This is a genomic window from Ezakiella massiliensis, from assembly GCF_059862345.1.
In genome coordinates this window covers 517,859-575,529 of the sequence record NZ_JCBCEO010000001.1, presented here as the reverse complement: position 1 = coordinate 575,529, position 57,671 = coordinate 517,859, and the positions used below count along the sequence as shown (strand labels likewise).

General features: G+C 35.7%; 55 protein-coding genes and 1 tRNA gene (2 of these 56 running past the window's edge). 41 read left to right on the top strand and 15 right to left on the bottom strand.

All coding sequences use genetic code 11. The annotated features are described in order from the left end of the window. The 4 genes from AC6FXG_RS02660 to AC6FXG_RS02645 all read left to right on the top strand — a co-directional run. Positions 1 to 1,035: the 3' portion of a formate--tetrahydrofolate ligase gene (locus AC6FXG_RS02660; protein ID WP_500571451.1), read on the top strand. It extends 636 nt beyond the left edge of the window; the window shows 1,035 of its 1,671 coding nt (coding positions 637–1,671); its start codon lies off the left edge, out of view; it ends in the stop codon at positions 1,033 to 1,035. 10 nt (positions 1,036 to 1,045) lie between these two features. Continuing rightward, positions 1,046 to 1,348, top strand: coding sequence for a YerC/YecD family TrpR-related protein (locus AC6FXG_RS02655; protein ID WP_075573467.1), 303 nt, complete (start codon positions 1,046 to 1,048; stop codon positions 1,346 to 1,348). A gap of 3 nt (positions 1,349 to 1,351) precedes the next feature. After that, positions 1,352 to 1,720 carry a metal-dependent transcriptional regulator gene (locus tag AC6FXG_RS02650; protein ID WP_075573468.1) on the top strand — a complete coding sequence of 123 codons (369 nt, stop codon included), beginning with the start codon at positions 1,352 to 1,354 and terminating at the stop codon, positions 1,718 to 1,720. A gap of 594 nt (positions 1,721 to 2,314) precedes the next feature. Further along, positions 2,315 to 7,114: a G5 domain-containing protein gene (locus AC6FXG_RS02645; RefSeq protein WP_500571450.1), complete on the top strand. Its 4,800-nt coding sequence runs from the start codon at positions 2,315 to 2,317 to the stop codon at positions 7,112 to 7,114. Between the two features lie 241 nt (positions 7,115 to 7,355). Here the strand turns inward: AC6FXG_RS02645 and AC6FXG_RS02640 are convergent, their stop codons facing one another. The 7 genes from AC6FXG_RS02640 to AC6FXG_RS02610 form a co-directional block, all read right to left on the bottom strand. Continuing rightward, positions 7,356 to 8,018 (bottom strand): ABC transporter ATP-binding protein, encoded by a 663-nt coding sequence (locus AC6FXG_RS02640; protein ID WP_500571449.1) that lies wholly within the window; start codon positions 8,016 to 8,018, stop codon positions 7,356 to 7,358. A 9-nt stretch (positions 8,019 to 8,027) separates the two neighbouring features. After that, positions 8,028 to 9,371, bottom strand: coding sequence for an FtsX-like permease family protein (locus AC6FXG_RS02635; protein ID WP_500571448.1), 1,344 nt, complete (start codon positions 9,369 to 9,371; stop codon positions 8,028 to 8,030). A 1-nt stretch (position 9,372) separates the two neighbouring features. Further along, the gene (locus AC6FXG_RS02630; protein WP_500571447.1) at positions 9,373 to 10,503 is read right to left on the bottom strand and encodes an FtsX-like permease family protein; all 1,131 of its coding nucleotides are present in this window, start codon (positions 10,501 to 10,503) and stop codon (positions 9,373 to 9,375) included. Between the two features lie 81 nt (positions 10,504 to 10,584). Next, entirely contained in the window at positions 10,585 to 10,875 is a 291-nt protein-coding gene (locus AC6FXG_RS02625) for a hypothetical protein (RefSeq protein WP_500571446.1), read from the bottom strand. A gap of 184 nt (positions 10,876 to 11,059) precedes the next feature. Further along, a complete protein-coding gene (locus AC6FXG_RS02620) occupies positions 11,060 to 12,415 on the bottom strand; it encodes an FtsX-like permease family protein (protein ID WP_500571445.1) in 1,356 nt (451 codons plus the stop codon). A gap of 1 nt (position 12,416) precedes the next feature. After that, positions 12,417 to 13,550: an ABC transporter permease gene (locus tag AC6FXG_RS02615; protein ID WP_500571444.1), complete on the bottom strand. Its 1,134-nt coding sequence runs from the start codon at positions 13,548 to 13,550 to the stop codon at positions 12,417 to 12,419. Between the two features lie 97 nt (positions 13,551 to 13,647). Then, complete coding sequence (locus AC6FXG_RS02610; protein ID WP_500571443.1) at positions 13,648 to 13,920, bottom strand: DUF1294 domain-containing protein; 273 nt, start codon at positions 13,918 to 13,920, stop codon at positions 13,648 to 13,650. An 80-nt stretch (positions 13,921 to 14,000) separates the two neighbouring features. On the opposite strand from AC6FXG_RS02610, the gene AC6FXG_RS02605 reads away from it, so the two are divergent. From AC6FXG_RS02605 to AC6FXG_RS02550, 12 genes are all read left to right on the top strand, one after another. Beyond that, positions 14,001 to 15,056, top strand: coding sequence for an ornithine cyclodeaminase family domain (locus AC6FXG_RS02605; RefSeq protein WP_500571442.1), 1,056 nt, complete (start codon positions 14,001 to 14,003; stop codon positions 15,054 to 15,056). Beyond that, a complete protein-coding gene (locus AC6FXG_RS02600; RefSeq protein WP_500571441.1) occupies positions 15,057 to 16,112 on the top strand; it encodes an ornithine cyclodeaminase family domain in 1,056 nt (351 codons plus the stop codon). A 113-nt stretch (positions 16,113 to 16,225) separates the two neighbouring features. Continuing rightward, on the top strand, positions 16,226 to 17,119 hold the full coding sequence (locus AC6FXG_RS02595; protein ID WP_500571440.1) for an ABC transporter ATP-binding protein: 894 nt from the start codon (positions 16,226 to 16,228) through the stop codon (positions 17,117 to 17,119). Between the two features lie 6 nt (positions 17,120 to 17,125). Next, positions 17,126 to 18,313 (top strand): ABC transporter permease, encoded by a 1,188-nt coding sequence (locus AC6FXG_RS02590; protein ID WP_500571439.1) that lies wholly within the window; start codon positions 17,126 to 17,128, stop codon positions 18,311 to 18,313. Between the two features lie 84 nt (positions 18,314 to 18,397). Next, entirely contained in the window at positions 18,398 to 19,219 is an 822-nt protein-coding gene (locus AC6FXG_RS02585; RefSeq protein WP_500571438.1) for an NAD(+)/NADH kinase, read from the top strand. A gap of 35 nt (positions 19,220 to 19,254) precedes the next feature. Further along, positions 19,255 to 21,147, top strand: coding sequence for a methionine--tRNA ligase (gene metG / locus AC6FXG_RS02580; protein ID WP_500571437.1), 1,893 nt, complete (start codon positions 19,255 to 19,257; stop codon positions 21,145 to 21,147). Next, positions 21,144 to 21,905 (top strand): TatD family hydrolase, encoded by a 762-nt coding sequence (locus AC6FXG_RS02575; protein WP_500571436.1) that lies wholly within the window; start codon positions 21,144 to 21,146, stop codon positions 21,903 to 21,905. Before metG ends, AC6FXG_RS02575 begins: the two co-directional genes overlap by 4 nt. Beyond that, positions 21,902 to 22,453, top strand: a complete 552-nt coding sequence (rnmV, locus tag AC6FXG_RS02570) for a ribonuclease M5 (protein ID WP_500571435.1) — start codon at positions 21,902 to 21,904, stop codon at positions 22,451 to 22,453. The genes AC6FXG_RS02575 and rnmV overlap by 4 nt, the downstream gene beginning before the upstream one ends. Continuing rightward, the gene (gene rsmA, locus AC6FXG_RS02565) at positions 22,395 to 23,285 is read left to right on the top strand and encodes a 16S rRNA (adenine(1518)-N(6)/adenine(1519)-N(6))-dimethyltransferase RsmA (RefSeq protein WP_500571434.1); all 891 of its coding nucleotides are present in this window, start codon (positions 22,395 to 22,397) and stop codon (positions 23,283 to 23,285) included. The genes rnmV and rsmA overlap by 59 nt, the downstream gene beginning before the upstream one ends. A gap of 12 nt (positions 23,286 to 23,297) precedes the next feature. Further along, positions 23,298 to 23,600 (top strand): ArsR/SmtB family transcription factor, encoded by a 303-nt coding sequence (locus tag AC6FXG_RS02560; protein WP_075573486.1) that lies wholly within the window; start codon positions 23,298 to 23,300, stop codon positions 23,598 to 23,600. A 115-nt stretch (positions 23,601 to 23,715) separates the two neighbouring features. Continuing rightward, on the top strand, positions 23,716 to 23,946 hold the full coding sequence (locus AC6FXG_RS02555; RefSeq protein ID WP_075573487.1) for a glutaredoxin family protein: 231 nt from the start codon (positions 23,716 to 23,718) through the stop codon (positions 23,944 to 23,946). Continuing rightward, entirely contained in the window at positions 23,946 to 24,143 is a 198-nt protein-coding gene (locus AC6FXG_RS02550) for a DUF1858 domain-containing protein (RefSeq protein WP_075573488.1), read from the top strand. The genes AC6FXG_RS02555 and AC6FXG_RS02550 overlap by 1 nt, the downstream gene beginning before the upstream one ends. Positions 24,144 to 24,186: 43 nt before the next feature. Here AC6FXG_RS02550 and mnmH read toward each other — a convergent pair whose 3' ends face one another. The 4 genes from mnmH to AC6FXG_RS02530 all read right to left on the bottom strand — a co-directional run bounded on the left by mnmH (position 24,187) and on the right by AC6FXG_RS02530 (position 27,880). After that, entirely contained in the window at positions 24,187 to 25,188 is a 1,002-nt protein-coding gene (gene mnmH, locus AC6FXG_RS02545; protein WP_500571433.1) for a tRNA 2-selenouridine(34) synthase MnmH, read from the bottom strand. A 66-nt stretch (positions 25,189 to 25,254) separates the two neighbouring features. Continuing rightward, positions 25,255 to 25,917, bottom strand: coding sequence for a hypothetical protein (locus tag AC6FXG_RS02540; protein WP_500571432.1), 663 nt, complete (start codon positions 25,915 to 25,917; stop codon positions 25,255 to 25,257). A 2-nt stretch (positions 25,918 to 25,919) separates the two neighbouring features. Continuing rightward, positions 25,920 to 26,756: a metal ABC transporter permease gene (locus tag AC6FXG_RS02535; RefSeq protein ID WP_500571431.1), complete on the bottom strand. Its 837-nt coding sequence runs from the start codon at positions 26,754 to 26,756 to the stop codon at positions 25,920 to 25,922. 35 nt (positions 26,757 to 26,791) lie between these two features. Continuing rightward, positions 26,792 to 27,880: a metal ABC transporter substrate-binding protein gene (locus AC6FXG_RS02530; protein ID WP_500571430.1), complete on the bottom strand. Its 1,089-nt coding sequence runs from the start codon at positions 27,878 to 27,880 to the stop codon at positions 26,792 to 26,794. Between the two features lie 148 nt (positions 27,881 to 28,028). Between AC6FXG_RS02530 and AC6FXG_RS02525 the strand changes: the two genes are divergently transcribed. The 9 genes from AC6FXG_RS02525 (at position 28,029) to rpsO (ending at position 35,684) form a co-directional block, all read left to right on the top strand. Then, positions 28,029 to 28,114: transfer RNA gene (locus AC6FXG_RS02525), tRNA-Leu, on the top strand. Between the two features lie 165 nt (positions 28,115 to 28,279). Next, positions 28,280 to 29,629, top strand: coding sequence for a transcription termination factor NusA (nusA, locus tag AC6FXG_RS02520; RefSeq protein ID WP_500571429.1), 1,350 nt, complete (start codon positions 28,280 to 28,282; stop codon positions 29,627 to 29,629). Further along, positions 29,616 to 29,897, top strand: coding sequence for a YlxR family protein (locus AC6FXG_RS02515; protein WP_500571428.1), 282 nt, complete (start codon positions 29,616 to 29,618; stop codon positions 29,895 to 29,897). The genes nusA and AC6FXG_RS02515 overlap by 14 nt, the downstream gene beginning before the upstream one ends. Continuing rightward, positions 29,890 to 32,277: a translation initiation factor IF-2 gene (gene infB, locus AC6FXG_RS02510; RefSeq protein ID WP_500571427.1), complete on the top strand. Its 2,388-nt coding sequence runs from the start codon at positions 29,890 to 29,892 to the stop codon at positions 32,275 to 32,277. The genes AC6FXG_RS02515 and infB overlap by 8 nt, the downstream gene beginning before the upstream one ends. Further along, entirely contained in the window at positions 32,270 to 32,623 is a 354-nt protein-coding gene (rbfA, locus tag AC6FXG_RS02505; protein ID WP_500571426.1) for a 30S ribosome-binding factor RbfA, read from the top strand. The genes infB and rbfA overlap by 8 nt, the downstream gene beginning before the upstream one ends. Beyond that, positions 32,613 to 33,584: a DHH family phosphoesterase gene (locus AC6FXG_RS02500; protein WP_500571425.1), complete on the top strand. Its 972-nt coding sequence runs from the start codon at positions 32,613 to 32,615 to the stop codon at positions 33,582 to 33,584. Before rbfA ends, AC6FXG_RS02500 begins: the two co-directional genes overlap by 11 nt. After that, positions 33,562 to 34,449, top strand: coding sequence for a tRNA pseudouridine(55) synthase TruB (gene truB / locus AC6FXG_RS02495; protein WP_500571424.1), 888 nt, complete (start codon positions 33,562 to 33,564; stop codon positions 34,447 to 34,449). Before AC6FXG_RS02500 ends, truB begins: the two co-directional genes overlap by 23 nt. Next, a complete protein-coding gene (gene ribF, locus AC6FXG_RS02490; protein ID WP_500571423.1) occupies positions 34,446 to 35,306 on the top strand; it encodes a riboflavin biosynthesis protein RibF in 861 nt (286 codons plus the stop codon). The genes truB and ribF overlap by 4 nt, the downstream gene beginning before the upstream one ends. Before the next feature lie 111 nt (positions 35,307 to 35,417). Continuing rightward, a complete protein-coding gene (gene rpsO / locus AC6FXG_RS02485) occupies positions 35,418 to 35,684 on the top strand; it encodes a 30S ribosomal protein S15 (protein ID WP_075573499.1) in 267 nt (88 codons plus the stop codon). 113 nt (positions 35,685 to 35,797) lie between these two features. Here rpsO and AC6FXG_RS02480 read toward each other — a convergent pair whose 3' ends face one another. The 3 genes from AC6FXG_RS02480 to AC6FXG_RS02470 form a co-directional block, all read right to left on the bottom strand. Then, the gene (locus AC6FXG_RS02480; protein ID WP_500571422.1) at positions 35,798 to 37,279 is read right to left on the bottom strand and encodes a C69 family dipeptidase; all 1,482 of its coding nucleotides are present in this window, start codon (positions 37,277 to 37,279) and stop codon (positions 35,798 to 35,800) included. 159 nt (positions 37,280 to 37,438) lie between these two features. Then, positions 37,439 to 38,272 (bottom strand): protease complex subunit PrcB family protein, encoded by an 834-nt coding sequence (locus AC6FXG_RS02475; protein WP_500571421.1) that lies wholly within the window; start codon positions 38,270 to 38,272, stop codon positions 37,439 to 37,441. Between the two features lie 9 nt (positions 38,273 to 38,281). Next, positions 38,282 to 39,142: a YitT family protein gene (locus AC6FXG_RS02470; protein ID WP_075573502.1), complete on the bottom strand. Its 861-nt coding sequence runs from the start codon at positions 39,140 to 39,142 to the stop codon at positions 38,282 to 38,284. A gap of 170 nt (positions 39,143 to 39,312) precedes the next feature. Here AC6FXG_RS02470 and AC6FXG_RS02465 point away from each other — a divergent pair, with 170 nt between their 5' ends. Both AC6FXG_RS02465 and AC6FXG_RS02460 read left to right on the top strand, forming a co-directional pair. Beyond that, the gene (locus tag AC6FXG_RS02465) at positions 39,313 to 39,969 is read left to right on the top strand and encodes a glycerate kinase (protein ID WP_500571420.1); all 657 of its coding nucleotides are present in this window, start codon (positions 39,313 to 39,315) and stop codon (positions 39,967 to 39,969) included. Next, positions 39,956 to 41,110 carry an NAD(P)-dependent malic enzyme gene (locus tag AC6FXG_RS02460; RefSeq protein WP_500571419.1) on the top strand — a complete coding sequence of 385 codons (1,155 nt, stop codon included), beginning with the start codon at positions 39,956 to 39,958 and terminating at the stop codon, positions 41,108 to 41,110. The genes AC6FXG_RS02465 and AC6FXG_RS02460 overlap by 14 nt, the downstream gene beginning before the upstream one ends. Before the next feature lie 126 nt (positions 41,111 to 41,236). On the opposite strand, the gene AC6FXG_RS02455 is transcribed toward AC6FXG_RS02460, so the two are convergent. Continuing rightward, entirely contained in the window at positions 41,237 to 42,271 is a 1,035-nt protein-coding gene (locus AC6FXG_RS02455) for a threonine aldolase family protein (protein ID WP_500571418.1), read from the bottom strand. A gap of 389 nt (positions 42,272 to 42,660) precedes the next feature. On the opposite strand from AC6FXG_RS02455, the gene AC6FXG_RS02450 reads away from it, so the two are divergent. The 14 genes from AC6FXG_RS02450 to AC6FXG_RS02385 form a co-directional block, all read left to right on the top strand. Beyond that, complete coding sequence (locus AC6FXG_RS02450) at positions 42,661 to 43,608, top strand: NAD-dependent epimerase/dehydratase family protein (protein WP_500571417.1); 948 nt, start codon at positions 42,661 to 42,663, stop codon at positions 43,606 to 43,608. A 27-nt stretch (positions 43,609 to 43,635) separates the two neighbouring features. Continuing rightward, positions 43,636 to 44,820, top strand: coding sequence for a glycine C-acetyltransferase (locus AC6FXG_RS02445; RefSeq protein ID WP_500571416.1), 1,185 nt, complete (start codon positions 43,636 to 43,638; stop codon positions 44,818 to 44,820). 158 nt (positions 44,821 to 44,978) lie between these two features. Further along, positions 44,979 to 46,292 carry a replication-associated recombination protein A gene (locus AC6FXG_RS02440; RefSeq protein ID WP_500571415.1) on the top strand — a complete coding sequence of 438 codons (1,314 nt, stop codon included), beginning with the start codon at positions 44,979 to 44,981 and terminating at the stop codon, positions 46,290 to 46,292. Then, positions 46,285 to 47,301 carry a PTS sugar transporter subunit IIC gene (locus tag AC6FXG_RS02435; RefSeq protein WP_500571414.1) on the top strand — a complete coding sequence of 339 codons (1,017 nt, stop codon included), beginning with the start codon at positions 46,285 to 46,287 and terminating at the stop codon, positions 47,299 to 47,301. The genes AC6FXG_RS02440 and AC6FXG_RS02435 overlap by 8 nt, the downstream gene beginning before the upstream one ends. A gap of 82 nt (positions 47,302 to 47,383) precedes the next feature. After that, complete coding sequence (locus AC6FXG_RS02430) at positions 47,384 to 48,505, top strand: cysteine desulfurase family protein (RefSeq protein ID WP_500571413.1); 1,122 nt, start codon at positions 47,384 to 47,386, stop codon at positions 48,503 to 48,505. Further along, on the top strand, positions 48,502 to 49,659 hold the full coding sequence (gene thiI, locus AC6FXG_RS02425) for a tRNA uracil 4-sulfurtransferase ThiI (RefSeq protein ID WP_500571412.1): 1,158 nt from the start codon (positions 48,502 to 48,504) through the stop codon (positions 49,657 to 49,659). Before AC6FXG_RS02430 ends, thiI begins: the two co-directional genes overlap by 4 nt. A 444-nt stretch (positions 49,660 to 50,103) precedes the next feature. Then, positions 50,104 to 51,138, top strand: coding sequence for an ABC transporter ATP-binding protein (locus tag AC6FXG_RS02420; RefSeq protein ID WP_075573512.1), 1,035 nt, complete (start codon positions 50,104 to 50,106; stop codon positions 51,136 to 51,138). A gap of 2 nt (positions 51,139 to 51,140) precedes the next feature. Next, a complete protein-coding gene (locus AC6FXG_RS02415) occupies positions 51,141 to 51,965 on the top strand; it encodes an ABC transporter permease (protein WP_075573513.1) in 825 nt (274 codons plus the stop codon). Continuing rightward, positions 51,965 to 52,762 (top strand): ABC transporter permease, encoded by a 798-nt coding sequence (locus AC6FXG_RS02410; RefSeq protein WP_500571411.1) that lies wholly within the window; start codon positions 51,965 to 51,967, stop codon positions 52,760 to 52,762. The genes AC6FXG_RS02415 and AC6FXG_RS02410 overlap by 1 nt, the downstream gene beginning before the upstream one ends. Before the next feature lie 10 nt (positions 52,763 to 52,772). Beyond that, positions 52,773 to 53,801 (top strand): ABC transporter substrate-binding protein, encoded by a 1,029-nt coding sequence (locus tag AC6FXG_RS02405; RefSeq protein WP_500571410.1) that lies wholly within the window; start codon positions 52,773 to 52,775, stop codon positions 53,799 to 53,801. A gap of 29 nt (positions 53,802 to 53,830) precedes the next feature. After that, positions 53,831 to 54,868: an ABC transporter substrate-binding protein gene (locus tag AC6FXG_RS02400; RefSeq protein WP_500571409.1), complete on the top strand. Its 1,038-nt coding sequence runs from the start codon at positions 53,831 to 53,833 to the stop codon at positions 54,866 to 54,868. Positions 54,869 to 55,048: 180 nt separating this feature from the next. Then, positions 55,049 to 56,863 (top strand): ATP-dependent zinc metalloprotease FtsH, encoded by a 1,815-nt coding sequence (ftsH, locus tag AC6FXG_RS02395; protein ID WP_500571408.1) that lies wholly within the window; start codon positions 55,049 to 55,051, stop codon positions 56,861 to 56,863. Further along, on the top strand, positions 56,860 to 57,405 hold the full coding sequence (locus AC6FXG_RS02390) for a histidine phosphatase family protein (protein ID WP_500571407.1): 546 nt from the start codon (positions 56,860 to 56,862) through the stop codon (positions 57,403 to 57,405). The genes ftsH and AC6FXG_RS02390 overlap by 4 nt, the downstream gene beginning before the upstream one ends. 176 nt (positions 57,406 to 57,581) lie before the next feature. Beyond that, positions 57,582 to 57,671, top strand: partial view of an InlB B-repeat-containing protein gene (locus tag AC6FXG_RS02385; RefSeq protein WP_500571406.1) — the 5' end (the start) only. The gene runs 5,430 nt beyond the window's last position; 90 of the gene's 5,520 nt are visible here — the first part of the coding sequence; its start codon is at positions 57,582 to 57,584; its stop codon lies off the right edge, out of view.

The window sequence follows — 57,671 nt, the reverse complement described above, 5'->3', positions numbered from 1 at the left end:
GAAGATTTCAAAGAAAGAGTTTCAAGAGTAGTTATTGCTTACAGAAGAGACAAGAGCCCAGTATTCTTAAAAGATATTGGCGGTGAAGGTGCAGTAACACTTCTAATGAAGGATGCTATCCTACCAAACCTAGTACAAACTCTAGAAAATACACCAGCTATGTTACACGGTGGACCATTTGCAAATATTGCTCACGGATGTAACTCAGTTCTTGCAACAAAATACTCATTAAAACTTGCTGATTACACAGTAACAGAAGCAGGATTCGGTGCAGACCTCGGAGCTGAAAAATTCTTTGACATCAAGTGCGTATACGGTGACCTACATCCAGACGCAGTTGTAATCGTTGCTACAATCCGTGCTCTAAAACACCACGGTGGAGCTACAAAAGAAGAATACGGCCTAGAAAATCTAGAAGCACTTGAAAAAGGATTTGCTAACCTAGAAAAACACATCGAAAACGTTAAAAAATTCGGCGTACCTTCAGTAGTTGCTATCAATAGATTCCCAACAGATACAGAAAACGAAATCAAACTCCTAACAGAATTAACTGAAAAATCTGGCTCAAAATGCATTTTAACAGAAGTATTTGCTAAGGGCGGCGACGGAGCTATTGATCTAGCTAAAGAAGTTGTTAGAATTTGTGACGAAGAAGAAAGCCACTTCAAACCACTATACAGCTTAGACATGTCCATCAAAGAAAAGATTGAAACAGTTGCGAAAGAAATTTACGGAGCAGGTTCAGTAAACTTCACAAAGGCTGCATTAAATTCAATCAAACAAATTGAAGCAAACGGCATGGACAAAGTTCCAGTATGTATGGCAAAGACTCAATATTCCTTGTCTGATGACCAAAACCTACTTGGCAGACCAGAGGGATTTGAAATAACAATTAGAGAAGTTAGAATCTCTAACGGTGCAGGATTCGTTGTAGCCTTAACAGGTGATATTATGACAATGCCTGGACTACCAAAGGTTCCTGCAGCAAACAATATCGACATTTTACCAAACGGACAAATAGTCGGATTATTCTAAGGAGGAAATTATGGATTATAACTCAAGACTAAAAAGCGAACAAACAGATAGCTTTTTCGAAGCAATTTTAAAGCTCGAAACAATTGAAGAATGCTACAGATTTTTTGAAGATATCTGCACAATTAAAGAAATTCAAGCAATTTCACAACGCTTAGAAGTAGCAAAACAACTTCGCGAAAACAAGACCTACAATGAAATTGAAGCTGAAACTGGCGCTTCAACAGCAACTATCAGCAGAATTAATCGTGCATTAAACTACGGAGCAGACGGCTACAACTTAATCTTTAAAAAATTAGGATTATTCGAGGACTAAGCTATGGCCAATGAATCCCAGGAGATGTATCTAAAGACAATTCTTTTGCTACATCTAAGAAACAAATCAGCCAGAAGTGTTGATGTTGCGAATGAATTGGGATATTCGAAAGCAAGTGTATCAAGAGCAGTTGGTATATTAAAAGACGAAGATTATATCACAATTGAACAAGGAGGCACCCTGGCATTTACAGAGGAGGGCAGAAAAAAAGCCCTGGAGGTCTACGATAAATATATCTTTATCAAAGATGCTCTGATGATGATCGGTGTTGACGAAGAAACGGCTCATGAAGACGCTTGTAAGCTTGAGCATGTTTTGAGTGATAAATCGATTAAAAAAATAAAAGACTTAGTAATGAACAAAAGACGCTAGCTATAGCGTCTTTTTTCTTATGGAAATATATGAAGAGGCAATGATTTATATTAATTTCTTAATCACGATTATTGATAAATAAATATTCTAAATACCTCTGACTTTTAAAAGCAATTATTAACTAAAAATACAAATTTACTCACTCACAAAACTTGAAAAAGCAAAACTCTTGAGTTATAATATATATAGACCTACAAGGTGCGTTATGTTTTTTAATTCAACCGACAAATTAACTTAGGGAAACCTTATGTGTGCGACCTGGACAATATGCCTCTTCGTGTGGACATTGTACACTCGCACCAATTACCCACCTGTTCATGGCGGGTGTGAATTACAAGACGGACGGCCTATGTGGGCCACCCCTTTGGGGTGTTTTTTTATTGAAAATATATTTTTTAGAGCAAAATAAGTTATGATTTTGCTCTTTTTTTATAAATACAAAAGAAAAACTACTAAAGATTGTATATATCAATAATTGTAACCAAAATGTATTGTGTAATTGATAGAAAATAGGGTATAATATAAATGTTAGTCACAAAATCGTTTTGAAAGAAATTTTTATATTAAATTTTGTAAATTAGAAAGGAAGGATAAATGAATAACAATGTAAATTCGCCAAAAGACATAAACGAATATAAAATTGTCGTCCCTATGTCCAATGAGGCAGTAAACAAAATTAAATCAAATATTACTAAGTCAATCTTAGGAGTCTCTATAGCTGGGGTCATGATTGCAGGTGCAGCCACACAAGTTAAGGCTGAATCTGTTGAGAATCCAACTGCTATAGTTCAAGAAGCAAAAGAAGAGGTAAGAACACAATATGATCAAGAAATTGCATCTATTTTAAAAAGCAATTCCTCTAAAGACGAGGAAGCTGTAACACTATTAAATGCAACAGGGAACCCTGCAGACGAAACTTCAGAAGAATCTGAGTCTGCTAGCGAAGAAGAAGCTATAACTGAAGACAAAGGCGATATTAGCTTAAAAGATTTTATCGCAGATGATTCTTTAAATAAGTTTTTTGATTTTGATAAAATTGAAAAAGAAGAAGAAAAATTAGAAATCTCAGAAGAGAATCCAGCAGAGTCCCAAGGAGCAGGAGAAACTGCAACTGAAGAAGATAAAAATCAAAAAGCGGATGACCCAAATTATGGTGAAGATGAAGGAAAAATAAAGGACTACGATGAATCGGAACGTTATAAGGAAACAGATCTACAACCGGGAAATGTAAATCAGACACTCAATAGTACTGATAAGAATGTAGAAAAAGACGGTTTTAAAGTTGACTTTAAAAACCCATCTGCAGAATCCCCAAGTAAGACTGAATGGGGTTACCAAATTACTATCGACAAGGAGACCGGCCAAAGAACCTATACTAGGATTACTGTTACAGACGGTGGAAGGGTACCGGCAGGAACAGGCGAAAAACCTATGATGGGCCAAGGAGAAAAACTTACTCCTGAATCTCCTGAAGTAAATTTCAAGCCGACTGAAAGTGGTAAAGTGGACGGTACAAGACAAAGAAACTATAACTACACAGCCAGCGAAGAGACCATAAAGCATATCAACAGTAAGGACAATTCTTCAACTTCCTTTGGTATGAAAGACGACTATACTACAGAAAATCAAAGAGTTAAGTATTTTGGAGATAGCTTCGGTTTATCTTACATGGTAAATCCATGGCCAAATGAAAATGATAGCCTTAAGCTAATGAAATTAAATGGCAAATATGATAAAAAGGTCTTTGTACAGGGCCAAGATATCGACACCGGTATCAAGGTGGACAATATCGATGATAATGCCAAAGAAAGATTAGTAGGTCAAGTTTATAACCCTACAACAGGCAAAATTGTACCAGGAGCGAGTGCTTATATCGGAGATAATGGTAATATCCACGTTAAGTTACCGGAAGGCGCCCTTAAAAAGGACGAAAATGACAAGACTGTAATTAATGAAGACTCAATCTTCAACACACCTGACTTTAAGGCTCTGCAAAACTTAGATGTCAAATTTTTCGCCCGCCCAAGAACTAAGGCTGAATTCGAGAATGTTGCTAAAACTGGTGAAAATGACTTTGGAGAAAAAGTGGAAGGAACCTATACAGAAACAGGAGCAGGATCTGATACCATAAACCACAAAGGTAAAGATGTAGTTATCGACAAGCAAGGCATCGACCGTTACGACCACTACAACCTAATTGGTGGATTTAAACTAAACCTTGATGACACAAGATACTACAATCAGTCATTTGAGGATGGTAATGGTGATGATACAACTAAGGTGACATCATCAGCAGTAAAACCAGGCAAACCATTTAATGTAGGTATGGTAGAACCAGAAAATCCAAAAGAAACTGACAAGTCAGCTAAAGAGATGAATGCAGCTGATGAAAAGGGGGAAGCTTCTGGTAGGTTAATCATGGACTTTATCGACAAGGAAAATAAGGGCAAGGCAGAGAAAGACCAATGGAAGGTAGATGTAGACCCTCACGATATTTCAAAATTCACCATCACACCACCAAAATCAGCCAAGGCCGGTGACTTTATAGCTGTACCTATAGAATACACCTATACAAATGGATCAAAAGACGTCCACTGGTTCCACTTTGTAGTCCAAGAATCTGACAATTACAAACCAGAATACCATGCAAAAATTGGATATAATGGTGACACACTAACAAATGTGCACGAAGTACTTCCAACAAAAGATGAAACCAAGAAAAACCTACCAAAATCTTATGAGCTAGTAATGCCAGAAGATGGCAGCAACTATAAAGATAGTGCTGGAAACGAATGGACAGATATTAAAGTTGATTCAGAAACAGGTACAGTAACTGCTACAGTACCAAAAAATGCTGACATCAAGGGTGGAGAAAATCTTTTTGTCGATGTTAAGGTAAATTACAAGGACGAAAAAACTGGAGAAGCTAAGGAAGAGATTGTTAAGGCTCAATTTATAGCCAGACCTAAGTATCAACAAGAAGTTTCTAAGACTCTTACAAGTAAAGTACCTTTTGAAACAAAAGTCATTTATGATGACACTCTAGAAATAGGAAAGGTAGTCAAAACTGAAGGTCGAGTTGGAGAAACTGAAACAAGCTTTAAACAAGTAGTTATAAACGGTGAAAAAGGTATAATCAACGAAAAAGGCGAGTTTGAAAAAGATAAGGAAGCTGTTGAAGTTAAAACTACAATTGAAAAAGTTGATGCAGAAATTAGAATTGGTACAAAACCTGCAGAAACCACTGTAACAATACCAGCTGACACCGATTATGAAACTAGTGATTCTTTGGAAAAAGGCACAATGCAGTTAAAAGAAGCTGGAGAGGAAGGGCTTGTAACAGTTACTACAAGTAGAAATCCTGAAACTGGAGAAATAACTACAACTAAAAAAACAACCAAAGAAGCCAAAAAGAAGAAAATGCTTATCGGCACGAAGACAGAAGGTACAATAGTTCACGAAGGTAAAATTCCTTTTGACTATGAATTAATAGAGGATTCTTCTTTGAAAGCCGGAGAACAAGTGGTTGTACAAGAAGGTAAAGAAGGAGTTAAAAAGACAACCTATACAATTGAAAATTCACAAGTTGTGGGAGAACCGAAAGTTGAGGAAACTGCACCACAAAAGGCGATAATAAGAGTTGGAAGTAAAAAGTTCACTGGCGAAACAAGCCATGAAGTTACAGAAGAAACGAAATATTTAACAATAGTAGAGGAAGATGATACTTTACCAGTGGGCGAAACTCAAGAAACTCAAAAAGGTGTAAGAGGATCTAAGACAGTTAAATATACTCAAAAATTTGAAAATGGTGTCCCTGGTGAAATTACAGAAGAAATTGTTAGTGAAAAGCCAGCTGTAAATCGTATTATTAAAGTAGGTACTAAGACTGTAACAGAACACATTTCTAAGGAAATTACAGAAGAAATACCTTACGGAGTTAAAATTGAGTATGATAATACAATGCCTGCAGGTAAGACTCGTGTAAAAACTAAAGGGGAAGCAGGAAGTAAGACAACTGAGTATTACAGAAACCTTATAAATGGCAAGTTTGACGGGGATTTAAATGAAAGAGAAGTAGCAGATAAGTATAAGGCTCCTGTCAATGAAGTTATTCTTGTTGGTACAAAGGTAGCAGAAAATAATAAAGACTATAATAATGATGTTGATGTCGAAATTGAATATGTAAAAGATGATAGCAAATATATCGGCTATGTTGAAAAAGGTGAATTGACAAAAGGTCATGTTGAAACAAAGGTAGTAAATAAATTTGATCCAGAAACTGGCAAAATTATTACAACAGAAGAAGAAGTTGTAAGGTCGGCAAAACAAAAAATTATTGTTGGCACAAAAGACTTTACTGGAGAATTTACCCATACAATAGAAAAGACTCTCCCATTTGAAAGAGAAATTCAGTATGATGACAATATGGAAGCTGGAACACAAGAAGTTACTCAAAAAGGTCAAGCTGGACAAAGTGAACAAACTATTACTCAAAAATACAGAAACGGAGAATTAGCTAAAAAAGAATTCTCTAAAAAAGTAACAAAAAAAGAACCAGTTAAAGAAATTGTCAAGATTGGTACAAAACCAGTAAAAAAGATTGTTGAAATTCCATTTAACACAGAATATGTTTATGACAATACTATTGATGCTGGAACTGTAGTAGAAGATAAAAATCACATGGGTAAGGCTGGTAGTGTAAAAGTAAAAACTTACTTTGATAAGGAATCCGGAAAATTTGTAAGTGTTGAAGATGAAACAAGTAAAGTAGCAGCGGTTAATAAGATTGTAAGAGTTGGAACAAAACCAAATAAAGATATGTGTCCACTTCCTGAAGATCCAGATACACATGTAACTCCAGGGAATGAAGATGAAATTCCTGATTATATAGGTGGTGGAGATACTGGTACACCAGATGATAAAACACCTGAAAATCCAACCAAACCAGGCACTGAAGAATCAGGTATAGAAGATCCAGAAAAGCCAAGTGGAGAAGATCAAGATAAATCAGGTGAAGAAAATCCATCTGAACCAGGTGGAGAAACTCCAGATGAACCAGGCGAAGAAAATCCGTCAGAACCAGGAACCGAAGAACCAGGCACACCAGGTGAAGAAAATCCATCTGATCCAGGCACACCAGGCACTGAAGAACCAGGAGAAAATATAGAAAATACTGAAGCAAAAACTGAAATTGAAGGAGAAGATAATACTGGTAAAAATACAAATCCTAATGAAATTAATGAAAGTGTTTCATCAGGAGCCAAGACATTACCAAAGACTGGAGATGGCATTAACGTATCCCTATATGGATATTTGATGGGCGTTTTAGGTTCAGGTTTCTTGGGACTTGGAGCTCTGAAAAAGAAAAAAGATGAAGAAGACGAAGAAAACTAAATCTAAAAGCCTTTAAGTTTTAAACTTAAACTTAGAATTGAGCAGCAGAGATGCTGCTCTTTTTTTGTAATTGATATTAAGCAGTTGTGAATTTTAAAATATGCCATTGAATTATAAAAAAATATGAGAGTGATTATATGTCTGAAATTTATTAAAGATAAATAAAAAAATCGCAAATCCTTTGATTTGCGATTAGTCTTATATATTATTTTGTTTTTATGAATAGTTTGCCTTGTAGGTCTTATGAAATAATTTTGCCATCTTCCATTTCTATAATTTTATCGGCTTCCTTGGCCAGGTCCATGTCGTGGGTTACCATTACAATGGTCGTTCCGTTTTTGTGAGCTTGGTGAAGGAGGTCGACGATTTCACGTGAGTTTTTTTGGTCCAGGTTACCTGTGGGTTCGTCTGCCAAAATTACCCGTGGTTCGTTGGCTATGGCTCTGGCAAAGGCGACCCTTTGTTTTTGTCCGCCGGATAATTCTGTGGGCTTTTTTCTCTTTTCCTTTTTGAGGCCAACGATTTCAAGCATGTCCTCGGCAACAACATCTCTTTCTCTCTTGCTAACGCCCCTATATCCCAGGGGAACGGCAACATTTTCTATGAGATTGATTTCGTTTATTAGGTTAAAGGCTTGGAAGACAAAGCCAATTGTTTTATTTCTAAATTTGGCCAGGTCCGCATCCTTTAATTTTCTGACATCAACTTCATCGAAATAATATTCTCCGCTGGTGGCTTGGTCCATGCCGCCCATAATATTTAAGAGGGTAGACTTACCACAGCCGCTCTTGCCAATTATGGCAACGAATTCGCCCTCGTCAATGTCCAGGTCGATTCCCTTTAAGGCCTGGGTTTCAACTATTGAGTCTGTGTATGTTTTGCATAGATTTCTGATTTTAATCATTTGGTCCTCCTATTCATTTTGCAAAATTTCTATTGGATTTAGTTTGCGTGTTGCCCTAATTGAGAGGGCAGATGATATTATTAGAATAATTACTGCTGCTAATATGAGTATTAAAAATGGTTCTACATTTGTCTTTATATTTAAGCCCCTGTAGCCATTGTATTTTTCAAAAAATCTCCTCTCAGCTATATCTCCGTACATATATGCAGCGGCGACTCCAACGACCATGCCATAGAAAATTAGGGCTGAGATCTCCATGAGGAGTTCTTTTATTTGGCCTTTAACGGTGGATCCGCAGGCCAGAGAAATGGCGATTTCTTTTTTGCGGCCTTGGTGGAGGAGCAAGAATATACCCGATGTGATAACCGATACTATGACTAAGAGCAAGATGCTTATAAGCAGGTACTTGGACATGGTTTGCTTTTTATATTCTATCCAAGCTTCATTGCTGGCCTTGGGATCGTCAATAGCAAAGTTGGCATTGGGGTATTTGGATTTTAAATAATCTATTGCCTGCCATACTTCTTCGGGAGCTTTTTCAAAGTTTTTAATTGATATCCTCGGCGCTATATTATTATAGGACTCTGCCATTTTTCTATTTTGCCATGGCCTGATTATCTTATCGATGTCTCTGGAGTACTCGACAGGTACAATTATCATATATTTTCCCTTGGGCTGGTTGGGCAATAGAGATTCATTTTTGCCATTTTCATTTGTCTGAATGACAGGACTGGTTATCAGCATTTTTTCTTTGGTATCCACTGGCATGTCCATAAATTCAAACTCTTGGTCCAAAAACTTAATGGAATTTGCAGTAAAGTCTATATCCATGTCATTTAGTTCCAAGTAATGGCCGCCCTTTGCACCAAAGCTAACCATGCCATCATCTATTGTAACTTGAGCTCTGGACTTTTGCAATTTGCTTAAAATCTCAACGACTTTTTTGGCCTCTTCACCTATATAGGCCGTTCCTGCTTGGGGACTGATACCAAAAGTCTCTTTCATCTCGTCATGGCTCATAAAGACCAAGGCGATTTTACCAGTTCTGCTATAGTCAAAATTCAAAGTAGCATTTACTGTGTAGTGGGATTTTGTGTTTTTAAATATATTTTCATTGATGTAAGTATAGTCGTCATAAGTTAAATATTCAACTGTATTTGGCCTAGCCATAATAGAAGTGGTTGAATCTTCGATATATTTCAGGGTAGAGTCTAACTCTTTTTTGTCTACTATATACTGTGAATATGAATAGAATAAGAGGGCAGAGCCCAGGGCTATTTCCAATACTAAAAATATATAGAGGGCTATCCTATGATACAATCTTAAATTTACACGATGTTTGGAATATTTCATTTTATCCTCCTATCATTTCGTTAATTGGCTCTGAGGTAATTTTTCTGGCGGCTAAAGCCCCGATTGCAAGAGCTAACAATATGTTTATAGCTAGCACAAAAATGTAAAGCCATTTATTAATCAAAATTGATGTCATGTAGGATAATTGATTGTAAAAAATATTGATAGCTATAAAACTAATCAGGGTAGAGACAAGCATATATCCAAGGATTTCCAAAGTTGAATCTAACTTTATATCCTTTGGACTGGCGCCCAGACTTAAGTGGATGCCGATATTTCGCTTCCGCCATTTAATAAGACCAAAGTATAAGACTACAAGAGAAATTATAGACAGGATAAAAATTATAATTATGGGAATAATATCTTTTGAAATGGCATTCTCTACATAGAAATCCAAAAGCTCATTCCTATCCTTGTATTCTTCAACTCTTATGTTACTAAGAGTTGGAGCCTTGAAAATACGGTCTAGCTTGTGGGTTAGAGAGCTGATATCTCCCTGTGACAAATTTTTTATATACAAATGCAGAGCCATGCTAACATTTGCAAATAGGCCTTCGTAATTTTCTATTGACATAAATATGTCGTTAAAGCACTTGTATTCATCTACGATAGCACAAAGCTCAAAGTCTTTACCATTTATATTTACCGTGTCCCCAACAAAGAGATCTAGCTTATTAGCTAGAGATTCTATAATGGCAATCGCATCCTCACTATAAATTTTATTGACATCTCCATCCAAGACTACAAAAGTATCATCAATAAAGTTATCTCCAAGTCCTGCTATTTGTAAATTCATTATATGCCCATTAATGGCAATATTAGTACCTGTTGACATAGCAAAATTGTAGTCATTGTCAAACTCATAGGCCATGGCTTTTTGGACAAAGTCAGCGTTCAGTTTATTTTCAGTAGAATAATTTCTGGAATAGGACAATCTGGCATAAACTTCGTCAGGATCATAAGAAACCTGATTTAAGTATGACCGATAGTTGATGGTGGCCAGAATCGTTGAGCTGGCCCAGGTTAAAATAAAAACAGATATAAGGATGGCGCAGAAAATTGTCAGAGAAATCTGCCGGCTGGACCTTATATTTGTCTTAATTCGATTAAAATTAAATTCAAAATTTTTCATTACAACTCCTTTTGTTTAATAAAAAAGAAGACTTCAAGCAAGTTCTATTTGATTATTTAATTAATATGTCTTAAAGAATCACTAATATGATCCGTGACACACCATCCTATAGCTTCTATCAACATCTAACTTGCTATGTCCACAATTAGAGCACTTATAGTAATAATTTGTATCTGTACTATAATAATAGTCATAGCCATATGGATAATGAGCACATTTACTATCGTAAGCAAATCTTTCAGTTTCGCTACTGGTGTCGACAAGTTCAAGTGTTCCATTACCACAAGCTTGACATTGTCTAAATGCACCACGAGAAATAATGATTGGCTCATGTCTGATAACATCTGTCGTTAACTGCATACTTTCTGCCATAGTAGGTGTTACTAAAAAAGAAACAACTGCTAATGTAATTAACAAAATTGATGTAAACTTCCTCATAATACCCCTCCTTTATATTATAGTATAGAACTTGCTTATGTCTTCTTAGTTCCATGTTACCCAACTAAATTAAAAAATAAACACATGTATATATAATTAATATTTATATTAGATTCTTCTATTCATTTTGTAAGATTTCAATAGGATTCAGTTTTTTAATAGCTTTGATTATTAAAATGGAGCTGGTTAGTAAAATTATTAGTCCAGTTATTAGCAAGACTATAAAGGGTTCTATATTGGTAACAATGGTAGTTCCCGTTAAGAGGTTAGTCCTCGCTATACTAATTTGTTCCACTATATCTCCGTACATATAGGCAATGGCAACTCCCACCACCATTCCATATAATATTAATAGACCTATTTCCAAGATCAATTCTTTGATTTGAGTTTTAATGGTCGATCCACAAGCTAAGGATATGGCAATTTCTTTTTTACGACTTTGGAGTAGGAGCAAAAATATACCTGATGTTATTAAGGATACAGTTGATAACAATAGGATACTTGTAAGCATATATTTGTATATGCTTTGTCTTTTTTTCTTTATCAAATCCTTATTTATGGCTCTTGGATCGTCTAAATTGAAGTTAGCCTCAGGGTGCTTGGATTTTAAGTAATCTATAGCCTGCCAAACTTCTTCGGGGCTTTCTTTAAAATCTTTAACGACTATTCTTGGATCAATAGTTGTATATATTAAAGATAGGGTTGGATGCTTCCAAGGCCTAATAATTTTATCGATATCTCTGGTATATTCAGCAGGCACGATAATCATAAAACGACCTTCTGGTTGTATAGGTATACATCTATCTCTACTTACTCGATATGATTCTAGTTGTATTTCTGAACCAGTTGCTATGGCTATATCTTTTGTATATTCTGGCATATCAACAAACTCTAATTCTGTATTTAAATTTGGAAATTTAATAGAAGATTTTGTAAAATCTATATCCATGTCATTTAATTCGTAGTAATAGCCTTCTTTTGGGAGATAAGCCACGCTGTTACTATCAACTTCAAAATGTGGTCTCTTTTTCTCTAAACCGACAATTTTTTGTATATTTTTCTTGGCTGTTTTGCCTATATAGGCCTTGCCTGGTTCTTGGTCAATCCCAAATGTTTCTTTGAGCTCCTCTGGGCCCATAAAAATTAAGGCTATACTAAAGCTGTCATTATTAATTCCAAAATTTAGACTTGTATTGACAGTATATGATGTTTGTGTATTTTTAAAGATATTTTCTTTGAGATATAGGTAGTCATCATAGGTTATATTTTTTGTTTTGTTTGGACTAGCTGTAATCGCAGATGTTGAAGCTTCGATATATCTATTTGTTTTATCAAAGTCTTTTTTATCGTCTATAAAGTGAGAGTATGAGTAAAACAAGAGGGCAGACCCTATTGCAATTTCAATTATTAAAAATAGATATAGGACAATCCTATGGTATATTCTTAAATTAACACGGTGTAATGAATATTTCATATTAGCCTCCTATAATTTCAGTAATTGGCTTGGATGATATCTTTTTGGCTGAGAATATGCCTATGACTATTGATGTCAGTGCAGAAATAACTAGGACTAAGAGATAAAGGAGGGGTCCTTTATAGATACTAGAAATATAAGCCAAGTATTTATAAAAGATATTTATAATCAAAAAGCTTACAAGGGTAGAGACAAGCATATAGGAAAATATCTCTAAACTAGCATCCATAATAATATCTTTTTTTCTGGCGCCTAAACTCATGTGGATTCCTATATTTCTTCTTCTCCATCTGATTAGCCCAAAATATAAGATAAATATGGCTATTACTGCCAAAATAAAGACCATTATAATAGGTATGATTTCTTCGCTTATGGCTTTGCTTATATAGGTATCGAGGACCTCGTATCTTGTATTTACATTTTTTACTTTAATATCCCAAAGATTTGGATTTTTAAAAAGTCTATTTAGTTTGTGGACCAAAGAACTTCGCTCAAGTCCAGATAAATTATCTATGTATAAATCCAGAATATTGTTTTGATTGTAAAATAATTTATCATAATTATCTAGGCTCATAAATATAGAGGTGAAACATTTATACTCATCAATTATCGCTTCTAAAGTAAAATCGCTTCCATTTATATTAACCTTATCGCCCAATGATAATTTCAGCTCTTCTGTCATGGATTTTTTCATAGCTATTGCATTTTCTGTATAAATCTTGTCCATATCTCCAGAAAAAATCACAAAGCTGTCGTCTATGAAATTTTCACTTATGCCGCTTATCTGACAAGCAGTAATATCGCCGTTTATAGTGGCAGTTAAACCGGCAGTAATAGAAAAATTGTAGGGAGAATTAAAATTTTCATCCATAGTTTTCCTTATGTAATTAATATCCATGGGATTATCATTAAAATTAAACCAACCACTGAACATAAGTCTAGCGTGGGTTTCGTTTTCATTATAAGTTATATTGTTCAAGTATATCCTATGATCAATGGTTCCTAATATTATCGAGCTAGCCCAGGTTAAAATAAAAACAGATATAAGGATGGCACAAAAAATTGTCAGAGAAATTTGCCGGCTGGACCTTATATTTGTTTTTATCCGATTAAAATTAAATTCAAAATTTTTCATAACAACTCCTTTGCTTTACCAGAATAATTTACTTCTTGCTATGTCCTTACCCCATTAGATATATAAGTAAACTTATATTTATATGAATGGTAAAATTTTAATTGAGATTTACTCCATAGAGTGTGGCAATTGCGACAAGTTGTAGGGCTGTTAAAATTGGTATTACAAGTAAAAATAAAGGTTTTTGAGTTTTGTGACGGAAGATTTTCATAGATAGTGTGGCGCCAACTCCTCCGAACAGTAGAGCGAGTATAAATAAATTTTTCTCGCTTATTCTCCAACGGTTATTTATGGCTGCAAATTTATCATAGGCATAGACCGCAAAGCTAATAATATTCATTGTTATAATTAAATAAAATAAAGATTCCATACATACCTCCAAATTAATTATACTTAAATGGTTTTGTTATTTCAAGATTTGTGTTATAATTAAATCATTAGGAGGTAGATATGACAGTTTTTCCAGTAAGTAAGATTAAAAAGATTAACGAAGATGCTTATCAAAATGCAACTTTTAAAAAAGTGGAAAAAGACGGCTGCATGCCTGTTGGCGCTTATTTGACCAAACCTTATGTGGAATACATAAAGGTTGATGGAGAATTTAAGCTACCGACCAACCATTTTTTAAGGGGAGTTGTGGTTAATGATGGAGATTTAAAATGTGTTCAACCTAGGGACTTAAAGGTTGGGGACATGGTTTTAATTGGAGATTGCCCATGTGAAAAGTGCGGAATTTATAGGGCAGATGCCTTTAGCGATGATTTAGACGGCGGAAAAATGCCAATGTTTAAGGGTTCATCTGACGCTTATGAAAAACTTCTTGCTATGATGAAAGAGGTTAAGGCAAGGGGAGGCAAGATTGCTTGGGTACTTGGACCTGCAGTTGTTTTTGACTACGATACTAGAAATGCACTTGCAAACTTGGTCGATGCAGGTTATGTTCAAGTTTTACTTGCAGGTAATGCCATGGCTACTCATGACCTGGAAGGGGGCTTTTTAAACACAGCCCTTGGACAAAATATTTATACTCAAGAGTCAGTTCCAAACGGCCACTACAATCACTTGGACTTATTAAATGAAGCCAGACACTATGATTCATTGAAGGCTTTTATTGATTCAGGCAAGGTTAAGGATGGTTTTATTAAAAAGTTAGTAGAAAAAGAAATGCCAATTGTTCTTTGCGGATCGATCAGAGATGACGGACCTCTTCCAGAAGTTCGCCACAATGTTACTTGCGGACTAAATGCCATGCATGATGCCGTCAAGGATGCAGATATTATTATCACTCTAGCAACCCTCTTGCACTCAGTAAGCGCTACAGAAGTTGCTCCTTTGTATAGGGTTAAGGGCGATGAAATCTACGGAACTTATATTTGTTCAATTGACATCAGTGACTATGCGACAAATTCTGTGGTAAATGAAAGAGAAGGACAACTTGTAGATAGTATTGTTACTAACGTACAAGATTTTTGTGTAAATGTTAGAAATGCTTTAGTGGAGGAATAAATGGCTTATAATTTTCAAAAATATCAAGAACCAGATTGGACTCAAGAATTTTTAGTAAACGCCCCTAATTGCAAATATGTGGAAGCTCCTATGGACGGGGTTGCTCCAGATAACTATCATGCGCTTTCAATTTATCCTGAATACTTTAAGATAGATGGCAATTGGGTTTTGGCAGTTGAAAGTAGGATGGATACTTGTCCTATTATCACCAGCCCAACAAGCGTTGAAATCGTTGAATTTAGAAATCTAAAAAAAGGCGACAAAGTTATTGTTGGCAGGACAGAAGATGCCAGCGAAGGAATTTATATGTACACCAAGGGCTTTGCCACAGGTGGAGAAGGCGGAGACACTTTTGCCTTTAGAACAGGCAGGAGCCGTGAGACTGCTTACTCAAAAGACTATGATGAGCTTTATGAAATAATGAAGTATGTTAAATCATTTAATGAGCCAATTACATGGGTTATTGGGCCATCACTTGTAAATGATAAACGCGCTTCAAAGGCTTTTGAAAGCCTGATTAAAAAGGGCTATGTAGATGCGATTTTAACAGGGGATACTTTTGCTACTGTCGACATTACAAAAAATCTTTTTGAAAACTCAGATAGAGATTTTGATGCATTAAAATACGATGCAGTAAGCACCATTAGACAAGCTGGATCAATCAAAGATGCAGTTGACCAAGGTGTTTTAAAGAGCGGTATCATGTACACAATGGTTAAGGAAAATAAGGACTTTGTACTTGCAGCAAGCATCAGAGACCCATACACAATGCCAGAAACCATCGATAATGTATATGAAGCTCAAAACAAAATGCGCACACACACCAGAAAAACTGGCATGCTCATTTGTCTATCAACAGTACTTCATACAATTGCATCAGGTAATATGACCCCATCTTACAATGAATTTGATGGAGAAATCAGACCTGTATTTATTTACTCAATCGACTTGCAAGAGTTCTCTGTAAATAAATTATCAGACCGTGGTACCCTAGAAGTAAAGACTATGGTTACAAATATCCACGACTTTGTTTGTCATATTGACCGCAACATGTAAATTCAGATTTATTTAGCCAGGGCTTTTGCCTTGGCTTTTTTAATTTATTTTTACAATAATATTTGCTTTAAAATACCAATCTATGGTATAATGACCTCGTGTTAGGAGGTAATATGGAATTAAAATTAATTGATATAGATAAATCCTATGGTAAAAACCATGTTTTACATGGGATTAGTTTTAATGTTGAGAGCGGACGGCCCCTTGCTTTTTTGGGCAGAAATGGTGCTGGCAAGTCCACAACAATTAAAATACTTATGGGAGTTATTTCCAAAGATGGAGGCAAGATTACCCTAAATGGGGAAGATTTTTCAGCCAAGAATTTTAAGATTGGTTATCTGCCAGAGGAAAGAGGCATGTACCAAAAGGTTAAAATTTTAGAGCAGCTGGTTTATTTTGCAAAGTTAAAGGGCTATGATCCTCATGCAGCAAAAAAATCTGCTCTTGAGCTTTTGGACCGTGTTGGCCTGGAAGAATATGCCAACAAAAAACTAGAGGTTTTAAGTAAGGGTAACCAACAAAAAGTTCAAATCGCCCAATCGCTGATCGGTGATCCAGAGATTATTATTATGGACGAACCTTTTTCTGGCCTTGACCCTATCAACTCAAACTTGCTTCGCGATTTGATTTTAGAAAGGGCAGGCAAGGATAAGCTCATGTTTTTCTCATCCCACCAAATGGGTTATGTAGATGAAATTTGCGATGACCTAGCTATATTAAACGGCGGCAGGGTTGTAGTTAATGGATCAATTGACGGACTCAAAAGAAAGATAGCCGGCAATAATGTCTACATTGATCTATTAAATGTGGACAATGTTGGTGTGGCCAGAGACTTGAATGAAAAAGGTTTTGTTACATCTATCAAAGACGAAAAGATAATTGTAGACCTGACAGACAAGAATCAGGCAGAACTTTTGAATGCTATAAATGAAATGGGGCTAAAGATTGATAACTACGGAATCTTTAAGCCGACATTATCTGATATATTTGTAGAGTATGCGAGGTAAACAAAGATGTTAACAGTATTTAATTTTGAATTTTTAAACGCAGTGAGAAAAAAAGCCTTTATAATTTCTATGGCTATTATGTTTTTGTTTACAATTTTGTTTTCCTTTGTGCCAAAGCTCGTGGCCAAATTTTCTTCAGGTGACAGTAAGCCAATAGGAGTTTATTCTGATTTAGACTATATTGACGAGGCTACTTTGAAAGACGCTTACGAGTCTGAATTTGTAAAGTACGATGATCCAGATAAGATGGAAGCAGATTTAAAGAAAAACGATTTGGATGCTGCAATTTTAATTAAAGGCGACCAAAGAAAATTAATTATGAAATCGTCTTCCATGGGGGCTATGAACAAATATGAAAATCTGGCCCAAATCGCTACTAATATTGAAAAGCAAAAAGAACTAAATGACATGGGTGTTGACTCAGCTATTACAGACAAGTTCTTGGAATCCAATTATTATGAGCCTATTAGTTTGGAAACTGACGGAGCCAAAAACTTTTGGCTGGTCTACATCGCTTTATTTGTATTGTATTTCCTTATAATGATGTTCTCAAATCAAGTGGCCATGAGTATAGCTCGTGAAAAATCGGACAGAACTATGGAGCTTTTGATTACAGCTGCCAAGCCATCTGATTTAATTTGCGGCAAGGTCGCTGCCTATGGATTGGTGGGAGTGATTTCACTATTAGTACTCTATGGCGGCATGATTATAGGTACAAAATTTGGCGGAGAAACAGCCATGGATATAGTTGAGTCCTTAAACTTGACTCAGCTAATAAAGGTTGATCAAATTATAGTTACCTTTGTATTTTTTATCCTGGGTTATATCTTATATCTATTTATGATGGCAGCTGCTGCTAGCTTGGTCAGCAAGATCGAAGATGTCAACACAGCTATACAACCGCTTACAATGGTATTTGTAATTTCATTCTTCGTTTCGTTTTTTGGAATGATGAATCCTGGAATTGTTTTAAAAGTTGCTAGCTTTGTTCCATTTTCATCGCCATTTGCTATGATTGCCAGGTATGGGGTTGAAACTGTTCCTGTCATAGAGGTTATAATTTCTGCAGCAATTCTCTTTGTAAGTACAGTTTTGATTGCAAAGTTCTCAATCAAGGTCTACAAGCTGGGAAGTTTTAACTACGGAACTAAGGTTAATTTCTTTAAAAGTTTATTTAAAGCTATTAAAGATTGATGAATTTAAAATTTTAAGCAATGAAGAGCCTTCGGGCTCTTTTTTTATTTGATAAAAACTGCTATAATATGTATAGGAGTAAATATGAAGAAAATTTGTATATATTTAAATGAATATCCAGCGAGTATAGAAGTTGCAAAAGAACTTGAAGAAAGATTTCATGCACTAGGCATCGAGACGGCGAGGCATGACATAAATTCAAATGCTATATTCGAGGGTCAAGTTGATTTTAATATTGTAGTTGGTGGCGACGGAACTTTTTTAAAGGCGGTCACCCTGTCAAATTATTCTAAGAAGCCTTTTATTGGGATTAATACAGGCGGTCTTGGATTTTTTCAAGAGGTTAAGAGGCATGAGCTGGCCAGCCTGGTCCATCATATAACCGTTGACAAGTACACCACAAATCCGACTCGACTTTTAAAGTGTACAGCGTACAGGACTGACGGGTCTAGCGTAGAATACTTGTGCGTTAATGAAGTTCTGGTCAAGGGGCTTAATTCAAAAGTCCTCCACATGGATGTAATGATTGGAGACAATTTCTTGGAAAGATTTTCCGGAGATGGCCTAATTATTTCCACATCAATTGGGAGCACGGCCTACAATTTCTCAGTTGGAGGAGCCATTGTTTATCCAGCTTTTGAAATTATGCAGCTAAGTCCACTGGCGCCGATATCAAGTGCCAGCTACAGGTCACTTTTAAACTCGGTTGTAATGCCGGGGCGTTTTGAAGTTATACTATCGCCTGAGACCAAATATGAAAAGGGCATAATGATCGTTCAAGACGGGACTGAGCACTTGATTGAAAATATAGATAGGATAGTAACGACTATGTCAGATGTATTTATAAATCGCTTGCACATAGACGAAGACAGTTACTGGAGCAATTTGAGAGATAAATTTATTTAAGATTTTATTATATATAAGAGTTTTTAGGAGGGAATATGAGTAAATATTATTTAACAACACCAATTTATTATCCCAATGGCAACTTGCACATTGGTCATACTTATACAACTATTGTTGCAGATGTAATCAAAAGATACAGACAGCTCAAGGGCGATGAAGTATTTTTTGTAACTGGAACTGACGAGCACGGAGAAAAGATCGCTACAACTGCTGAAAAGGCAGGTGTGACCCCAAAGGAATTTACAGACGGAATTGTAGCTTCTACCAAGAAACTTTGGTCCGACTTGGGAATCAAATACGACTGCTTCAGAAGGACAACTGACGAGGAACACGTAAAAGCTGTCCAAGAGATTTGGCAAAAACTCGTGGACAACGGTGATATTTATAAGGCCAAGTACAAGGGCCTCTACTGCGTGCCTTGTGAATCATTTTTCACCGAAGCGCAAACCAACGATGGCAAGTGTCCAGACTGTGGCCGTGAATTGCAAGAACGCGAAGAAGAAAGTTATTTCTTTAGGCTCAGCAAATACAAGGACAAGATCCTTGAATGGTACAAGACCGCAGATATTGAACCAAAGAGTGCCATGAATGAAATGGCTAACAACTTTGTAAATGATTTGGAAGACTTATCTGTTAGTCGGTCATCAATCTCCTGGGGCGTACCAGTTCCAGGCGATGAAAAGCATGTTATTTATGTATGGATTGATGCTCTTAGCTGCTATCTAACAGGTATTGGCTATGGTTTTGATGAAGAGCTCTTCAATAAATTTTATCCAGCTGACCTTCACTTGGTTGGCAAGGAAATTTTGCGTTTCCACATTGTAATTTGGCCAGCACTTTTGATGGCTCTTGGTCTGGAGCTACCTAAGAAGGTTATAGCCCACGGATGGATTTTATTCGACGGTGACAAAATGAGTAAGTCCAAGGGCAATGTTTATTATCCAGAGCCAATTATCCAAGCCCTTGGTAGGGACGTGTTAAAGTACTTTATCCTTAGAGAATTTTCCTTTGGTAGCGACGGTAACTTTACTATTGACAAGCTAGTCCAAAGATACAATTCAGACTTGGTAAATGATTTGGGCAACCTGGTAAGCAGGACACTGTCAATGATAGAAAAATATTTTGATGGAATTATACCTGAACCAAACGAATACAATGACTTGGACAAGGAAGTTCTAGAGCAAATTAAAATTTCATCCGATAAATTCTACAAGCAAATGGATGATTTTAAATTTAATTTTGCCCTTGAAGATGTTTTTGTATTAATCAGAAGGGCCAACAAATATATAGATGAAACTGAACCATGGAAGCTGGCCAAGGAAGATACTGAAAGGCTAAAGACTGTCCTATATGTTCTATGTGAATGCATAGTTGCAGCTGCAGAGCTTCTGAGCCCTGTACTTGAAGATACAGCCAAGGAAATTTACAACAAATTTAATTTGACTGATGAAATTAAGGTAAAACCGGGTCTAAAAGTTACCAAGGGCAAGAACTTATTTGACCGTGCTGATGACGATAAAATTGATGAAATTATTAATCTAAATAATGAACTCGCCGAATCCAGAAAAATAAAATCAGCTTCTGAGACAAAAGTTGAAACAAAAGCACAAATCGAATTTTCTGATTTTGAGAAATGCGATTTCAGAGTTGGCTTAGTAAAATCAGTTGAGAACCATCCAAATGCTGACAAGCTTTATGTATTAAAGGTTGACATTGGTGGAGAAGAAAGAACTATTGTAAGCGGACTCAAAGACCATTATAAGCCAGAGGAAATCGTAGGCAAGAAGCTGGCAATGATTGTAAACTTAAAGCCAGTAAACCTACGTGGAGTTGAAAGCAATGGTATGATCTTGGCTGCAGAAAGCGGAGACACACTCTCACTCTTAAGGGCAGATAGGGATATTGATCCAGGTGCAAAGATAAGATGAGTTTGTTTATAGATAGCCACACTCACTTGGACGACCCATCCTTTGATGAGGACAGGGATCAGATAATTAAAAATTTTAAAGATGATGGCGTTTTATTCGCTGTCAATGCGTCAAGTGATTTAAAATCTTCTCTTGCCTCTGTAGAGCTTACAAAGTACGAAAATATTTACGCTGTTGTGGGCGTTCATCCACATGAGGCCAAGGACTTTAAAGAAGAAGACATATTAGAATATAAAAAGATGCTCGAAAATCCAAAGGTTGTTGCCATTGGTGAATGCGGACTGGACTACCATTACGATTTGTCCGATAGAGAAACTCAGAAAAAAGTTTTTGAACGCTTTATAGACTTTGCAAATGAAGTAGATTATCCATTAGTGATCCACACCAGGGAGGCGACCAAGGATACGATTGATATGCTAAGGGCCATTCGGAAGGGCAAGACTCTGATCCATTGTTTTACTGCCCCTGTTGAAGTGGCCAGGGAATATTTGGACATGGGTTATTATTTATCAATCGGTGGGGCTGTGACTTTTAAAAATGCAAAGCACGTTGTGGACTCCGTAAAGTATGCTCCGCTTGACAGATTGCTTTTGGAAACCGATGCTCCTTATATGACGCCAGTTCCTTTTAGGGGTAAGCGCAATGAGCCAAAATATATTTCTTATGTAGTAAAGAGAATTGCAGAATTAAAATGCATCTCACCTGAGGAAGTCATTGAGCAAACCACAAAAAACGCTAGGGAATTTTACAATATATGATCAAAGAAATTATAATAGTTGAAGGCAAAGACGATATAACCAAAGTTAAACAGGCTCTAGATGCAGATGTGATCGCCACAGGTGGTATTCATATATCAAAGCCCAAGATGGATGAGATTGTTGAAATCACCAAGACCAGAGGAGCCATTATCTTAACTGATCCCGACTCTCCAGGCGAAACTATCAGAAGAAAGCTCAAAGAGAATTTAAAGTGTCCAATAAAAGACGCTTATATAAGTCAGAGGGACGGGGTAAAAAATGGCGATGTTGGCATTGAAAATGCCAGCGCAGATGTTATTAGAAAGGCGATTGAGTCAGCCAATCCCATGGTCCAAACACAAGAAAAGATTTACGATAGTAAATTTTTGTTTGAACATGGATTTACAGGCTTGGATAATTCTAAATATTTAAGAGAAAAGGTGAGCGAAAAACTCGGCATAGGTAAGCCCAATGCCAAGGAATTTATCAACAGATTAAATTCATTTGCAATTGAGGAAGAAAAAATTCTACAAGCCATCAAAGAAGTTCAAGCTGAAGGGGGAAAATAATTTGACTAGAATTTATCATTTGAATAGGACCAGAGAAATTATTGACTCCTACGGTTTGGATTTTAAAAAGAGTCTTGGGCAAAATTTTTTGATAGACGGCAATGTTTTAAAAAAGATTGGAGACACTGCAGGTGTAAATGAAGAATCAAAGATTCTTGAGGTTGGACCGGGTATAGGTTCACTCACAGAAGAGCTTTTGATTAGAGGAGCTGAGGTCCACTCGATTGAGATCGACCAAAGATTTTTTCCAATCTTGGAAGAAAACCTAGAAGCCTATCCCAAATTTAAATTGTACCAGGGCGATGCGACCAATGATGAGCTTTTCTCTAAGGCAGCCCAAGGGATGACAGACTTTGTTGCAAACCTGCCTTATGTAGTAACGACTCCTATACTTGAAAATATTTTTACACTGGGAAAATTTAAGTCAGCGACAGTCATGGTACAAAGGGAAGTAGCTGCAAGGATGACCGCAGAAGTTGGCAGCAAAGATTATTCGGCCTTGTCTGTCTTTGTAAAATATTTTTCGGATGCTAGGGAGGCCTTTGTAGTTAAACCGGGAGGCTTTATTCCTAGACCAAAAGTAGATAGTGCAGTTGTTTATATGAAGCTAAAAGATAACAAGGACCACAAGGCTTTTATGAGGTTAGTTCACGCAGCTTTTGGCATGAGAAGGAAGACGATTTTAAATTCAATTAGCATGGGCCTAGGCGCTGATAAGCAATTAATAGAAGATGCCTTGGTAGATGTTAATATTGATCCAGGCAAAAGAGCTGAGAATTTAGGTCTGGAAGATTATATCAAGCTAGAAGATAGGTTGAAGGATATATTGTAAGTGGAGGTAAAAATGGAAGAAAAATATATTTTTAATGAAGATACTGTATACGATTTTGTAGAGATGTTAAAGGCACTTGCAGATTCAAGCAGGCTCAAGATCATTCACGCACTTATGGATGGGACCTTGTGCGTGTCAGATATTTCCGAAAAGACAGGTCTTGGCCAGTCATTAGTCAGTCACCATTTGAGTATTCTAAGAGCTGTAAGAGCGGTTAAGCCAAGAAGAGAAGGGAAAAATATTTTTTATACAATCGACGACGATCACGTAAAAGATATTTTTGTAAAGGGAATGAACCACGTTTCACATAAATAAATAATTTTTATAAATGGAGGCAAGGAATATGGCCTTCATTTTTTTATTGAGAATTTTGTTTATTTTATATTAATTAGGGTATAAAAAGAATATAGAAAAACTAGGAGGTATATGTATGAAAAAAATTGTAATTTACACAAGTGATAATTGTCAATTCTGCCACATGGCAAAAGATTGGCTAAAAGAAAACAACTTCGAATTCGAAGAAAAGAATATTAGCGAAGATAAGGAAGCTATGCTTGACCTAAGAAAACAAGGTTTTGCTGGTGTTCCAGTAATTTTTGTTGATGATGAAGTTATTTTAGGATTCAACCAAGAAAAACTTGAAAAGGCACTAGGACTATAATGAGCGATTTCAAAGTTACTAAAGACACTTATCTAAGCGAGCTTTTAGAGAAAAAACCTGAAGCTGCTTACATCTTGATGAGTTATGGAATGGCTTGCGTAGGATGCCCTGCAAGCTTGATGGAAACAGTAGAAGAGGCTAGTATGGTCCATGGTCTTAACCTTGATAGGTTAATGGCTGACTTAGAAAGATTATAAAATAAAAGCCCACGCATTTGATTTTTGCGTGGGCTTTTGAATTTTACATATTTATTAATTTTAAAATTTCCTTGGCGCATTCTGCGTCATTTTTATTTTCAATTACTATTGTATTTGCATCTGGTCTAAATTTGTAATTGTGGTCGTAGTATTTTTCACAGAGAATTTTTGCTGCCAGCTTGTATTCTTTTGATTTAATACTATTAACTACTGCTTCATAATTTTCTTTTGAAATATATTTTTCGATATTGGATAAGGCGGACAAGAGCTCGGAATCTGAAGATTGGTTTACATATTCAAAGATAAGCCTATCTACTCTATATTCAATAGGGGATTCAATATAAATCTTCTTGGCTACTAGCATCTTGTCCCACAAGTCTTGGGGAAGGACGATATTTCCGATGCGTTTACTTTCGCCTTCAATTAAAAAGTTTTTATTAGTTGAATGCCTTAACTGTTCAAAGACTAGGGCCTCAAAGGTTTTTTGTGAATGAGGTTTACCCATGCCAATTGAACCCAAGACAGAGCCCTTATGATTTGCAAGTGTCTCTAAATCAATAACTGGATAATCTTCTTTTAAAATATTTAAAATATTTGATTTTCCTGAACCAGTAGGACCATAAAGGGCGATTAGATTTATATCTTTAATTAAATCAGGCAAATTTGCATTGACTATTTGCCGATAGTGCTTGATGCCACCTTTTAGTTGGCAGACATTGTAGCCTAAGCTAAAGAATAGGGCAGCAACAGTCTTTGACCTAAAGCCGCCTCTGGCACAGTAAAAGACAATTTTTTTATCATTTTGTTCGATAATTAAATCTAAAAACTCTTTTAATTTTCTTGACCCAAATTTCAAAGCCTTTGCTTTAGCTAAGTCTTTTTGACCATTGTCATATAGGGTTCCTACAATTTTTCTTTCTTCAAAGTTTAAAATAGGCATTGACAGAGCCCCTGGTATGTGGAAGTCTTCGTATTCTTCCTGTGTTCTCACATCTATTAATATTGAATTTTTATTTATTTCATCATAATCTATAATATCGTACATAAAACCTCTAAGGGAATATTATAACAAGAGATAAATTAAAAATCAAATTAATTTTATGACTGATCTTTACTTCAAAGTTACAACTGCATCTTTTATTCTGCAAAGCTTCATGGGCACGCCTTCGACTTGATAGGGCTCTAGTACTCCTTCTACTAGAACTTCAGTCCCATCCTCAGGAATTTGCTCTGGCTTGTTTTTAAAAGAGATTTCCAAGCCTTGGGCACAGCACTGGAGGGCGTCCTTTATAATGCAGTACTGGCTCTGAACATTCCCGTCTGCGCTAGGGTAAGTGTAGAGGAGACCATTTACTCGGATGGATTTACCTGCGGCCGCATCAGGATCGGTGACAATCATATAGACAGTAGCAAATATCATATCAGCACCCATGTCTGTCAGATCAAAATTGTAGCCGTTATCGTTTTTGTTCTGTTCTTCGAGTTCATCAAGCAGGTCTTTTGTATTGGCAATTTCAATATTATCTAAATTTGCCATATCTGTGTTTTGCTCGTCCTTATTTTTATTGGCATCGAATAAAATTTCGCTTTTTTTATTTTTTTCTTTTAAATGTTGCTGGCCCATCTGCTTTCTAATATCTTTTTTTATATCCTCGCTTTTTATATTATTATTATTATTAATCATGTCAGCGGGATTTTTATTTTCTTTTTGGCAGGCCAAAAAGGCTATTAAGATTAATACAATTATAGAAATTTTGCTTAAAGTTTTTTTCATATTTAAATCCTTTTTCCGATGATGCTAGCAATCATAAATACTAGTGCATTTATAAATACAATTGTCGGACCAACTGGGAATCCAAAAACTATGGATACGCAGATTCCAAAGACTGCCATCAGAATAGAAGATATGGCTACAAAAATACTAATACTTTTAAAAGACCGGCAGATTTTTACTGCAGTCATAGTGGGGAAGACCATAAGGGCACAGACTAATAATGATCCTACAAGTCGCAGAGAGATTGAAATTGTAAGAGCAATTATAATAGCGAGCATGAAATTTAATTTTTCTAAATTTAGGCCGCTTGCCTTGGCATAGGATTCATCAAAGGTCAGCAAGAAAATTTTATTGTAATAGAAAATAAAAAATAAAATTATTATGCTTGCAAGGACCAAACATATCAAGACGTCAGTCTTTGTAAGTGTGAGAATCGAAAGTGATCCGAACAATGTCGTGCATACATCCACGGCAACATTTGGACCGCTTTTAAAAACATTCATCAATATATAGCCAAGGGCAAGGAAAAATACGCTTATCATTGCAAGCGAAGCGTCTGACCTAAAGTGAGATTTACTTTTCTTTAGTAGAATCACTGAGGAAGCGACAGTTACAGGAAGTATTAGATATATTTCTTTTGTAAGGCCGATTACAGAGGCCATAGACATAGACCCAAAGGCAACATTTGACAAGCTGGTCCCAATATGGCTGTATCTTTTTAAAACTAAAACTAACCCTAAGAGGGATGAAGATACGGCTATTAAAATCCCGCTGATAAAAGCGTATTTAACAAAGGGAAACTGCCAATATTCAATTATCTTATCAATAAAATTAATCATAAATCACCTTTGAAAAAAATTAAAGTTGATAAACATTATTCTAGGCCTTGAATAATTGATTTTAGATTGTCATTCATGTAGTCGATGTAGGTTGCTTCTTGTGCCTGGTCTTTGTTTACGCTTTCCATCGAATTTAATTTTAAAATTTTGATGTCTTTCTTGGAATTTTCTCTTATAGTTTTTGCAATTTTTCCGTCTGAGTCAGTTAGAGTAAATACAGAATTTATATTTAACTCATCCAGTTTTTTAACTAAAAATACAATTGTGTCAAAGCTGGCTTCAGCATCAGCTGAGCAACCAGTAAAGGCTGCATAATAATCTAAATCATAATCTTCAGTTAAATATCTAAAAGGAAAGCGGTCAGCAAAAACCAAGGTCTTATCTTTTGAAGAATTAATTTCTTTTATATATTCATTGTCGAGGTTATTTAATTTTTGCAAATAATTATTAAGATTTTTTGCATATAGGTCTTTGTTTTTGCTATCAATTTCAGACAATTTTTCTTCGATAGCTTTGCAAATTAGCTGAGCATTTTTTATAGACAACCAGACATGTTCATCTTCATGATGGTGGTCATGGTGGTGTTCGTGACTATGCTCGTCCTCGTGATTGTGATTATGCTCGTCGTTTTCATCATGCTTGTCCTCTTCATCGTGATTGTGGTCATGATCTGCATCTTTGTGATCGTGGTCATCATGCTCGTGGTCGTGATCGTGATCATGGTGGTCCTCCATACCTTCTTTTACTTCTTCGTCAAGAATATTGGCTTCAAGGACGTCCATAAGTTTTATAACTTTTAGGTCAGGATTTTCTGATAAAATTTTGTCAGCCCACTTATCTGAATGGGATCCTAAATATACAAACAAATCACTTTCTTTAATTTTTTTAATATCCTCTGCTGATGGTTCATAATTGTGAAGGCTAACGCCAGTGTCTGTAAGGTAAGAAATATTTACATCTCCTCCCTTGGTAATTTCTCTGACCCAATCGTATGTTGGGAAAATATTTGTTACTATATTTAATTTTACTTTTTCTTCAACAACTAAATCTTTGTCTCTGCATGCATTTGTTAATAATAGTAGGCCAATAGTTAACACATATAGAATAAATTTTTTAATTTTCATTTTCTTTCCTCCTAATGAAATCAATAATCATTATCAATTTATATTACTATTAAAAATCTTTTTTGTCAAGATAATTTTTTTAAAAAAATAAAAGACTTGCAATTTATAAAAATAAATAGTATAATAACATCATTGTTTTTAAATACGGGCCGGAGTGGCGGAATTGGCAGACGCAGTGGATTCAAAATCCACCGGTGATGAGCCGTGCGAGTTCGAGTCTCGCCTTCGGCACCATTAAAGAGGAAGTTCAATAGGACTTTCTTTTTTATTTATTTTTTTGTGGCAAACGTTAGTATTATAACATTTGCCCTTGTATTATAAAAAAATTTATGTTAGAATAGATGTAGATGAGAAAGAGTGGCCAGAACCACTCTTTTATTTGTGAGTTGGGAGGTTTAAATGAATAGGGAATTTATTGAAGCTTTAGATGAAATTGAAGCAGAGCGTGGCGTTCCTAAGGACGTTATTATTGAATCGATTTGCTCAGCCTTGGTTTCAAGCTATAAGAAAAACTACAATACTGCAAGCAATGTCGATATAGACATTAGTATCTCAGAAGATGATGGTTCTGTTCATGTTTTTAATCTGAAAAATGTGGTGGAGGAAGTTGAAGACGAAGCTACAGAAATTAGCGTAGAAAATGCTCAAAAGTATATTGCAAATCCAAGCCTTGGTGATGTTGTTAAAGTTGAAATTACTCCAAAAGACTTTGGTAGAATCGCTGCACAAACTGCCAAGCAAGTTGTAATTCAAAAGCTAAAGGACGCTGAAAGAGAAGTAATTTATAACGAATACATCGACAGGGAAAATGAAATTATCACTGGTCAAATCAATCGCATAAGGGCTAATAGCTGCTATGTTGACTTGGGCAGACTAGAAGGCGTGCTTCCATCTGTTGAACAAAGCATGAATGAAACCTATACTGTTGGCGATAAATTAAAGATGCTTATTACAGAAGTTAAGAAGACTGGCAAGGGTGCTCAAATTGTTTTAAGTAGAAGCCATCCTAATCTGGTTAGAAAACTTTTTGAATTGGAAGTGCCTGAAATTTCTGAGGGTACTGTGGAAATTTTCCACGTAGCTAGGGAAGCAGGTAGCAGATCTAAGATTGCAATCTTTAGCCGTGATCCGGACGTAGATCCACTTGGAGCTTGCGTTGGTTTCCAAGGGACCAGGGTTAGAAATGTTGTAAATGAATTAAACGGTGAAAAAATCGACATCATAATCTGGAGCAATGACATGTCCGTATTTATTAAAAATGCCCTTGCACCAGCGACTGTTACAGAAGTATTTATAGACGAAGAGGAACATTCATCAGTTGTATTTGTTCCTGAAGACCAGCTCTCACTTGCCATTGGTAAGGAAGGTCAAAACGCAAGGTTGGCAGCTAAGCTAACCAATTGGAAGATTGACATAAAGAGCGACAAGTATTTGGATGAATACAGGAAAGAATACGAGTCAATGATGGCAAATAAATCTGCTGACAAAGAAAATCACGAAGATGATTATGACGATATCTACGATGATTATGAATCTGACTATGAATTTACAGATACAAACTATGACGATGAAGACGACGTCGATTATAGTAAGATGAAGAACTATTATTCAAAGGACTACTATGATTACGATGACGAAGAAGTTACTGATTATGACTTATATAAGGACGAATTAGACAAGTTTGAAGATGTAGATGATGAAGACTTGGATATGGATTTAGACGAAGAAGATTTGTATGACCAAGACTAAAAAAGAGGTTTTAAGAACTTGTATTGTTTGTAGGAAACAATTCTTAAAGGAAGACCTTGTCAGAGTTGTTAGAACTGCGGACAGTGGAGTCGTGGTTGACAATACAGGGAAAATAAATGGTAGAGGTGCCTATATCTCAAAAAACGAGGATGTTATTAATGACAAGAGTTTGAGATTTAGGATTCAAAACGCTTTAAAGGTCAAGTTTTCAGATGAAGAATTTGAAAAGATTTTAAGCGATATAAAGGAAGGAGCTATGCTTGAGTAAAGTTAGAATATACGAATTAGCCAAGGAATTAAATATATCTAGTAAGGATATGCTTAATATGCTTTCTGCTCTTAATATTGATGCAAGTTCACATATGGCAAGCATTGATAAAGAATTGGCAGATAAAGTTATTGATCAAGTTACGCTGGCAAGAAAAAAAGTTGAAGCAAGACTTATTGAACAACAAAATAAAGATAAAAAAGACAGGCAACAAAAAGATTTTAAAAATAAGAATCGCGGAGACAATCGAAACGACAATCGCGGCGATAGAAGAAGAGATGGACGCGATAATAGAGATAATAGAGACAACCGCAACAAAGATAATAGAAATAAAAAGCCATTTAATAAAAACAATGATTTTAGGAAAGATGACTTTAAAAAAGATGATGGCAGAGATTTCCATAAGAAGCCAAACAAGAGGCAGCAAGATAAAGAGGAAAGCCTGGATACTTTTGTAGTTGAAAAACCTAAAATCAATATGAACAATAAAAAGAAATCTAACAACCGCAAATACGAAGAAAAAAGATTTGAGGATGAAAACAAGGATTTCTTTGAAAAGACTAGACAAAAAGAACGCAAGAAAAAGAAAAAGAAAGACGATACTCCAAAACAACCTGCAGAGGACTTAGTAGTACAAATTCCAGAGTCTATTACTGTTGGAGATTTTGCTGAATTAATTGGCGCTTCTTTGAGTCTTGTAATGGGTAAGTTAATCCAATTGGGCATGATGGTTACTCAAAATGAATCTATAGATTACGATACTGCAGAGTTAATTGCAGAAGAGTTTGAAGTTACAGTTGAACCTCAACTTTCTAATGAAGAAATTATTTTGGATGAATTTGATTTAGACTTTGAGGACAAAGAAGAAGATTTAAAACCACGTCCACCTGTAGTTACTGTTATGGGTCACGTTGACCACGGTAAGACAAGCTTGCTAGATGCTATTAGAAATGCTCGAGTAAGAACTGGTGAAGCAGGAGGAATTACCCAACACATCGGTGCTTACACCGTAAATATTGATGGAAAAAAGATTACATTCTTGGATACTCCGGGCCATGAAGCTTTTACTTCTATGAGGGCTAGAGGAGCTGAGATCACAGATATATCGATTCTAGTTGTAGCTGCTGATGACGGAGTTATGCCACAAACAATTGAGGCTATAAACCACTCAAAGGCTGCAGGCGTTCCAATTATTGTTGCTATCAACAAAATGGATAAGCCAACAGCAAATCCAGATAGAATAAAGCAAGAGCTCTTGGAGCAAGGTTTGACACCAGAAGATTGGGGCGGCACAACTATTTGCGTTCCTGTTTCTGCTAAGGAAGAGCAAGGCATTGATGACCTTCTAGAAATGATTTTACTTGTAAGTGAAGTTGCAGAACTAAAGGCAAATCCAGATAGACTTGCAGTAGGTACCATTGTAGAAGCACAATTAGACAAGGGCAGAGGCCCTGTTGCAACAGTCCTTGTTCAAAAGGGAACTCTAAGAGTTGGAGATGACATTGTTTCAGGTATTGCATCTGGTAGAGTAAGGGCGATGTTTGACGACAAGAATAAGCCAATTAAAAAAGCTGGTCCATCAACACCAGTTCAAATTCTTGGTTTATCTGATGTACCAGAAGCTGGCGATTTGCTTTATGCATGTGAAGATGACAAGACAGCTAGAAATATTGCAGACCGTAAGCGTGAAATGCTAAGAGAACAAGAGCTCCGCGATAAAACCAAGGTAAGTCTTGATTACCTATATGATCAAATCAAAGCTGGTGAACTCAAAGACTTAAATATTATTATTAAGGGCGATGTTAGAGGTTCAATTGAAGCGCTCAGCAATTCATTATTAAAGGTTTCAAACGATGAAGTTAAGATCAATATAATTCACACTGGTGTTGGCGGCGTAAGCGAAAGTGACGTTATGCTTGCTGAAGCATCAAATGCTGTTATCATTGGCTTCAATGTAAGACCAAGCTTGCCTGCAATTGATATGGCTGAAGAAAAAGATGTTGATATAAGAACATACAAGGTCATTTATGAAGCTATAGAAGACGTTGAAAATGCTGTTAAGGGTATGCTAAAACCTGTTATTAAAGAACAAGTAATCGGCAGGGCAGAAGTTAGAGATACATTTAAACTTCCAAACGGCACTATCGTTGCTGGTATTTATGTACTAAGCGGAAAGATTACAAGAAATGCGAAGGTTAGAATCCTAAGAGATGATGTTATGATTTTTGATGGAGATGTTTCATCACTCAGACGCTTTAAGGATGACGTAAGAGAAGTTCAATCAGGCTATGAAGCAGGTATGAGCATTGATAAATTCAACGACGTAAAAGTTGGAGATGCATTTGAAGCTTATGAAATGGTAGAGGTAGCTAATGAATAACAGAAGACAGGAAAGACTTAATTCAGAAATCATGAAGGTGGTTTCAACTGCTCTTAGGGAAATTCGCGACCCAAATGTTTCAGATATGACAACACTTACTGAAGCTTCAATTACAAATGACTTTAGCTTCTGTGATCTAAAGTTTTCTGTAATGGGAAGTGAGAGAGAAAAAGAAAAAACTATTGAAGCTTTACAAAATGCAGAAGGTTTTTTCAAAAGCCATATTGCAAAAAATATTAGGATGAGAAAAATTCCTGAACTGAGAATTAAACTTGATGAATCAATTGAGTATTCAAGCAGGATTAACGAAATTTTAAAAGGACTTGATCTAGAAGATGAATATTAAAGATAAGGCTATAAAATTTATGGAAGCCGTGAATAAGGCTGAAACAATTTTTATATCTAGTCATATTGGGGTGGATTGCGACAACATTGGGTCTGTAACCGCCCTATTTGGCGTTTTAAAGGGTATGAATAAGGACGTTTATATGCTGGAGTCCGACACGATGCCGGACGCCTATAAATTTTTGCCAAACATAAATGAGTTAAGGGATCCGGAGTCACTTGATTTTCTTCCAGATTTATATGTATCTTTGGACTCAGGCGATTTGAATCGTCTTGGTCCCAATGTGGAAACTTTTAAAAAGGCAAAGTATAAAGTTGTAATCGATCACCATGATACAAATCCTGGCTATGGAGATTTAAATATAATTGATCCAGAGATGAGTAGCACTTGCCAGCTTTTATATGAAATTTTTGAGGCCCTTGATCTTGAAATATCAAGCGATGTTGCGACTTCATTATTTTCGGGAATATCTACAGATACTGGTAGGTTTTTGTATGACAATGTCAGCCCAAGGACTTTTGAAATAGCAGGAAAATTAATAGAGCTTGGGGCAGATAGGAGTCTTGCTAATTTTAACTTGTTTATGAATAGGCCTCTTAGAAAACTTGAGATTTTAAAAGTTGGCTTGGACAAGGCAGAGTTTTTACTTGACGGTTACTTGGCCATAACTGACATTAGTCAAAAAGATTTAGAGGATACAGGGGCAAGCGTTGATGACTTGGACGAGATTGTAGCCTTTATTAGAGATACTGAGGGCGTCGAAGTTTCTGCCATTATAAAAGAATACGGAGATAATTTTTACAAGGTCTCCTTGAGAAGCAAAACCTGTGTGAATGTTGGCAAACTCGCCCAAGATTTAGGCGGAGGTGGCCATATTAGGGCTGCAGGTGCTAGTGTTTACGGAAATATTGAAGAAATAAAAGAAAAGATAATTACCTATGTTAGAGAAAACAAGTGTTGATGGCCTGATTTTAATAGACAAGGCTGAAGGAATTACCAGCTACGATGTAATTCGTAAAATAAAAAAATTACTCAAAGAGTTAAATATTAAAACTAAAATCGGCCACGCAGGTACATTAGATCCCTTTGCAACTGGGCTTTTGGTTGTGCTTTTGGGCAGGTATACAAGATTATCTGATTATATTATGGATGCCTCTAAAGTTTATTCTGGCATAGTTGACATAGGAAATGCAACAGACACTGGTGATCTAACTGGAAAGGTAATTGAATCAAAAACCGTACCAGAGGACGAAGTAAATAATCTTATAGTTAATTCTATAAACTATATTGGGAATTTTATGCAGACGCCTCCTCAGTACAGCGCACTCAAACATAATGGCAAACCCTTATATGAGTATGCTAGAAAGGGCGAGTATGTTCACAAAGACCCCAGGCCAATTAAAGTGACAAGCTTTGAGATGAAAAGAGAAAATGGCCAAGTGACATTTAGAACTGAGGTTTCAAAGGGCACTTATGTCAGGACACTTGTCGAAGATTATTGTAAAGAATATGGGGTGCCCGCAAATTTAAAGACCCTAAGGAGAGAGAGCTCGGGTTCATTGAATTTGGAAAAGACTATTGGTATTGATGAATTGAATGCGGATAATTTTTACAAGTCAATTCTTAAAATCGACGATATTAAGACTTCATATAAAAAAATAGATTTAGATAGAGATAGTGTTGATAAACTTTTCAATGGGATAAGAATTGAAAGCTCTTTAGAAGATCAAGGACCCCTTCTTTTAGCTAGCGTGGGAAAAGTTTTTGCCCTTGGTGAAATCAAGGAAGGACTTATTAGGACGATTTGTTTTTTAGGTGACAAATGAAATATATAATTACAATTGGAAACTTTGACGGCCTCCACAAGGGCCATCAAGAAATCATTAATAAAACAAAAAATATGGCTAAAGATTTAAAGATAAAATCTAGGCTTATCACCTTTAAATCCCACACAAGGTCTTTGGATTCTTTAATTCTATCGCCAGAGGACAAGCTTTCGATGATAAAAGACATGGGCATAGATGAGGTTGTGGAATTGAATTTTAGTGAAGTTAAGTCCATGAGCCCAAAAGATTTTTTAGATGCATACTTCAAAGACGCAAGGGGAATTATTGTTGGAGAAGATTTTAGGTTTGGGCAAAATCGAGCAGGATCCAGCCAGGACCTGATTGAATATGGATTAAGTAAAGAAATTGAAGTAAAAATTATTCAAGACTTGTACTCTGATGACGAAAAAATATCTTCCACTCACATTAGGAAGCTATTAGAAGAGGGCAAAGTCCATAAGGCTAGCGAGCTTTTGACTTATGATTTTTATGTTAAATCAAAAGTAGAACACGGCTATAGGCGTGGGGAAACCCTTGGTTTTAAAACGGCAAATATAAATTGGCCAGACCATATAGTAAAGGTCAAGTATGGGGTTTACTATACAAATTTTGAAGTCGATGGAGAACTTTATGATGCCATGACCATGGTCGGCGTTGCCAAAACTTTCAACAAGGACTTTTCCTGCGAGTCCTACATTTTTAATTTTGATAAGGATATTTACGACAAGGAAGTTAAATTATATTTCAAAGATTTTATGAGAGAGAATAAAAAATTCGATACAAAAGAAGATCTTATCTTGCAACTTAAAAAAGATAAAATTAAAACCTTAGAACTTGCAAGTTTATATGATAAATAGCTTTACAATTTAATATTTTTATGTTAATATATAGGCGTACCTTGACAAGGGTCTGGGCTTACCTCAGCCTGATGCTTTGTTTAGGTGGATTTTATTAGGAGGTAAAAAATTATGATTAAAGGTGAAAAGAAACAAGAAATTATTGAAAAATTTCAAAAACACGCTAATGACACAGGTTCAACAGAAGTTCAAATCGCTATTTTAACAGAACGCATGAACGAACTAAACGAACACTTGAAAGCCAATCCAAAGGACAATCACTCAAGACGTGGTCTATTAAAGATGGTTGGTAAGAGAAGAAATCTTTTAAGATACTTAAAAGATACAAACCTAGATTCATATCGTGAATTAATCCAAGAATTAAACATCAGAGGATAATTTTTAACCGGCTTTGGCCGGTTTTTTATTTGCCTAAATTTATAATTAATATTTGTAAAAAAAATCGCCCGAGATAAATCGAGCGATAGTTTTTTTATTTATAGTGTTATACCTTAGGCGTCTGATCTTGAAAAACCATTTTTCATCAAGCAGCTTGCAGTGTAGAGGACTTTATCGAGCAGGTCATCTGTTTGAGTTCTTAGTTCATCAGCAATCTTTTGGTTGGCTTGTCTTAAGAATTCTTTAGCGTCTGCAGGTTTACTTTCAACAAATTCTTTGTCAGTTTCTTTAATAATTCTGGATAAAGTTGCTTGACATTCTTGTTGGTATCTTTCTATATGATTTGAAGTTTCACTGAAGTGGGCGTCAGCTAGAGCTCCTATAATTCTATTTGTCCAATAGAAATCATCAGTAGTTACTTTGCCACTGGTATTCTTCAAATAATCAGGTGTATCCATAACATTTGGATAGAAAGGAACGACAGCATTAAATACATTTGATCCCAGGCTTAGCCATTCGATGCTCTTGATTTCATCTGGGCAATAAGGTCTGATTTGTACAAGGCCCATAAAGTTGTTACGGTTGATTCCAATTGGTCTGAATTTTCCTTTTGCAAGACCGTCAGTGTGTTTTGCATAGCAGTCGTATTCAGTACCTTGGAAGTGGTGGGATAGGGCATATTTAATGTCTTCGACTGTAATTTTTCTTTCAGGAATTTGCATCCATGGAATATCGTCTGAATCAGGTCTAAAATCAGCGTCTATACCATCCCAATAGTAAGTGCTTGGATTAAAATATCTTTGTAAAATCCATGCACGTGGTGTGTTATAAGTGTGGTCTGAGTCGCTGTGGCTACCAAAGGCATCGCGTGGATTTAGGCTTTCATCGAAGGAAAGGTCTAGATGATTTTCTTTGACAAATTCCCTTAAATCTTTTGAGCACATAAATTCTTTTTGATCAGCAAAAGCATCTTCTAAATCAAAGTGATCAAGGCCCAATTGGTTTGGCATAATTACATAGCATTCATCAGGAACCCTTCTAGCAATCCAGTGATGGCCGCCAACGGTTTCTAGCCACCAAATTTCATCTACATCCTGGAAGGCAATTCCGTTCATTTCGTATGTTCCATATTTTTCAAGTAGTTCACCAAGGCGAACAACGCCTTCACGGGCAGATTTTATATAAGGGAGGACAAGGGTAACCATATCTTCTTCACCGATGCCTCCAAATTTTTCTGGCTTGTCATCTTTTGCTGGAATATATCTTACAAGTGGATCAGCTGCCAGGACTCTTTCGTTTGTGGTCAGAGTTTCTGTAGCAGTCATAGAAACATTTGCTTCATTAACTCCACAAGCTCCCCAAACGCCTTCATCTTCAATAGCATTTGGCATACAAGTATACCTCATTGGATTATCTGGCAATTCAATTTCAACCTTTGAAATTACTGATTTATATTTTTTTACTTGGTCATCAGCTTTAACCACGATAAATTTTTTTGGATTAAAAACTCCAGAAGGTGAGTCTTCGTTTCTTGCTACAAGGGTTGAACCGTCATAGCTAGCTTTTTTACCTACTAATATTGTTGTACATGCCATTTTAAAATCTCCTTAATTTATATTTAAGTTTTTAAGGCAACCTAGTAAACCTAATGATAAGTCTTATCATTTATTTAATTATACTCCTATAAGTTTTGTTTTGCAAATAAAAAAGCCCTGACCAGCGAAAAAATATAATCGCCAAGCAGAGCTATAATTTTATTTATCAACTATATTTGTGTCAAGATCTATTACTTTTACACCAAAGTCTTTGTCAATACCTTTTACATCTACTTCTATAGTACAGTTGGGATAAGAGATTGCTTGTGTAACCATGGCGTCAGTTGGTGGGCTTATTACAAGCGGCCTAATAATTATATCTTTACCATCGTATACAACGCGTTCACATCTCAACTGATATCCTCCAGTGTTAAATTGTTTCGCGAAGGTAATTGTGAGCTTGCCATTTTTAACCTTGTAGACAAAGCCTTCATTTTTAATAGGCTCTTTAGTCTCTATCGTCTTGTAGTCAAGGGATGTTCCGGGCTCGATTTTTTCAACAGACATATCTCTAGCCTCCAAATAAACAGTCTTTTCTGGTATATCGTAAGTGATTTTGATGTTAAAAACATCAGCTAAATCTCTAAGCCTAAAGTAATTATGACCAGCAATTAAAATTGCACTTATGTCATGGTTAACATTGTCTATATCAAAGCGGGCATCACTTATATTTGCAGATTTTACCTTGTCAAGCTTTTGTAATTCATCACCAATTGGCTCATATGGATAGGCGGTAATAGCAGATATTTGTTTGCTTTTATTGTTGTAAAGAAGCTTAAAATCTTTATTGATATTAGTTAAAAGCATTGAAAAATCTCTGAGCTTTACATAGTTTTCATTGTTAAAAACTATTGAGGGCAGGTCAATGTTGGCCTGGCCTATACTTACTTTTTGTACAAAGTCACTTACCTCTACCTTTTCACCATTAGCTTGTATACCAAGAGTTAATAAGAGGGAAAAGCAGATAAGCATTAAAACAAATTTTTTGTACATAATTCCTCCTTAATCTAAAATGCTTTTGAAACCTAAACCTAAAACTTCGCTGGAGTTTTTAATCCATACAAAAGCATTTGGGTCGTTTTCTTTCAAGAAATTTTTTAATAGGACTAGTGATCTTCTATCTATAATGGTAACAATAACCTTGATATCTTGTCTTGAGTAAGCTCCTTCTGCATGATATAAAGTACAAGTGCGGACCAAATCATTGTGGATAAAGTTAACGATTGGCTCGATATTTTGACTAACAATAGTAACTTCTTTAGAGAGGTTCATACCGTCAATTGTAAAGTCAATAATGATACCATTTATAATTACAGCAAATAATGAATAGAGACCGATTTTGCTACCATAGGCTATACCTGCAACGAGTGTGATGGCTAAGTCAGCGTACAATACAGCACGGCCAAGTTCGATACCGGTAAATTTATTAATAATCTTGCCCAGAATATCTGTACCACCTGTTGAAGCACCTTGGTTAAATACAATGCCTATACCAACGGCTGAAATAATTACACCGCAAAATAGGTCGAGCATAATGTCTCCGGAGAGGGAAGCTTGGTTGGGGTACATCCATTCAAGAATTTTAACAATACCAGATGTTCCAAGACTTGCTATTATGGTTTTTGCGCCAAAGGCAGGGCCTATAAGTAAAAAAGCAATAGCAAATAAGAATATATTTACAATTAACATTATTGTACCAACTTCTAAGTTTATAAAAGATGATAAAACAATCGCAAGACCATTAGCTCCGCCAGCTGCTATATCATTTGGCATGAGGAAAAAATATACGCCAACACCTACAAGTATAATACCAATAGTAATTAATAAGTAAGATTTAAACCTTTGTGCATTTTTATTTTTCATAAAAGCCTCCTTTGTGTAAGTCCATTGTAACAGAAAAGATAAAAAAATAAAAGAGAATACTCGGCTAATGTTGAAAAAATATCAAAGTGGGTATATGATTAAAGGAGATGAAATTGGATGGATATGCAAGATTTTACAAGCTATGATTATATTAATAAAGTGATTTTATTATGATTGATGAGATATATTTTTTTGGAGATAAAAACTTGTCCGATGACTTTGTTAAAGTTATAGGAGAGTCTTCTATTTTACTTACACCCGAAAAATCCAATATGGTAAATTTGTCGGCCGACTCTATTCAAACTGGAGAAGATTTGATGACTTTATTTAAAAAGTATGATAATATATATCTTGACCTTAGGGAAATTGAAACCAATGATTTGGGAATGGGTATTTTGTCAGCCTTAGGTTGTACTTTTTATGATGAGGCTGGTGAAGAAATTTTGCCAAAGGGAACTAATCTTTATTACATCTGTAGAATTGACTTCAAGAGGGTCTTGCCTGACCATAAAAAACTCAGACTTATCTTGTCAAAGCCACGTGAAAATTGTTCCAATATAATTTGTGGCAGGCATTATAGGACAAGCCCTTTTGAAGGTGAGTTACTTATAAGATCACTTCACAATGTTATGATAAGGCTAGAGGATTGTGGCTACAATACCTTGGCCGATTTAAAAACTTTTGATTCAGGTGGGATCAGCACATTTCTTGCTTCAGTTTTAAATGAAGAGGGAGTTAAATACATTTTTGATAAGGACATCAACCCCTTAGAATTTGGGGATGATATATATTACGAAATTTTTGGAGGTAAAAATGGAAAATCATGATTACAAAGCTAAGGCTTTAAAATTGCACGAAGATTATCAAGGAAAGATTGCAGTCCATTCAAAGTATGAACTAAAAGAAAAGGATGACTTGGCATTACTTTACACACCTGGTGTTGCAGAACCATGTAAAAAAATTGCTGAAAATAAAGAAGATGTTTATAAGTACACAGCTAAAGGCAACTTGGTTGCTGTTGTTACAGATGGGTCAGCTGTTTTGGGACTAGGTAATATCGGTGCAGAAGCAGGTATGCCTGTTATGGAAGGAAAGGCAATTTTATTCAAACATTTCGGCAATGTAGATGCTTTCCCAATTTTGGTTGATACAAATGATGTTGATACAATTGTTGAAACAGTTAAACATATTGCTCCAACTTTTGGTGGAATTAATCTTGAAGATATTGGTGCACCTAGGTGCTTTGAAATTGAAAGACGATTAAAAGAAGAACTTGATATACCAGTTTTCCATGACGACCAACACGGAACTGCAATTGTAGTTACAGCAGGAATTATTAATGCTCTAAAGATTGTTGATAAAAAACCTGAAGACGTAAAAGCTGTTATCAATGGATGTGGTGCAGCGGGTGTAGCAATTTTAAAAATGTTTAGAGCCCTAGGAATTAAAAATAATATTATCCTTGACTCCAAGGGAATTGTTTACAGAGGAAATCCAAATAACAACTGGCTAAAGGATGAAATTGCAGAAATTTCAAATAAAGACAATGAACAAGGCAAACTCGCAGATGCGATTAAGGGAGCTGATATATTTATCGGCGTTAGTGTTGCAGGAGCTTTGACTCAAGAAATGGTTAAAACAATGAATGAAAAAGCTATAATTTTTGCTATGGCTAACCCAACTCCAGAAATTTTCCCAGACGAAGCTAAGGAAGCTGGGGCTTATGTAGTTGGAACTGGCAGAAGTGATTTTCCAAACCAAATTAACAACCTCCTTTGCTTCCCAGGTTTATTTAGAGGAGCCCTTGATGCAAGAGCTCAAATAACCGAAGAAATGATGATGGCAGCTGCACATGCAATTGCAGATCAAGTAGGAGATAAGTTATCAGCAGATTTTGTTATTCCAGAACCAATGGATATGGAAGTACCAAAGGCAGTAGCTGAAGCTGTTAAAAAAGCTTCAAAATAAATATAAAAATAAATTTAAAAATCTGGCTGATTGTAGGCCAGATTTTTTTATAAAAAAAGTGCTCGATTTCTATCGGGCACTTTTAAAATTATATTAATAAATAAAATAAAATTCTGATTTTAAAGGCTATAAGAGTTCATTGATTTTATCAATGAGCTTATCGATATTTTCTTCCTTTGTCGCCCAAGAAGTGCAAATTCTGTAACAAGTGTGATCTTGGTCAATCTTCTTTACAAATTCAAAGGCAAATTCGTCTTTGAGTTTTTCTACAAAAGAATTTGGAAGGATAGGGAATTGTTGGTTGGTATTTGAGTGTACTTCAAACTCAATACCCTTTGCTTCTAATGCATCTCTGACTTTAATAGCAAGTCTATTGGCATTTTTGCATATATCAAAGTATAGATTGTTGGTAAAGAGTGCTTCGAATTGCGAACCTAGCAAGCGACCTTTTGCAAGTAATTGGCCAGCTTGTTTTACACTATTTAAAAAATTAACTTCAAAATCATCTCTTAAAAGAACAATAGCTTCTCCACATAGGGCACCGCATTTGGTTCCTCCAATATAAAATGCATCACAGTTATTTGCAATTGTTTCTAGGTCTAGATCGCATCCTTCTGATGTTAGACCATAGCCGAGCCTTGCTCCGTCAATATATAAGTAAAGGTTTAGCTCTTGACATTTTTTATATATGTCTTCTAATTCTGATTTTGTATACATAGTTCCAAGCTCTGTAGGAATTGTTATATAAACCATTTTGGGGATAACTAGGTGGCAGGAAGGTTCATAGGTAACTTCATCCATAATCTCTTGAATTTGATCTGGATTAATTGTGCCGTCTTTGCTAATAACACTTGTAACCTTATGGCCTCTGGATTCTACTGAACCAGATTCGTGAACATTTATATGTCCTGTTTGAGTACAAATTTCAGTTTCGTATGGCCTTAGGACATGGCTAATAAAAGCGACATTAGTCGGTGTGCCTGAAACCATAAAATGAACTTCAGCATCAGGGCGTTTGATGGCTTTTTTTATTAGTTCTTTTGCATGAGCAGAATAAGAGTCATTACCATAGCCGAACTCTTGGCTGTTATTAGCATTAATTATATTTTCGATAACTTTTGGATGGGCTCCTTCATTATAATCACAATTCAAATAAATCATTTTTACCTCTTTTTTATATGTACTAGAAGTTTATATTTAGCATTTGATTCGTAATTTGCTTCTTCCAGCAATCATAAAGTATACTCCTTTAAAGCCTGTATGTCAACTATTTGCAAATCTTTAAGAGCATTTTATAATATAACTTTTTATTTAAATATTTACTATAAATTTAACAAAATATTTATTAGTGTGAATTATACAATATATTTTTTAAATTCATTTAACAAGAGTTTAATTTATTCTATTAAATCGCTTGAAATAATAAAAAACTTAATGTATAATAAAAAGGTAGGTAGAATATTATTCGTTTTTTTGAATAGTATTTGTTATTTATAAGGTTGAGGCTTTCCTATTCAAAAGCTAAAATTTTTTGCAAAGGAGAATCTAAAATGAAAAGAATACTCATAACCGGAGCGTTGGGTCAAATTGGAACGGAGCTAGCTTTGTATTTAGCCGATATTTATGGCAAAGAAAATATCTTGGCAACAAATCGCTCTGAAAAAAACTTGGAAGACATTGGTGACATTAGATTTGAAAAATTGGATGTTACAGATGCACAAAGATTGCATGATCTTGCCAAGGACTTCAAGGCTGACACAATTATTAACTTAGCTGCTATCCTATCAGCTAGAGGAGAAACAATGCCACAACAAACATGGAAGGTTAATGTTGATGGTATTGTAAACACACTTGAAGTTGCCAGAGAACTAGGAACAAAAGTTTTTGTTCCATCATCAATCGCTGCCTTTGGAGAGGGTACACCACTTGACAATACACCTCAAGATACAATTCAAAGACCAAGCACTATTTATGGTGTAACAAAGGTCGCTGGAGAATTGTTATGCGATTACTACTTCCACAAGTATGGAGTAGACGTAAGAGGAGTTCGTTATCCAGGAATCATTTCTCACCAAACTTTACCGGGAGCAGGTACAACAGACTATGCTGTTCATATTTATTATGACGCAGTTAAAAAAGGAGCCTACACTTCATATATAGCTGAAGGCACACACATGGATATGCTTTATATGCCAGACGCTTTAAAGGCTGTTGTTGATTTAATGGAAGCTGATCCAGCAAAATTAAAACATAGAAATGCATTTAATATCACAGCTATGAGCTTGACCCCTGAAATTTTAGATGCAAGCATCAAAAAACATATGCCTGACTTTAAACTTGACTATGATGTAGATCCAGTTAGACAAGCAATCGCTGAGTCTTGGCCAAATTCGCTAGATGATTCATGTGCTAGAGAAGAATGGGGATGGAAACCAGAATACGACCTAGATAAAATGACAGCAGATATGTTAGAAAATCTAGAAAAAAAATTAAAATAAAAAAATTGTAAAACACAAGGAGGAAACATGAGCGTTCACGATTTAAAATTCTTACAAGAAAAAGTTGACCAACTTAAAAAAGACGGAGTTTACCGTAAGCTACCTGTATTGGAAGGAAAGAACTCATCAACAATCAAACTTGACGGCCATGAAATGGTTAACCTGTCATCAAACAACTACCTTGGCCTTGCCAATCATCCTAAGCTAAAAAAAGCTGCTCAAGAAGCTATTGAAAAATATGGCGTTGGAGCAGGTGCAGTTAGAACAATTATCGGTAATATGGACTTGCACGAAAATCTTGAAAAGAAATTAGCAGAATTCAAGGGAACAGAAAGAGTTTTCATTTACCAATCAGGCTATGACTGCAACATCGGAACTATTCAAGCTATTATGGAAAAGGGCGACTTGATTATTTCAGACGAATTAAACCACGCTTCCATTATCGATGGTATCAGAATGACAAAGGCTGATAAGGCGATTTTCAAACACTCAGACATGGAAGACCTAGAAAGAGTCTTAAAAGAAAATCAAGGCAAATACAAAACAACACTTATTATTACTGACGGTGTATTCTCAATGGACGGAGACTTAGCAAAGTTACCTGAAATTGTAGAATTAGCTGAAAAATATGACGCTTTAACCTATGTTGATGATGCTCATGGTTCAGGCGTTATGGGTAAGCACGGTGCTGGTACAGTTGACAATTTTGATTTGAACGATAAAGTTGATTTTGTTATTGGTACACTCTCAAAGGCTATTGGCGTAAAAGGTGGCTATGTTGCATGTAATGAAGTCGCTTATGAATGGTTAAACCACAGAGCAAGACCAGTTTTATTCTCAACAACGCTTTCCCCAGGGGATACAGCTGCATGTATGGCATCAGTTGAAATCCTAATGGAATCAGATGAACTCCAAAAGAAACTTTGGGACAACGCCAAATATTTCAAAGAAAGATTGGGCAAACTAGGTTTCAACACAGGACATTCAGAAACTCCAATCACACCAGTTATCATTGGTGATGAAGCAAAGACCATGGAATTCTCAAAGAAATTAAAAGAATACGGCGTATTTGGTTCAGCTATTGTTTTCCCAACAGTTCCAAAGGGAACAGGCAGAATCCGCTGCATGATTTCTGCTGCTCACAGCAAAGAAGAACTAGACAAAGCTGTTGAAGCTTTTGAAAAAGCTGGCAAGGATATGGGAATCTTATAATAACAAATACTATTTTAGGAGAGAGATTTTAAATCTCTCTCTTTTTTTATTTTTTTAATTAACATTTGACCAGAATTAAAAATCAAGCTTAAATTTATTTTTTAATTTTACATTGAAAACTATCCCTATATCTGTTAAAATGATGGGTGGAGGTAGGCATGGATTTATTTGAATACAACAGGCAAAATCAAAGAGAAAAATTTGCTCCCTTAGCTGAAAAGTTAAGGCCAAAAACTTTGAATGATGTTCTAGGACAAGATGAAATAACAAAAGATGGCGGTATGATTAAAAATGCTATGAAGACAAATAACCTGCCATCTATTTTATTATACGGGCCACCGGGAACAGGCAAGACTACAATTGCAGAGATAATTGCCAAGGAAATGAATATGAATTTCTTTAAGGTTTCTGCAGTTAGCTCAGGAATTAAAGAACTCCGTGAGGTGGTTGAAAAATCTGCAGAAAATTTGCGGATGAATATGGGTAGAAGTATTTTATTTGTAGACGAGATTCACAGATTTTCTACTTCTCAACAAGATTTTTTGCTTCCCTATGTAGAGGCTGGTGACCTTGTACTGATTGGGGCCACTACTGAAAATCCATTTTTTGCAGTTAACAAGGCTCTGATTTCCAGATTGATCTTAATTGAATTAAAATCTCTAAATTCAGAAGCACTTGAAGAGCTTTTAGACCGTGCTCTTAATTTATATTCTAAAGAAAATAATTTAACTATAGAAATAAGTCCAGAGGCCAAAGAGTTTTTGGTTAAGCGCGCTGACGGTGATGCCAGGAGGCTCATAAATAGCTTTGAAGTTTCGGTTTTAAATGGAAGACACGAAAAGGATAAGATTTATATTGATGAACACACAGTCAGGGATAATTTTATGAATGCGACTCTAAAATATGATTCAACTGATGAGCATTATGATACGATTTCTGCTTTTATAAAATCTATGAGGGGTAGTGACCCAGACGCGGCCATATTTTATTTGGCCAAGATGCTTTTGTCTGGAGAAGATCCAAGATTTATTGCCAGACGCATGGTGATATTTGCAAGTGAAGATGTTTCAAATGCAGATCCAATGGCTCTAAGCGTAGCGACCAATGCCTTTTATGCAACAACAGTTATAGGCATGCCGGAGGTCAGAATCAATTTGGCCCAGGCTGCAGTTTATTTAGCCTGTGCACCAAAAAACAACAGTTCATATTTGGCAATTAATGAGGCCATGAGTTTCATTAGAAAAAATGGTTCATATAAAGTTCCAAGTCATTTGAGAGACGCCCACTATCAAGGTTCTGAAAAGTTAGGAGTTGGTGGATATATTTATCCCCATAGTTTTGAAAATGGATATGTAGACCAGTCTTATTTACCAGATGAAATTAAGAACATAAAATTTTATGAGCCTAAAGATATAGGATACGAAAAAGAAATGAGTAAATACTTGAGGAGGATAAAAGGGGAAGATGAGTAAATTTTTAAAGAAAAAAGGCGTTAATATTTCAGCTAAAATATATTTTATAGACACTTTAAGTGCTATGGCTATGGGTTTATTTTGCTCGCTCTTGGTGGGAACAATTTTAAACACCATAGGCACGCAATTTAATATTGAAATCCTATCAACTACTATTTGGGATGCGGCGAAATCAATGACGGGTCCTGCCATTGCAGTCGCAGTTGCCCATGCTTTGAAGGCACCAGCCCTTGTAATTTATTCATCTATAATAACTGGCTATATAGGCAATGAAATGGGTGGTGCAGTTGGAGCATGGTTTGCGGGAATAATTGCTGTTGAAGTTGGTAAACTTGTGGCAGGTGAAACAAAAGTTGATATATTGGTTACGCCAATTTGCACAATACTTATGGGAACCCTAGCTGCAATTACAATTGGACCTGTACTTTCAAAGGTCATGGTTAAATTGGGTGAGCTTGTTATGCTAGCTACAGAAATGAGACCATTTTTTATGGGCATAGTCGTATCAGTAATTGTTGGAATGGTTTTAACACTTCCTATAAGCTCAGCTGCCTTATGCATGATGATTGGATTATCCGGCCTAGCAGGAGGGGCTGCAACAGCTGGTTGTTCAGCGCAGATGATTGGCTTTGCAGTTATGAGTTACAAAGAAAATGGAATTGGTGGTTTAATTAGCCAAGGGCTTGGCACTTCCATGCTTCAAATTCCAAATATAATTAAAAATTGGAAGATATGGATTCCACCTACAGTTGCCGCTGCTGTTACTGGACCAATCTCATCTGTTGTCTTTAAAATGACCAACATACCAATCGGATCGGGCATGGGAACATCTGGCCTAGTTGGACAAATTGGAACTATTACATCTATGACTGCTGATGGAGTGGGCCCAAGCAAAATTTATCTCTCAATTGCCCTTGTTCACATTATTTTGCCAGCTATAATATCACTTTTTCTTTGCAATTTGCTTAAGAGCATTGGATGGATAAAAGAAGGAGATTTAAAATTATAAATTTAATATAAAAAATATTAAAAACAATTGAATTTCAAAGACTTTTTATGTTATTATATATCTTGTGTAAAGGATGTGAAATATGATTTATTTTGACAATGCTGCAACCACAAAGCCATCGAAAAATGCTGTGGATGCATTTTTAAAATCTTGTGATGTATACTGGGCAAACCCTTCGGCCTTGCATAGCTTTGGCGAAGAGGTTTTCTTTGAGTTAAAAAAATCCAGAGACAATATTAAAAACTTACTTAATATTAAAAAAGGCGAAATATATTTTACGTCATCAGCCACTGAGTCCATTAATTTATTTTTCAAGGGGCTTTTGAAAAAAGGAGACCATTTAATTATTTCCGAATATGAACACTCAGCTGTATATGAGTCAGCCAAGCTCTTTGAAAATGAAGGTGGAGAAGTTACTTATTTAAAAGCAAAAAATGGTATTATAGATCCAGAAGATGTCAGGTCAGCCATTAAAGATAACACAAAATTAGTTGCAATTATGTTTGTCAATAATGAAATTGGAGCCATTAATCCTGTTCAGGAAATTTCCAGGCTAATTAAAAATACAAATCCTAATACAAAATTTTTTGTAGATGGAGTCCAAGCTGTGGGCAAGACACATGTAGATTTAAACGAGCTAAATTGTGATGGCTTTACGCTAAGTGCCCACAAATTTCACGGCTTAAAGGGGACCGGGCTCTTGTATGTAAATGACACTCACATTCATCCGCAAATTTTGGGCGGCGGACAAGAGTCTGCTATGAGGTCAGGAACAGAAAATGTTGGAGGCATATTTGCACTTGATGCAGCCCTTGCTGACGCTGTGAATAATTTAGAAAAAAACATCGACTACGTAGGATCTATAAAGCAAAGATTTATAGATAATTTAAAAGATTTTCCAGGAGTAAGGATTAATTCACCGGAAAATTCTGTTCCTAATATTTTAAATATCAGCTTCAAGGGCATAAAGGCCGAAGTCTTGGTACACATGCTTGAAGAATCTGAAATATATGTAAATACAAGTTCTGCTTGCAGCAAGAATGGTCATAAAAAATCCAGGACTCTGCTAGCTCTCGGTCTTTCGGATGAAGATATCAGGGGAGCACTTAGGTTTTCATTTTCAGATTACAATAGTCTTGAAGAAGTGGATTTTGCATGTGAAAAAATAAAAGAAGCTGTTGAAAGGATGAGATTAATATTATGAGAAAATGCATATCTTTAAGTTATGGTGAGATTGCTCTAAAAAAAGAAAACAGGCCATACTTTGAAAATATCCTAATAAAAAACATCAAAACAGCCTTGAAAGATTTGGATATTTCACTTAAAAAAGACCAATCTAAAATCTATATTTATACTGAAGTATATGAAAAAGCCATTGAGCTTTTAAAACCAATCTTTGGAATTTCCTATATTTCTTTGCAGTTTGAAACTGACCAAGATATGGATTCTATTTATGAAACTGCTATTGCAGCTATGGATTACGAAAGGGATAACTCAGTTGTCAAAACTTTTAAAGTTGAGACCAAAAGGGCAGATAAAAAATTCCCCCTAAAGAGCCCTGAAATTTCAAGACTGGTTGGAGGTCATATCCTAAAACATTATAAGGATTTAAAAGTAGATGTAAACAATCCAGATATAATTATAAGGGTTGATATTAGAAAAAACGCCTTTGTATCTGGCAATCGTATAAAAGCCATGGGCGGTATGCCCGTTGGATCAAATGGAAGAGCCTTGTCGCTTTTGTCTGGTGGTATAGATTCTCCAGTTGCGTCAATACTTGCCATGAAGCGTGGACTTTCTTGTGACTTTATACATTTTCACTCTTATCCATTCACAAGTGCTAAATCTTTTGACAAGACAAAAGATTTAGCTATTTTATCATCAAAATACCAGCCACACGCTATGTTATTTTCCTTTAACCTAGTTAAGATTCAAGAGGAAATAACTAAGAATTGCGATATAAGATTTACTACAATTTTGCAACGCAGGTCAATGATTAGGCTTGCTACAAGACTTTGCAAGGACCTCACTAGGTCTGCACTTGTTACAGGTGAAAATCTGGGTCAAGTGGCCAGCCAAACCTTGTCTGGCATGAGCGTTGTAGACCCTGTTACAGATTTAATGATACTAAGGCCACTTATATGTTTTGACAAAAACGAAATAGTGGAATTGGCAAGACAATATGGAACTTATGAGACCTCAATTCTTCCATACGAGGACTGCTGTACAGTTTTCGTAGCCAAACATCCAAAGACAAATCCAACCTTAGACCAAGTTTTGGCTGAGGAAGCAAAAATATATTTTGCAAGTCTTGAGGATGAAATTTACAAGAGCAGGGAAGAAAACTTAATTAAATAAAATTTATTGATTGCTGGAAAGAGGATTATATGCAATAAAAAAGACCCTTTCGGGTCTTAGTCTTAAGCTTGCACTGCAAGCTCTTCAGCTATATATTGGTCAAGTTCGGCTTCATCAAAAATAAGCCTTTCATTGTCGCCAATAGCTAAGCATGGTAATCCTAGTTTTCCAGATTCAATTACCGGTTTAAATTCTGGAGCATTCTCTCTTAGGGCTAAATATTTTTTGAGAAAGCCTAGGGATGATGTGATATCTAGGTATAAGAACCTTATACCAGCCTTTTCAAGTTTTTCCTTGAATGGGCCACAGCTAACTCACATGCTGCTACCATATACAATTTTCTTTTGCATTTTTGCCATTGTTAAACACCTCCAGAAATATTATACCACAATTAATTATATATAAAACTTTAATGATAATTTTTATAAAAAAGGAAGTGATAAAATGTCTGAAAAATTTTTAAGTTTACAAAATATTCATAAAGAATACGATGGACAAATCGTACTCGATGATTTAAATTTGGACATCAAAGAAGGGGAGTTTATAACTCTATTGGGGCCTTCAGGTTGCGGCAAAACCACAACTTTGCGTATGATTGGAGGGTTTATTCAACCAGATTCTGGCCAAATTCTCTTTGAAGGTAGAGACATAACTCACCTAAAACCTAATGAAAGAAAAGTAAATACTGTTTTCCAAAAGTATGCACTATTTCCACACTTAGACGTTTTTGAAAACATAGCCTTTGGTTTGAGACTTAAAAAAGTTGATGAGGCAACTATCAAGAAAAAAGTTTCAAGAATGCTTGACTTAGTAAACTTATCTGGTTACGAGAAGAGGGCAGTTACATCACTTTCAGGAGGTCAACAACAAAGAATTGCTATAGCCAGAGCTCTGGTTAATGAACCAAAAATTTTACTTTTAGACGAACCTCTTGGAGCTCTTGACAATAAATTGAGAAAGGGCATGCAGACCGAACTTATTAACATGCAATGGGAACTTGGCATTACCTTTGTTTTTGTTACCCACGACCAAGAAGAAGCCCTTTCAATGAGCGATCGTATAGTAGTTATGAACGATGGAAAAATTGAACAACTTGGCAAGCCAATAGACATTTATAATGAGCCTGCCAATGCTTTTGTTGCAGACTTTATTGGCGAAAGCAATATTTTTGAAGGCGTCTATAATGGAGATTATAGTGTTACCTTTGCTGACCATGCCTTTAAATGTGTTGATAAGGGTTTTGCAGCTGGCGAAAAAGTTGATGTTGTTCTTCGCCCGGAAGATATTATTATTTCTAAAACAGATAACGGCAAGGTCAAAGGTGTTGTTGAAAATGAAATCTTTAAAGGTGTTCACTATGAAATACTCGTAAATGTTGATGGTGAAATATGGAAGGTTAAGTCAACCCTATCAAGCAGTGAGGATTCTACAGTTTGGTTAGACGTTGACCCAGAAAACATCCATGTTATGAGGAAGTAGCAATGAGAAGACTGAACGTAAATAAAATTATTTATACATTTTGGTCATTGCTCTTCATAGTAATACCTGTAATTTTAATTTTATATCTGGGCTTTACAGTTACAGACAATGGTGTAACGAGCTTTTCACTTTCTAACTTCAAGAGATTTTTTGAACCAATTTATTTAAATATTCTTTGGAGGAGTTTAAAGCTTGCTTTTTATTCAACTCTAATTTGCTTGATAATAGGCTATCCATTTTCATATTTTATTGCTGAGTCTCCAAACAAGGAAAATTATATTTTATTTGTAATGATCCCAATGTGGATGAACTTTTTGCTAAGGACCTATGCCTGGATAACCCTTTTGGGAAGAAATGGTATTATAAATAAATTTTTGGTCAGCCTTGGCTTTGCAAAGATGGAGTTAATGTATAATGACTTTGCAATAATGATTGGTATGATATATAACTTTTTACCTTTTATGATTCTACCTATTTTTACAGCTATTACTAAACTTGATCCTTCATTAATAGAAGCTGGTTATGACTTAGGTGCAAGCAAGAGGCAGGTTTTTAGAAAAGTTATTTTCCCATTGACTAAAAGTGGAGTCTTAACTGGTATAACCATGACTTTTATTCCTGCAGTTTCAACCTTTGTTATATCCCAATTACTAGGCGGTAACAACTTTAACTTAATTGGTAATATCATCGAGCAACAATTCAGATTTACAGGAGACTGGAACTTTGGCTCGGCCATAAGTATTGTCCTTATGATTATTATATGGATTCTAATTAAGCTGTCCGATAACAAGAAAACTGAAAATAAACTTGAAGGAGGTATAATCTAATGAAAAACTTTTTGAAGAAATTTTATACCTACTTTATTTATTTTTTCTTTTATATGCCGATTATTGTCTTAATTGTATACTCATTTAATGCCACCAAGTCACGAGTAGTCTGGGGGGGCTTTAGCCTAAGATGGTACAAAGATCTATTTCAAAACAGGCAAGTACTCATGAGTTTTTACAATACATTTTTTATTGGTATTGTTTCTACTGCAATTTCTACTGTAATTGGAACTATTGGCGCAATAGGATTATATAGCTCCAAGGGAAGATTTAAGAGCCTAATGCTCGATATAAACTACCTGCCCATACTAAATCCTGATATTGTTATTGCAGTTAGTCTAGTAGCTCTATACAATTTCTTAAGGATTAGATTTGGATATGTAACTATTATTCTTAGCCATGTTGCATTTCTAACCCCTTATGTATTATTTAATGTAATGCCAAGGCTTTACAGCATGGATCCTAACCTATACGAGGCAGCCCTTGATTTGGGTGCCAACAGGAGGCAAGCCTTTTTTAAGGTCCTCTTGCCTGAAATTAAACCGGGCATTTTAAGTGGGGCCTTGATGGCATTTACACTTTCAATTGACGATTTCGTTGTAAGTTTTTTCACTACAGGCAACGGAATCCAAAATATTTCTATAACCGTATGGTCAATGGCTAGACGCGGGATTAATCCAGTTATTAATGCTTTGTCCGCACTTATGTTTGTCATTATGGTTTCACTTGTAGTGGTTATTAATTTAAGAAATAAAAAGGAGAAAGAAGACCAACTTGGAAAAGCTAAGAAAAACTAATATTATTTTTATGATTATAGTTATAATTACTTCTGCATTTTTATTGGTTTGCCAAGGGCAAGACCAAGGAAAAGATGAAAAAGAACTTGTAATTTATAACTGGGGCGACTATATGGACCCCGCACTTATAGAAAAATTTGAAAAGCAAGAGGGCATAAGAGTTATTTACAATGAATATGCCACTAACGAAGACTTGTTTGTAAAATTAAAAAATTCCAACGAGCAGATCGATCTTATAATTCCATCAGATTATATGCTTGAGAGACTTATAAAAGAGGATTTAATACAAAAGATAAATAAGAACAATATTAAAAATCTAAAAAATGTAAATCCAATTTTTATAAATCAAGAGTGCAATCCAAACGGGGACTACGGCGTTCCTTATCTCTGGCAAACAGTAGGGATTATATACAATTCTGAAAAATATCCGGACGGCCTCCATGCATGGGCAGACTTGTGGAATGAAAAATATGATAAGGATATGGTTCTCTACAATGCTCAAAGGGATGTCTTGACAATAGCCTTAAAAAAGCTGGGCTATTCTATTAACACTGATAATATTTCAGAGTTGAAGGAAGCAGAAGAAGAACTCTTGAAGCAAAAAGAGATTAATTATGCTTACCTTGGAGACGAAATCAAGGACGTACTTGTAAATGAAGACGCTGGCATAGGCGTTGTTTACTCTGGTGATGCTGGTATTATTATGAGCCAAAATAGCAAATTTAAATTTGTTATTCCAAAGGAAGGCTCAAATATGGCCATTGACTTTATGGCAATTCCCAAAAATGCTGAACACAAGGAAATAGCAGAAAAATTTATTGACTTCATGCTTGAGGAAGAAAACGCACTTCAAAACACAGAATATCTTATGTACAACACGCCTATTGACAGCGTCAAGGAAAAGCTGCCAAAAGAGATATTGGCCTATGACTTGTATCCATCTGAAGATGAGTTAAGGAGGCTCACGGTTTACAAGGATATGAGCAAGTACAACAAAATTTACGACCAAATTTGGACAGAAATAACTTCTGGCTTATAAAGAGTCATTTATAAAAAAAGGGGGGTAAATTGAAAAGAATATTAAGAGTAATTTTAATTGCAATATTAACTTTATTTGTCCTAAGCGGATGCTCGTCTTCTAAAGAAAAACTATATGTTTTTAATGTTGGAGACTATATGGATATGGATCTTATTAAAGAGTTTGAAGAAGAGTTTGATTGCAGGGTTATTTATGAAGAATTCGCTTCAAATGAGGACCTTTTTGTAAAGATAAAAACATCCAAACAAGCTTATGATGTAATTTTCCCATCAGACTATATGCTTGAACGCCTTGTAAGCCAAGACTTGGTTCAAAAGCTTGATAAGGACAAAATTGAAAATTATAAATATATTGACGATTATTATTTGAATAGAGATTTTGATCCAAACAACGATTTCTCACTTCCATACATGGCAGGGACTGTTGGCATAGTCTACAATGCAGAAAAATATCCTGAAGGGATTCATAAATGGGCCGACCTGTGGGACGAAAAGTATGAAAGGGATGTTGTCCTTTACTATTCACAAAGAGACGTGCTCATGGTTGCCTTAAAAAAACTTGGCTATAGTATGAATACTCAAAACCCCGCTGAACTTGAAGCCGCAAAAGAAGAACTCATCAAGCAAAAGCCACTAATATATGGATATTTAGGCGATGAAATAAAAGACATATTGGTTGCAGAAGACGCCAATATCGGAGTTGTATATTCAGGTGATGCTGGAGTTATAATGTCACTCAATGATGATTTTAAATACTCCATCCCAAAAGAGGGGACTAATCTGTGGATAGACTTAATGGCGATTCCAAAGAGCGCTCAGAATCCAGAACTTGCTTATGAGTTTATAAACTTTTTATTAAGACCTGATATTCAAGCTAGAAACGCAGAGTATCTTCAATATTCAACAATTTCATCAGAGGCCAAGAAGATGCTTCCAGATGAAATTAAAAATAATCCAGCCCTATATCCACCAGAAGAAGATCTAAAGAACACAGAAGTATTCACAGATCCGACTGAAGTTATTGACCTATACGATAGAATATGGACTGAGGTTTTATCTGGCCTATAAATAACTTTGACCGCATTTACTTGCGGTCTTTTTTTATAATATATTGATGATAGAATTAATTTGTGGCTTTAATTTTTATAAAACAATTCCAAATCCAATGATGATTAACACACGCATTTGTGTTTTTTTATATACACATGGGTATAAATAATCAGAAAATCAAGACGAAGAGGTGATTAAATGTTTAAGGATAAAAAACCTTTATATATTTATTATAGTATAGTTATCGCACTAATGCTTATTTTTAATTTAGTCCTCCTTCCATATATGCAAACAAAAAAAGTGGAAGAAGTTGGTTATTCAGAATTTTTAACCATGCTTGAAGAGGATAAAATTAAAAAGGTAGAAGTTCAAGATAGACAAATACTATTCACAACACTAAATGAAAAGAATGAAGAAGTTATTTATAAAACCGGACCTTTTAGAAATAATGAATTAGCCAAGATGTTACAAGATAAGGGAGTGGAATTTGGCAGCCCAATAATTCCTGAACCAGGAATTCTTGCTAGCATTTTGAGTTGGGTACTCCCACTTGTATTATTTATTTTTGTTGGTCAGTTACTTAGCAGGCAAATGCTAAAATCCATGGGCGGCGGCCGCGGCACTATGAGTTTTGGCAAATCAAATGCAAAAGTTTATGTAAAAGCTGAAACGGGAAAGACCTTTGCCGACGTTGCTGGTCAAGATGAAGCCAAAGAAGCCTTGAAGGAAATAGTTAGCTTCCTCCACAATCCAGCCAAGTATGCAAGTATCGGTGCAACCATGCCTAAAGGTGCACTTTTGGTTGGCCCTCCAGGAACAGGTAAGACCTTGCTAGCTCAAGCTGTTGCTGGCGAAGCAAATGTACCCTTCTTCTCTATATCTGGCTCGGAATTTGTAGAGATGTTTGTCGGTATGGGTGCAGCTAAAGTTAGAGACTTGTTTAGACAAGCGAATGAAAAAGCTCCTTGCATTGTTTTCATTGATGAAATTGATACCATTGGTAAGAGACGCGATGGGAATTATGGAGGAAATGACGAAAGAGAGCAAACTCTTAACCAACTTTTATCTGAAATGGATGGTTTTGACGGTCGCAAGGGTGTAGTTATATTAGCTGCAACCAACAGGCCAGAAACACTGGATCCAGCCTTATTAAGACCGGGCAGATTTGACAGAAGAATTCCTGTTGAATTACCAGATTTAAACGGCAGAATTGCAATTTTAAAAGTTCACGCAAGAAAAGTTCGTACTGAAGACAATATCGACTTTAAAACTCTGGGCCTATCCACAGCTGGGGCCAGCGGCGCTGACCTTGCAAATATGATTAATGAAGGCGCCCTAAATGCAGTAAGGGCTGGCAGGCAATTTGTAACTCAAAAGGATATTGAAGATGCGATTGATGTAGTAATAGCTGGATACGAACGCAAGTCTATGATTGTTAGCCCAGAAGAAAAACGTATTATATCCTACCACGAAATTGGTCACGCTGTTGTAGCTGCTGCTCAAACTCACTCGGCCCCCGTTCATAAAATTACCATTATTCCTAGAACATCTGGAGCTCTCGGCTATACCATGCAAGTCGAAAAAGAAGAAAAGTTCTTGAAATCTGACAAGGAAATCTTTAACGATATGGCGACACTTTGTGGTGGCCGTGCAGCAGAAGAATTGATATTTAACACCAGAACCACAGGTGCGTCAAACGATATTGAGAGAGTAACAAATCTCGCTCGTAATATGATAGCAACCTATGGTATGACAGATGAATTTGATATGGCTGGATTTACTACCATGCAAAACCAATACTTGGGTGGAAATAGGACAATAGATGCTAGTGAACAAACCATCAGACAAATTGACGAAGCAACAATTGCTCTTGTCAAAAAAGCTCACGAGACAGCCATAAATATTTTAAAAGAAAATATGGAAGCCATGCATGCAACTGCAGAATTCCTGCTTGAAAAAGAAACCATAACCGGCGATGAATTCATGGAAATTTTCAACAGGTACCAAGCATGATTTATATAGCCAGACATGGTGAAACAGATTACAATAAAATAGGCCGCCTCCAAGGACAAAGGGATATAGCCCTTAACGAAGTAGGTAGAGCCCAGGCTCTTGAGCTCAGAGAAAGACTCAAGGGCCTTTCTTTTGACGAAATATATTCATCAGATTTAAAAAGAGCTTTTGAAACTGCATCCATAGTTGCAAATGGCAAGGCAGTTATCCAAGACCCCCGTCTAAGAGAAATCTGCCTAGGATCTTGGGAGGGCAAAACCTATGAATATCTTCGAGCAAATGACCCCAGATACGAAATATTCTTTAACGATCCCAGTACGATCACAGGAGCAGACCACGAACCTTATTTAGATGTAATAAAGCGAACGGACGAATTTTTTGCTTCCTTGGACACAAGCAAGAATATTTTGGTAATCACCCATGGCTTTGTAATTTATAATTATTTTATGAAACTAATACCAGACATAAAACCCATAGGCAATTGTGAAATATTAAAATATGATAGGGATAAAAATATTATTTTAAGAGAAGAAAATAAATAAAATAACAAAAAATTTTTTTAGCACTAAATATAGTGCTATTTTTTGTATAAAACTCGAATATAATGCAAAATTATATTGCATTTTAGTTAAATAAGTGATAAAATTTAGATGTATGAAACTACTATTAATGGGCGAAGAACATATCAATGGCCTATAAATTTTGAGGAGGGGAAAACTTGAAGAGCAAATTTAATTTCAAACAAACATTAGCACTAGTCTTGGTGACTTTTATGCTAATAACATTACTGCCATTACAGGCTCTTGCC

Bases quoted from the DNA above. Each gene is read 5' to 3' on its own strand.
- AC6FXG_RS02445 (WP_500571416.1), top strand. From the start codon at position 43,636: ATGAGCGTTCACGATTTAAAATTCTTACAAGAAAAAGTTGACCAACTT.
- AC6FXG_RS02635 (WP_500571448.1), bottom strand. From the start codon at position 9,371: ATGAAATATTCCAAACATCGTGTAAATTTAAGATTGTATCATAGGATA.
- AC6FXG_RS02420 (WP_075573512.1), top strand. From the start codon at position 50,104: ATGTCTGAAAAATTTTTAAGTTTACAAAATATTCATAAAGAATACGAT.
- AC6FXG_RS02550 (WP_075573488.1), top strand. From the start codon at position 23,946: ATGAGCGATTTCAAAGTTACTAAAGACACTTATCTAAGCGAGCTTTTA.
- rbfA (WP_500571426.1), top strand. From the start codon at position 32,270: ATGAATAACAGAAGACAGGAAAGACTTAATTCAGAAATCATGAAGGTG.
- AC6FXG_RS02625 (WP_500571446.1), bottom strand. From the start codon at position 10,875: ATGGCAGAAAGTATGCAGTTAACGACAGATGTTATCAGACATGAGCCA.
- nusA (WP_500571429.1), top strand. From the start codon at position 28,280: ATGAATAGGGAATTTATTGAAGCTTTAGATGAAATTGAAGCAGAGCGT.
- AC6FXG_RS02430 (WP_500571413.1), top strand. From the start codon at position 47,384: ATGATTTATTTTGACAATGCTGCAACCACAAAGCCATCGAAAAATGCT.
- ftsH (WP_500571408.1), top strand. From the start codon at position 55,049: ATGTTTAAGGATAAAAAACCTTTATATATTTATTATAGTATAGTTATC.
- rnmV (WP_500571435.1), top strand. From the start codon at position 21,902: ATGATCAAAGAAATTATAATAGTTGAAGGCAAAGACGATATAACCAAA.
- AC6FXG_RS02615 (WP_500571444.1), bottom strand. From the start codon at position 13,550: ATGAAAAATTTTGAATTTAATTTTAATCGGATAAAAACAAATATAAGG.
- AC6FXG_RS02540 (WP_500571432.1), bottom strand. From the start codon at position 25,917: ATGAAAAAAACTTTAAGCAAAATTTCTATAATTGTATTAATCTTAATA.
- AC6FXG_RS02415 (WP_075573513.1), top strand. From the start codon at position 51,141: ATGAGAAGACTGAACGTAAATAAAATTATTTATACATTTTGGTCATTG.
- AC6FXG_RS02590 (WP_500571439.1), top strand. From the start codon at position 17,126: ATGTTAACAGTATTTAATTTTGAATTTTTAAACGCAGTGAGAAAAAAA.
- AC6FXG_RS02605 (WP_500571442.1), top strand. From the start codon at position 14,001: ATGACAGTTTTTCCAGTAAGTAAGATTAAAAAGATTAACGAAGATGCT.
- truB (WP_500571424.1), top strand. From the start codon at position 33,562: ATGTTAGAGAAAACAAGTGTTGATGGCCTGATTTTAATAGACAAGGCT.
- AC6FXG_RS02465 (WP_500571420.1), top strand. From the start codon at position 39,313: ATGATTGATGAGATATATTTTTTTGGAGATAAAAACTTGTCCGATGAC.
- AC6FXG_RS02575 (WP_500571436.1), top strand. From the start codon at position 21,144: ATGAGTTTGTTTATAGATAGCCACACTCACTTGGACGACCCATCCTTT.
- AC6FXG_RS02455 (WP_500571418.1), bottom strand. From the start codon at position 42,271: ATGATTTATTTGAATTGTGATTATAATGAAGGAGCCCATCCAAAAGTT.
- AC6FXG_RS02530 (WP_500571430.1), bottom strand. From the start codon at position 27,880: ATGAAAATTAAAAAATTTATTCTATATGTGTTAACTATTGGCCTACTA.
- AC6FXG_RS02595 (WP_500571440.1), top strand. From the start codon at position 16,226: ATGGAATTAAAATTAATTGATATAGATAAATCCTATGGTAAAAACCAT.
- AC6FXG_RS02645 (WP_500571450.1), top strand. From the start codon at position 2,315: ATGAATAACAATGTAAATTCGCCAAAAGACATAAACGAATATAAAATT.
- AC6FXG_RS02460 (WP_500571419.1), top strand. From the start codon at position 39,956: ATGGAAAATCATGATTACAAAGCTAAGGCTTTAAAATTGCACGAAGAT.
- AC6FXG_RS02475 (WP_500571421.1), bottom strand. From the start codon at position 38,272: ATGTACAAAAAATTTGTTTTAATGCTTATCTGCTTTTCCCTCTTATTA.
- AC6FXG_RS02500 (WP_500571425.1), top strand. From the start codon at position 32,613: ATGAATATTAAAGATAAGGCTATAAAATTTATGGAAGCCGTGAATAAG.
- AC6FXG_RS02610 (WP_500571443.1), bottom strand. From the start codon at position 13,920: ATGGAATCTTTATTTTATTTAATTATAACAATGAATATTATTAGCTTT.
- AC6FXG_RS02555 (WP_075573487.1), top strand. From the start codon at position 23,716: ATGAAAAAAATTGTAATTTACACAAGTGATAATTGTCAATTCTGCCAC.
- mnmH (WP_500571433.1), bottom strand. From the start codon at position 25,188: ATGTACGATATTATAGATTATGATGAAATAAATAAAAATTCAATATTA.
- AC6FXG_RS02390 (WP_500571407.1), top strand. From the start codon at position 56,860: ATGATTTATATAGCCAGACATGGTGAAACAGATTACAATAAAATAGGC.
- AC6FXG_RS02450 (WP_500571417.1), top strand. From the start codon at position 42,661: ATGAAAAGAATACTCATAACCGGAGCGTTGGGTCAAATTGGAACGGAG.
- AC6FXG_RS02440 (WP_500571415.1), top strand. From the start codon at position 44,979: ATGGATTTATTTGAATACAACAGGCAAAATCAAAGAGAAAAATTTGCT.
- thiI (WP_500571412.1), top strand. From the start codon at position 48,502: ATGAGAAAATGCATATCTTTAAGTTATGGTGAGATTGCTCTAAAAAAA.
- AC6FXG_RS02435 (WP_500571414.1), top strand. From the start codon at position 46,285: ATGAGTAAATTTTTAAAGAAAAAAGGCGTTAATATTTCAGCTAAAATA.
- metG (WP_500571437.1), top strand. From the start codon at position 19,255: ATGAGTAAATATTATTTAACAACACCAATTTATTATCCCAATGGCAAC.
- AC6FXG_RS02480 (WP_500571422.1), bottom strand. From the start codon at position 37,279: ATGGCATGTACAACAATATTAGTAGGTAAAAAAGCTAGCTATGACGGT.
- AC6FXG_RS02600 (WP_500571441.1), top strand. From the start codon at position 15,057: ATGGCTTATAATTTTCAAAAATATCAAGAACCAGATTGGACTCAAGAA.
- AC6FXG_RS02640 (WP_500571449.1), bottom strand. From the start codon at position 8,018: ATGATTAAAATCAGAAATCTATGCAAAACATACACAGACTCAATAGTT.
- ribF (WP_500571423.1), top strand. From the start codon at position 34,446: ATGAAATATATAATTACAATTGGAAACTTTGACGGCCTCCACAAGGGC.
- AC6FXG_RS02630 (WP_500571447.1), bottom strand. From the start codon at position 10,503: ATGAAAAATTTTGAATTTAATTTTAATCGAATTAAGACAAATATAAGG.
- rpsO (WP_075573499.1), top strand. From the start codon at position 35,418: ATGATTAAAGGTGAAAAGAAACAAGAAATTATTGAAAAATTTCAAAAA.
- AC6FXG_RS02535 (WP_500571431.1), bottom strand. From the start codon at position 26,756: ATGATTAATTTTATTGATAAGATAATTGAATATTGGCAGTTTCCCTTT.
- AC6FXG_RS02470 (WP_075573502.1), bottom strand. From the start codon at position 39,142: ATGAAAAATAAAAATGCACAAAGGTTTAAATCTTACTTATTAATTACT.
- AC6FXG_RS02650 (WP_075573468.1), top strand. From the start codon at position 1,352: ATGGCCAATGAATCCCAGGAGATGTATCTAAAGACAATTCTTTTGCTA.
- AC6FXG_RS02515 (WP_500571428.1), top strand. From the start codon at position 29,616: ATGACCAAGACTAAAAAAGAGGTTTTAAGAACTTGTATTGTTTGTAGG.
- AC6FXG_RS02560 (WP_075573486.1), top strand. From the start codon at position 23,298: ATGGAAGAAAAATATATTTTTAATGAAGATACTGTATACGATTTTGTA.
- AC6FXG_RS02405 (WP_500571410.1), top strand. From the start codon at position 52,773: ATGATTATAGTTATAATTACTTCTGCATTTTTATTGGTTTGCCAAGGG.
- AC6FXG_RS02620 (WP_500571445.1), bottom strand. From the start codon at position 12,415: ATGAAATATTCATTACACCGTGTTAATTTAAGAATATACCATAGGATT.
- AC6FXG_RS02410 (WP_500571411.1), top strand. From the start codon at position 51,965: ATGAAAAACTTTTTGAAGAAATTTTATACCTACTTTATTTATTTTTTC.
- AC6FXG_RS02655 (WP_075573467.1), top strand. From the start codon at position 1,046: ATGGATTATAACTCAAGACTAAAAAGCGAACAAACAGATAGCTTTTTC.
- AC6FXG_RS02585 (WP_500571438.1), top strand. From the start codon at position 18,398: ATGAAGAAAATTTGTATATATTTAAATGAATATCCAGCGAGTATAGAA.